Source organism: Nonomuraea sp. LPB2021202275-12-8 (assembly GCF_037044575.1).
GTDB lineage: Bacteria > Actinomycetota > Actinomycetes > Streptosporangiales > Streptosporangiaceae > Nonomuraea.
On the sequence record NZ_JBAHWD010000004.1, the window covers coordinates 282525 to 335763 of the forward strand.

The following is a 53239-nucleotide window of genomic DNA, read 5'->3' on the forward strand; positions in this document are numbered from 1 at the left end:
GAAGTCCTGACACCCAATTAGCCGGGATTCTGCCCCCGGAATGGGCCTAAAGGATGATTCGAGTGCATTGCTTCCCCTCTAAGCTGGAGTAATGCTCTTGGAAGGACCTCTGCCCCTGCGTGGGCGCCCATGACCTGGGTCGGCGTGCTCATCGCCCTCGCCGGCGCGCTGGGCTACGCGCTCGGCGCGGCGCTGCAACAGTACGAGGCGGTGGCGGAGGGCGCCTCGTTCAGGCTGGTCAGGCGCCCCCGCTGGTGGATCGGCGGCATCATCGGCTTCACCGGCGCCAGCCTGCACGCCGTGGCGCTGAGCTTCGCGCCGCTGGTCGCGGTGCAGCCCATCAGCGTGGCCACGCTGGTCTTCGCGGTGCCGCTGGCCGCGCTCATGTACGGCCGCAAGCCGTACAAGGCGGAGATCCTGGGCTCCATCGCGGTCGCCGTCGGCCTGCTCTGGCTCATGATGCTGGTGCCGCAGCACCACGTCACCCCGAGGCTCGGCAGCGGCGCCGCCCTGGTCTTCATCGCGGTGATCGGGGTGATCGTGCTGGTCAGCCAGCTCGCCGCCGCCAGGACCCGCGGCCCCGGCAGAGCGCTGCTGCTGTCGATCGGAGCGGGCGCCGTCACGGCGAGCGTGTCCACCTTCGTCCGGGTGGTCGGCGGCGGCATGGAGGGCGACTGGGGCCGGCTGCTGCACTGGTTCACCCTGGCGGTGCCCGTCCTGCTGATCTGCGCGGTGATCTTACTGCAGCGCTCCTACGCGGTCGGCTACTTCGGCATCGCCTACGCCGGCGTGCAGGTCATCGACCCGATCACCTCGGTGCTGGCCGGTGCGATCCTGCTCGGCGAGCCGCTGCCGACCGGCTCGGCCACGGCCGTGCCCGCGCTGCTCGCGGCGGCGCTGACCATCGGCGGCACGATCACGCTGGGCCGGCTGGCTCCCGACCACTCCAAGTCCGCGCCGGTGGCCGCCAATCCAGAAGCTCGTTCATTGACCGCAGCATCAGATCGGGCGTGAGCCGCGCGGCCAGCGACATCCCTCTGTCGCGCAGGGCCACGGCGACCGGGTTGCGCAGCTTGGTGATCTTGCAGATCGACATGGACCTGCGCACCACCTCCGCGGTCCGCCGCAGACGGGCCTCGGTGTAGGCGGCCAGATCGCCGCCCGCCAGGCCGGCGAGCACCACCGCGTCCTCGATCGCCTGGCAGGCCCCCTGGCCGAGGTTGGGCGTCATCGGGTGGGCCGCGTCGCCCACTAGCGCCACCCGGCCGGAGTGCATGGCGGGCAGAGGGTCGCGCAGATAGTAGAGGTCGTTGCGGAGGATCCGCGCGGGGTCCGCGCCGCGCAGCAGGGCCGGGATCGGCTCGTGCCAGTCCCCGAACCTGCGCAGCAGCTCCTCGCGCTCGTCGGCGTGGACGGCGCCGGCGGGTGACAGGTCCGTGGCGTAGAAGTAGACCAGGTCGTCGTTGATGGCGTGGATGCCGAACACGGTGCCCCTGCCCCAGCTCTCCGAGCTCTGGATCGGCAGGCCGCGCCTGGGCACGAGCCCGCGCCAGGCCGTCACCCCCGCGTAGACCGGCGCCGGATGCCCGGGGAAGAGCGCGGCGCGCACCGGCGAATGGATGCCGTCGGCGGCCACGACCAGATCGGCCCGCAGCTCGCCCGTGCCGGTGCGGACGGTGCCCGTGGCGGCGTCCACACCGGTGACGGCGGTGTCCAGCCGCAGGCGCTCCCGGCCGAGCGTGTCCGCGAGCAGGTCCACCAGCGTCGCGCGCAGCAGCATGACGACCGAGTCCCCGTAGAGCTCGCGCACCTTGACTTCGGTGGTGTGCGTGAGCCAGCGACCGCCGGAGGCCCGGATGCCCGCCTGCCCCTCCAGCGCGGACAGCTCGCGCACCGCGTCGCCGAGCCCCAGCGTGTCGAGGGCGCGCAGCCCGTTGACCGCGATCGCCAATCCGGATCCGACCGCCTCCAGCTCGGAGGCGCGCTCCAGCACGCTCACCTCCCAGCCCTCGCGGTGCAGGGCGATGCCGGCGGCCAGCCCGCCGATGCCCCCTCCGATCACTACGGCCTTCGCCATGTCCAGCTCCTTAACTACGCCTGTAGTGCGACCGTACTACAGCCGTAGTGTGGACTACAAATGTAGTATCGGTGCCCGTGAAGCGTTCCGAGGCCGTCGCCGAGGCGGCGATCACCTTGCTGGCCGAGCGGGGCATGCGCGGCCTCACCCACCGCGCCGTCGACGAGGCAGCCGGCCTGCCACCGGGTTCGACGTCCAACCTCGCCCGCACCCGCGCCGCACTGCTGGAGCTCACCCTGTCGCGGCTGACGGAGCTGGAGGAGCGCGTGTTCGCCGAGATGATGACCGGCGGCCGCCCCGCCCTCGGCGACCTGCCCGGCCAGATGGCGAAGGTGCTCCAGATCCAGCTGCGCGACCACCGGCGCACCCTGGCCCGCTACGAGCTGGCCCTGGAGGCGACCAGGCGGCCGGAGCTGCGCAGGATCTACGACCAGGCCGGCCGCCGCTTCCGCGACCCGGCCGTCGCCCTGCTCACCGCCGCCGGCTCCCGGGATCCGGTACGGCACGCGCGCCAGCTCGTGGCGTTCGGCGAAGGCATCATGTTCGACGCGATAGCCGGAGCGGGGTCCGAGCCATCGCTCGACGAGCTCCGCGTGGCCATGCGCGAGCTGCTGGCGGGCATGCTCGACGGTCAGCCGCAGAGCTCCCGGTAAGGCAGCTCGGGCAGGTGCCGCTGCCACTCGGCGGGTGACAGCGCGCCGTACCTCTCGCAGACCGCCGCCGCCGACAGCTCCGGATCCTGGCGACCGGCGGGATGCGCCAGGTCGACGGTGAGAACCGTGCCGCGCCCGGCCAGCACGCGCAGCCAGCGGCCGTCCGCGCCGATCGCCGCCTGCGCGGGCCGGTCGGTGCCGGTCGCGGACACCTGCCGCTCGGCCAGCAGCGTGCCGTCCGCGACCCGCCAGGCCCGGACGCGGTCGCTCCCGGTGCCGGCCAGGATCCGCCCGTCGGCGCTGAAGCTCAGGTAACCGGGTGACGGCTGGAGGCGGAAGGGCAGCGTCGGCACCCCGTCGAGCCGGTAGATCTGGATGCCGGTCTCCTCGGCGATCGCCACCCGCTCGCCGTCAGGTGCGAACGCCGCGTACTCCCACGGCATCCTGTCCAGCCACGGCCGCTCGGTGGTCGCACCCGTGTCGAGGTAGCGGACGTGCGAGGCCCGGCCGGAGAAGACCAGCGCCACCCGGTCGCGCGGCCCGGCGACGGCGTACTCGCCGACGAGCGTCGCCCGCCCGGCACGCAGATCCCACGCCCAGCGTTCGCCGGACTGGCGGGCCGCCGCGAACAGCAGCCCGCCGCCCGGGCTGAACCACGCCGCCTGCTCTCCCGGCGCGCCGAGTCCCCGGCCGAACGGCGGCCCCACGCCCGCGGTCGAGGTCGTGTCCCACAGGTAGGACCGGTCGACGCCCACCATCGCCAGCGTCCGCCCGTCCGGCGACCAGGCCATCGCCCGCACGTTCTGGGCCGGTCCGCCGGCCTCGGCCACCTGCTCGCGGCGGGCGAGGTCGAAAACCCGCAACGTCCCGTCGGCCAGCGACGCGAGGCGGCCGCCGTCGGCGCTGAGGGCGTGCAGGGACCGGTCGGTGGCGTGCGGGTCGGCGAACACGTCCACCGCGGGATCGGCCGCCGAACCCTCCAGAGCCCTGCGCGCCTGCTCCACGGGCGCCAGGCTCCAGGCGGCCAGGCCCAGCTTGCGGGCCGTCACCGGATCGGCCATCCGCGCCGCCTCCGCCCTGGACGCCGCCACCTTGGCCATCGCCTGCTCCAGCCGCCCGTCGGCCGCGCCGCCCTGCCACACGAGCACGACGGCGATCGCCGCCGCCACCAGGGCCGCCGTGACGGCCCTGCGCCTGCGCGCCCGCCTGCGCGCCAGCGCCCGCCCCGCGTCCAGGAACGCCTGCTCGGTGGCGCTCAGCGTGAGGTGCCGTCGTCCGCCCGCGGCCCACGCCAGCGACCGGTCCAGCGCGCCGTCGAGGAACAGGTCCGCGTCCCGCCGCCCGTCCTCCTCCCACCTCCGCGCCGCCCCGGCCAGCTCCCGGTGTACGCCCAGCCCGCCGCGCTCGGCGTCCAGCCATTCGCGCAGGCGTGGCCAGGCTCGCAGGAGCGCCGCGTGCGCGATCGTCGTCGAGCCGTTCCCGGCGGTGTCCAGCACTCCCGCCTCGCCGTACGTCTTGAGCACCCGGTCGATGGCGGCGGCCTGCTCCGGGGCCCGGCCCGAGAGCAGCCCCTCGCGGGTGGCGGGCCGCCGGGTGTCCGCGCCGTCGGCGGCGACGCCGATCAGGCGCAGGAACACCTCCGGCACCAGGGCCTGGTCGGGCAGGGGGAGCTTGAGGTAGAGGTCGTCGGCCCGCGCGCCGAGCGGCGGGTCGTCGACCGGGTCAGGGGGCAGCAGCCGGCCCTGCTGGGACTGGGGGGCGTCGAGCAGGGATAACAGGAGCTGGCGGGCGCCCGGCCGATGGGGCGGGTCCTCGTGCAGCGCGGAGGTGATCAGCTCGCGCAGCCTGCGGTCGAGTGGCGGGTCCGCGCGGACGCGACGGGAGTCGCGCTCCCCGGTCGCGGGGTCCCGGCGGGAGCCGTAGGCGGCGTAGTGCAGCAGCCTGCCCCAGGCCAGCACATCGCCGGGCGGGCCGCCGCCGTCCGCGCACGGACGCGGGCCGATCACCCGGGGCCCGTCCGCGCCGATGAGGACCCTGCCGGGGGTGAGCCCGCCGTGCGTCGCTCCCGCCTCGTGGATGGCGGCCAGCGCGGTGGCCGTGGTGGCGGCCAGGCGGTAGAGGTCGTCGCCGTGGTAGGGGCCGTGCCGCTCCACGATCGAGCGCACGCTCACGCCCTCCACGTACTCGCTGACCAGGTAGGGGACGTCTCCGTCCAGGTCGCAGGCCACCAGTCTGGCCACGCGCAGGGAGCTGATCCGCCGGGCCGTGGCGGCCCAGCTCGCCAGCCCCTCGTAGTCATCGGGCGGGTCGAGCAGGGTGAGCGCATAGCGGCCTCCCGACTCGTCGTACGCCTCGCGCACGCTCCCGCCGAGCCGGGCGCCGAGCCAGTAGCCTCCCAGCCGTTCGATGACCATGCGCGCCTTTCGGCTAACGGATCAGGCGGGCCCTGTGATCCGGCCACTCCTCTACGAGGATGCCGAAATAGACCGTGTCGCGCCAGGTGCCGTCGGGCCTCCTGCGCTGGCGCCGCAGCGTGCCCTCGTGCACGCCGCCGATCCGCTTGATCGCGTTCTGGGAGCGTACGTTGAGGACGTCGGTCTTGAGGGCGACCCGGTTGTAGCCGAGCTTGTCGAAGGCGTGGTCGATCAGGAGCAGCTTGCAGCTCGTGTTGACGGCCGAGCGCCAGCAGGCCCTGCCGTACCAGGTCCAGCCGATCTCGACGCTCTCGTCGAAGCCGGGCACGTCGATGTAGGTCGTCCAGCCGACGGCCCTGCCGCTCTCCTTGAGGATCACGGCCAGCGGGATGTGCTTGTCGTCCTCCATCAGGTAGCGGACGGTCCGCGCCAGGTCCTCCTCCGTGCGGGGCGTCTCGGCGGGCAGCCAGCGCCAGACCTCGTCGTCGCCGCCCGACGCGGCGAACAGGTCGGACAGGTGGTCCATGGTGAGCGGTTCCAGGCGGACGACATCGTTCTCGAGCACGACGGGCGCGGGCAGGTTGGCGGTCATGACGTGACCTTATGAGGCGGTGTGGGGTCACGATGATGTCCACATGGGCGGTTTTGTTGGGAACCACCTGTCGACACTCATACCGGCCGGTCGGTAGGCTCACGGCATGGACTTCGCCTTCGACGCTGTCACCGAGGACCTGCGGCAGCGCCTGCTGCTGTTCATGGACGAATGCGTCTATCCGGCCGAGCACGCCTTCGAGGAGCAGGCCGCGAGCAGCGGCTGGAGCGCTCCGCCGCTGATCAACGACCTGAAGGACGAGGCCAGGCAGCGCGGCCTGTGGAACCTGTTCCTGCCCGGTGACCACGGCGCCGGGCTGACCAACCTGCAGTACGCGCCGCTGGCCGAGATCATGGGCCGCAGCCCGCACCTGGCTCCGGTGGCCACCAACTGCGCCGCGCCCGACACGGGCAACATGGAAGTGCTGTCCATGTTCGGCAGCGAGTGGCAGCGCAAGGAGTGGCTCGAGCCGCTCCTCGACGGCGAGATCCGCTCGGCGTTCGCGATGACCGAGCCCGACGTGGCCTCCTCGGACGCCACCAACATCGCCACCTCGATCGTCCGCGACGGTGGCGAGTTCGTCGTCAACGGCCGCAAGTGGTTCATCTCCGGCGCGATGAGCCCCGACTGCAAGATCTTCATCGTCATGGGCAAGACGGACCCGGAGGCGCCCAAGCACCGCCAGCAGAGCATGATCCTGGTGCCCCGCGACACCCCCGGCATGCGGATCGAGCGCGGCATGCACGTCTTCGGCTACAGCGACGCCGACCACGGGGGGCACGCCGAAATCGTCTTCGAGGACGTCCGGGTGCCGGTGGACAACCTGATCGGCGAGCAGGGCGGCGGCTTCGCCATCGCCCAGGCCAGGCTCGGGCCGGGCCGCATCCACCACTGCATGCGGCTGATCGGCATGGCCGAGCGCGCGGTCGAGCTCATGTGCCGCCGCGCCCTGAGCCGGACCGCGTTCGGCAAGCCCGTCGCCCAGCAGGGCGTGATCCAGGACTGGATCGCCGAGTCCCGCATCCGCATCGAGCAGCTCCGCCTGCTCGTGCTGAAGACCGCCTGGCTGATGGACACCGTCGGCAACCAGGGCGCCCACACCGAGATCCAGGCCATCAAGATCTCCACCCCGATCACCGTCGAGTGGATCCTCGACAAGGCCATCCAGGTGCACGGCGCGGGCGGCGTCTCCCAGGACTTCCCGCTGGCCGGCCTCTGGGCGGGAGCCCGCTCGCTGCGCCTGGCCGACGGTCCCGACGAGGTGCACAAGCGGTCGCTGGCCTACCGCGAGCTGAAGAAGTACATGTGACGACAGGAGCTGGAGTGGATGAGACACAGCTCAAGGAACGCATCGCCGCGTTCCTGAGCCAGAACGACCCGGCCGGCGACCGGCTGGAGTTCCTGCGGGCCAGGTTCGACGCCGGGCTGGCATGGGTGTGGTTCCCCGAAGGGCTCGGCGGGCTGGGGATCTCACGCGACATGCAGCAGATCGTCGAGCGCGAGCTCGCCCACACCCCGCAGCTCGACGGCGGCGTGCAGGGCATCGGGCTGGGCATGGCCGCGCCCACGATCCTCGCCTTCGGCACGCAGGAGCAGAAGCGCCGCTTCCTCAGGCCGCTGTGGACCGGCGAGGAGATCTGGTGCCAGCTCTTCAGCGAGCCCGGCGCCGGATCCGACCTCGCCACCCTCGGCACCAGGGCGGTCAGGGACGGCGGCGAGTGGATCGTCGACGGCCAGAAGGTGTGGACCTCGGGCGCCCACCACGCCAGCTGGGGCATCCTGGTCACCCGCACCGACCCCGAGGTGCCCAAGCACCGCGGCATGACCTACTTCGTCTGCGACATGCGGGCGCCGGGGGTCGACGTGCGCCCGCTGCGGCAGATCACCGGTGAGGCCGAGTTCAACGAGGTCTTCCTGACCGGGGTGCGGCTCTCCGACGGCCTGCGGCTGGGCGAGGTGGGCGACGGCTGGCGCGTCGCCCAGACCACTCTGATGAACGAGCGCGTCGCGATCGGCGGCGCCCCGGTGCGGCGCGGCGGCGGCATGGTCGGCACCGTGCTCTCCACCTGGCGCGAGCATCCCGAGCTGCGCACGCACGACCTGCACCAGAGGCTGCTGTCACTCTGGCTGGAGGCGGAGGTGACCCGCCTTTCCGGGGCGCGGCTGCGCGAGCAGCTGGCAGCCGGGCAGCCCGGGCCCGAGGGCTCCGGCATGAAGCTGTCGTTCGCCAAGCTCAACCAGGCGCTGTCCGGCCTGGACGTCGAGCTCAGGCGCGACCTCGGCTACGACGACTGGGCCTTCCGCCGCTCGGAGACGGTCGACTTCTACGGCCGCGGTCCCGGCTACCGCTATCTGCGCGCCAAGGGCAACTCGATCGAGGGCGGCACGTCGGAGATCCTGCGCAACATCATCTCCGAGCGGGTGCTGGGCCTGCCCTCCGAACCCCGCATCGACAAGGACGTGCCCTGGAAGGACTTGCCGCGATGACCCTTCTGTACTCGGAGGTCGAGGAGGAGCTGCGCGCCGCCGTGCGCGACCTGCTCGCCGACCGCTGCCCGCCGTCCGCCGTGCTCAAGCGCGCCGAGTCGCAGGCCTACGATCTGGACCTGTGGAAGACGCTGGCCGGAGAGATCGGCGTGGCGGGTCTGCTCATCCCCGAGGAGCACGGCGGGGCCGGCGCGTCGGCCAGCGAGGTGGCGGTGGTGCTGGAGGAGCTGGGCCGGGGCGTCGCGCCGGTGCCGTTCTTCACCAGCTCGGTGCTCGCCACCCACGCGCTGGTCCGGGCGGGTGCGGGCGAGCTGCTCGGACGGCTCGCCGACGGCAGCGCGACGGCCGCGCTCGTGGTGTCGTTCGCCGCTTCCCCGTACCAGCCCTTCAGGGGTGCGTCGGTGCGGGTGGAGGACGGCGGGGCGCGGCTGTCGGGCACGGTCACCGGCGTGGCCGGGGCCGAGGTCGCGGACCTGCTGCTCGTGCCGGTGGACGGCGGCCTCTACCTGGTCGAGGGGGCGGAGGTGCGGGTCGTGCCGTCGTTCGACCTGACCCGCCCGGTCGCGACCGTCACGCTCGACGGCGCGGCCGCGACCCGGGTCGGCGACGTGGACCTGAGGGAGGTGCTGCTGTTCGGCGCCGGGCTGCTGGCCTCCGAGCAGTACGGCGTGGCCCAGTGGTGCCTGGACACCACGCTGGCCTATGTCAAGGAGCGCCACCAGTTCGCCCGGCCGATCGGCTCCTTCCAGGCGATCAAACACCGGCTGGCCGATCTCTGGCTCGACGTGGTCAGGGCCAGGGCGGCGGCGCGCAACGCCGCGGCCGAGGGCTCGGAGGTGTCGGCGGCCGTGGCCCAGGCCTGGAACTCGGGTGTGGCCGTGCGGATGGCCGAGGAGGCGCTGCAGCTCCACGGCGGGATCGGGATGACCTGGGAGCACCCCATCCATCTCTATCTCAAGCGCGCCAAGGCCGGCGAGATCGCGCTGGGGACGCCGGGCGACCACCGGGAGGCGCTGGCCTCACTGGTCGACGTGCCCGGACCCGAGGGAGGTCAGCAGTAGGTCGGCGAAGTGCTTGCCCACCTGGGCGCCGGTGAGCGGCCCGTCCGCGTGATACCAGGTGCCCAGGTGGTGCACGGACCCGAAGAAGTAGTCGACGACGATCTCCGCCGGGACCCGCTCGCTGAAGACGCCGTCGCGCTGGCCTTCCAGCACCAGGTCGCGGAAGCGCTCGTGATAGCGGCGGCGCTCGGCTCGCACGCTCTTGCGGGTCTCGGGCGCGAGCAGGTGCATGGACCGAAAGAAGATCTTGGAGTCGTCGAGGTTGGCCGTGGTGGTCTCCACGACGTCGGCCGCCGCCCGGTGCAGCCGCTCGACGACCGTGCCGCCGCCGTCGGCGATCTGCGTCAGCCGGTCCATCTGCATCCGCAGCACGCGGCCGTAGATCTCGTGCAGCAGATCATCCTTGGAGTCGAAATAGTGGTACATGGCGCCCTTGGTGACGCCGGCGGCCACGACGATCTCCTGGACCGAGGTGCCTTCGAAGCCCTGCTCGGCGAACAGCCGGGTGGCCTCGCCCAGTAGCCTCTGGCGTACCGGTTCTTCCTTCACTGATTCCCCCTTGGTCACGTACAACAGCATACCGACTGGTCGGTCGAGCGTCTCGATGCTTCTCCTGGGGGTACCAATTCCGTCACCTTAGGCTCGCCTTGGTTCCAGATGGGGTATCTCTTGACCGGCGAGGGATCTTCGGCGTGGCAGATCCTGGTTGACGACGACTCATTCGGGGAGTTTGCCGTGCCCGGTGGCTCTATCTACGTGCAGCAGGACGAGAAGTTCACAGGATCGTCCCCGCAGTGGTGGTACGAGAAGTTCTGGCGCGAGGACGCCCAGAACCGCAGGAGGTCCAGGGCGGTCAAGGCGGCGGCGGGGTTCGTCGCCGGATTCGCGCTGGGCCTCCGCTTCGACCTCCCCTACTCCGCCCTCTACGGGCTGCTGCTGGCGGGCCTCGTGGCCGCCGGCGACTGGTGGCTCGACTGGCGTTCCTTCCGTGCCACGGCCGTGTGGCGGGGCCGCCGGCGCGGCGAGGCGATCACCGGCAGGCTGCTGCGCCGATCGCTCGGCAGGCGCGGCTACCGCGTGCTCGACGGCCGCGCCATCAGGGACCAGGCCTCCATCGACCACCTCGTGATCGGCCCCGGCGGGGTGTGGATCGTCGACAACGAGTCCTGGAGCCCCGACACCGAGATCGCCACCTACGGCGGCCGGCTGTTCTTCGGCGAGAAGTACGGCACCAAGGTGGCCAAGCCGCTGGTCGAGACCGCCGCGGCGTTCGCCGAGCTGCTGACCCGCGAGACCGGCGTCAAGGTCACCATCACCCCGCTGCTGGCCGTGCACTGCGGCATGATGCCGCGCGGCGGCTCGCTCACCGTGGAGGGCGTCACCCTGCTCAAGCCGCGGCTGGTGGCCAGGAGCATCAGGCAGACGGCGACCGCGCGGCTCGACGAGACCCAGATCGAGCTGCTCGCCCGCACCGCGGCCCGGGAGCTGCAGCGCGTCTAGACGATGCTCTCGATGAACGCGGTGAGCTGGGTGACGTTGCGGCACTCGTGCATGGGTATGACCGTGCCGTAGTCCGTGGCGATCGAGTCGCCGGTGTCCCACTGCTGCCTGGGCTCGGGGTTGAGCCAGTACGCGTGGCGGGCCCGGCCCACCAGTGACTTCAGCACGTCCAGGGCGGGCGGCTGGTAGTTGGAGCGGGCGTCACCGAGGATCAGCAACGAGGTCTTCGGGCCTATCGCGTCACCGTAGCGCTCGGCGAAGCCCTCCAGCGAGTGGCCGTAGTTGGTGCGGCCGAAGCGGACCATGTCGGCCTCGTTCGCCAGCCGCGTCATGGCCTCCACCACGTCGGCGCCGGGCACGAAGAAGCGGGTGATCTCGTCCACCGTGTCCACGAAGCCGAACGCGCGCACCTTGGTGAACTGCTCCCTGAGCGCGTAGGTGAGCAGGAGCGTGAAATGGGCGAACGACGAGACCGAGTCGCTGGTGTCGCAGAGGATCACCAGCTCCGGTTTGTGCGGCCGCGGCGGCTTGAAGTGCGTGGTCAGCGGGACGCCCCCGCTCTGCAACGAGGCCCGCATGGTCCTGCGGAAGTCCAGCCGCCCTCGCCGGCCGCGCCTGTGCTTGATCGTCAGCCGCGCGGCCAGCCGCCTGGCCAGCGGGTACACCTCCCGGCGCAGCCTGGCCAGGTCCGCCTTGGTGATGCGCAGGAAGTCGAGCTGCTCCAGCGGGGGACGCACGGCCGAGCGGGCGATCCGCTCGATGCCGGAGTCCTCGGCGATGCGCCGGCGCACGTCCGTGGCCACGGCCTCCTCCAGCCGCCTGGTGTTGGCGGTGACCCGCTGGCGGGCCGTCTTCTCCGCCAGCCCGCCGCGCTCCTGGCCGGCCAGGACCTCCCGCAGGATCCTGGCCATGAGCGTCTCTGGGGACAGGGCGCGCAGCACGCTGTAGGAGAACCAGTTCTGCCTGCCCGGTCCCGCCTCCTGCCTGCCGAAGCGCTCCACCATGGCACGGGCGAACTCCCGCAGCTCGGCGTCGGTGCTCCCGGTCAGCAGCCGGGCCAGGTAGTCGCGCAGCTCCTCCAGGGGCGCGCTGTCCAGCTCGGGCCTGCCCTCGGTCTCGGCGCCGGGGCGGACCCCGTACAGGCCGGTCGTCGAGGCCGGGAACCACAGATCGAACAGCACGTCGAACCCGGGCCGGTAGGACGGCTTCTTGACCAGCGTCGCCGCGTAGGCGGCGCGCAGCGACTCCCGCTCGGCCAGGTCGATCACCCGCAGCGCCCGCGCGGCGTCGAGCCCCTCGGCCAGCGACACGGGCAGCCCCGCCTCGCGCAGTGCGTGCACGAAGCCGACATGTCTATCGACGAGTGACATCTACCCCTCCTTGAGGCTTCAGGCGCTGGGGAGCCCGAGCTCCTTGACCGCCCGTACCTGGTCGGAGGCGTGCTTGAGCACCACGCCGAGCGTCCCCGCCACCGTCGCCTCGTCCAGTTCGTCGCGGCCCAGAGCCAGCAGCGTGTTGGCCCAGTCGACGGTCTCGGCCACCGACGGCGCCTTCTTCAGCTCCAGCGCCCGCAGCGTCGCCACGGTCCTGGCCAGCTGCTCGGCGAGGTCGGCGCGGATCGTCGGCACCTGGCTGAGCACGATGTCGCGCTCGCGCTCCGGCGTCGGATACTGGATGTGCAGGTAGAGGCAGCGCCGCTTGAGCGCCTCGGACAGCTCGCGGGTGGCGTTGGAGGTCAGCACCACGAACGGCTTGCGGACCGCCACGATGGTGCCCAGCTCCGGGATCGTCACCTGAAAGTCCGACAGCAGCTCCAGCAGGAGGCCCTCGACCTCGACGTCGGCCTTGTCCGTCTCGTCGATGAGCAGCACGGACGGCTCGCCGGACCTGATGGCCTTGAGCAGCGGCCGCTCCAGCAGGAACTCCTCGCTGAAGATGTCGTCGTCGGCGCTGGTGGCCTGGATCCGCAGCAGCTGCTTCTTGTAGTTCCACTCATACAGCGCGCGGGCCTCGTCGAGCCCCTCGTAACACTGCAGTCTGATCAGCTCGGAGCCGGTGGCCTGCGCGACGGCCTTGGCGAGCTGCGTCTTGCCCACTCCCGCCGGCCCTTCGACCAGCAGTGGCTTGCCGAGGGCGGCGGCCAGGAACACCGAGGTGGAGATGGCGTCATCGGAGAGGTAGTCCACGGCGGTGAGCCGCTCGGTCACGTCGGCGGGCGAGTCGAACATCTATGCTCCTGTCTGCGGGCCGAACTTTATTCTAGCGGTTGACGTGCGACTCATGCTGATTCGACCAGGATGCTCAGTGCCGGTATATTCCTTGCTGCACGGCGCGCCGCTAGCTCAGTTGGTTAGAGCAGCTGACTCTTAATCAGCGGGTCCGGGGTTCGAGTCCCTGGCGGCGCACCATCGTAGAAACCCCAGTTCAGTGCGCTGAGCTGGGGTTTCTTGGTTCTCGGAGGGTGTAGCGCTTCAAATCTCGTGTACGTCCTCTGAGCTGGACCTCCTCTGGGGCCGCTACGCTGCTCCGGTGGTACTCGTTGATCGCTCCTCCGAGTAACTTGCGGCGTTCGATCCGACCTTCCAGCGGCACCGCGACATGCTCATCGTGATCAGGTGGCAGCTGCCCACGCGCCTGATGCGGCCGATGACTGTTGTAGTGAGCGAGATATTCGTTCAGGTCCTTGCTTGCCTTGGGGCGACCAGATCGGTTCGGGAACGTCCATGCGCCTTTGATCAGACGACGATGCCAGGCCAGGAGGGTGCCCGGAGTGACAAGCCGATGAGCTCGCAGCATCGTCGGCAGGAATGGGACCAACGCCGCCAGCATCGCTCGATCAACCCAGTCCAGCTTCGGCCGGGACCTGACGCTTCAGCACGGCCACCTCATGCCGGAGCACCATGATCTCGACCTCCTTGGGATTTGAAGCAGTACGAGCCGGTGCGGGGATCACTGCCTCATCTGGTCTGCCAGCGGCGGTTCGCGCGGGAAAGTGAGCGTGCGTCCGAGTAGCCGAGACGCCGCGCGAGGCTGTTGAGGTTGGCGGGCCGCATGCGGTGGAACTCCGATCGCCGTACGCGATCGAGTTCTTCCCGCCAGGTGGTGCCGTGGGCGGCGAGCCGCCGTTGCAGGGTGCGAGGGCTTGTCGCGAGACGCGCGGCAACGGCGTCGATGGTGGGGCCTGTCATCAGCGAGTCCCGTAGTAGCTGGCGGAACTGGTCCAGCCATGTGGTCCTCACCGGCAAGGGCGGAAGGTTCTCGGCCTGGTAGCGCAGGATCGTCGCCAGCAGCGAATCGGCCCCGAGGAGGGGCAGATCCAGGTCGGACTTGCGCATGGTGACGGCGTCGGCAGGAGCGCCGAAGTCCACCTGGTCGGTCTGGAAGAACGCGTGGAACGCGGCGTGATGTCGAGGTGCGGGCTGCCGGAGGGCGACCCGCACCGGGTTGACGGGACGACCGGTGGCCGTGCGCGCGCGGCTGAAGGCGCCGGCGATCCCGAACTGCATGGCCAGGTCGGCGCCGCGCCCTTCGCCGGTGTTGAGATGGACGGTGAAGGAGATCTCTCGATCGGTCTCTTCGGCGGGCTCGAATCGCCAGTTCGTGCTGATGGTGTTCATGTACGTGCCGGTGGCCGCCATGCCGTCCCAGAGTGTGGGAGCGGTGATGAACAGGTAGTCGTAGAGGCCGAGCGCGCCGACCACGTAGCGTTCGGCGATCATCAGGGCGATATCGCGATGTCCCACACCGTGCTCGACGAGTTCCCACGCTCGCAGATAGCGGTCGCCGCTGATCCTTGCGTGATCGGTACCGAGCGCCCACACGGGAATGCCGGCCTGCCGTGCTATCGGCTCGGGGTCAAGATCTGAACCGCTGATGATGAGCCTGGGAAGCAGTGCGAGATCGAACCCATCCACAGGCTAAGCCTGGCAGCACCGTGGCGCGGTTTACCACCAGGTTGGCGTGATTTGTCCTATCCAGCTCCGGGCGCCGTCCTTGATCCTCTTCTTAATCGCGACACGGGGGAGTGAAAGGAGCCTGATGTCCACCGCCAACGCCGCCCCAGCCGCTACCGTCACTTCGCGAACTGCCCTCTGGGGCCGGCTCGCGCTGGGAACGGTCGCCAGCGCCGTTCTGTTCACCGTTGCCTGGATCGTGCTCAGCTTCATCAGCGATGGCTACACCATCGACGGCGACCACATCTCGCCGTATTCCAACCTCACCCAGCCCATCAGCGGACTGGGCATGGGCGACACCGCCCCATACATGAACACCGTGTTCGTCCTCAGCGGACTGCTGCTAGGGGTCGGCTTCCTCGGCTTCTTCCGGGCCATCGAGGGAGGACGCACGATCAGGCGCGTGTTGGCCTCGATCGGCCTCGGCCTCGCACCGATCGGCCTGGCGCTCATCGGGCTGTTCGATCTCGAAGCGTCCACCCTGCACTTCGCCGGCGTGACGCTGGCCTTCCAGCTGCCGATTCTGACCTTCGTGGCCGTCGGCCTGTTCATGCGAGATGTCTCCGACCGGCGCCTGGCGAATCTGCTGCTCTACGTGGCCGCGCCGATCACGCTGATCCTCATGGCGGTCTTCTTCAGCACCTTCGACCAGGCGACCACGGCCGACGGCGAAGGCATCGCCGGCCTGACCCAGCGTCTGTGGCTCACCTGGGTCCTGGCCTGGTACGCCGTCCTCGGATGGACCGCCCACCGCACAACCAATAGGTGACACCCCGTGCATGGCCCCGCGGCGGGCTTGCCAGGACCTCCACTCGGGTCGGCCCGACAAAGTGAATGGTAGCTCTCGGTAATCAACGGCATCGCACACAGCACGGACCGAAGCAGGCAATGAGGGGGCAGATGGCCCTTCGCGTGCAGCCGCTGGGTGCGGCATGGGTGCGTGCCTTGGAGCTTGGGGGCGATCAGGCCGGAATGGACCGACCCGCAGCCACCGGCTGGACAACAGACCGGGTGGCTGCGGGTACCTCCATTGACAGATGGCCGGGCCGGCTATGGGGCAGGAAGGCGAATGATCGGGTCCTGGCCCGGTGTCGCGCGGGAGCGGTCCGCACGCCAGATACCGGCACCGGCGCAGCGCTCTCAGTCCACGCTGATAGTCACCTGCTTCGCGTCTTGGAACCGGATGGGCAGAACTCGGCCTGCATCACAGTCTTAGCCATGTCGAGGGAGTTGTGCTGGCCATACTGGTCGATGTTCATGTTGGTGGCGATCATGCGCTTGGCGTCCCGGGTGCCCATCGCGAAGGAGAACCCGCCCGTGATGGCGCCGCCGATGCCCCAGACCTTCACACCGCACGACAGCTCCCACGAAAAGACGCCGGTACCGTACGTGGTGCCGCTAATCCACGTGTCCTTCCAGGTGCCGTCCGGCATCTTGATCCCGGTCTTGACCATGGTGAACATCTCCCGCTGCTGGGCCGGCGGGAGGAGGTTGCCGCGCAGCAGCGCGGTGGTGAATCGGTTGAGATCGCCGACCGTGGAGATTATGCCGCCGGCCGCCCAGCCGGTGGTGGCACTCTGGTCGGTCACGTCGTAGATCTTGGCGTCGTCTTCGGACGCGAACAACGTCGAGTAGTGCCGGGGGTGCGGGCCGCGTATCTTCGTTTCCTTGCCCGGCAGGTACGTCCCGGTCAGGCCCAGCGGGCGGACGATCCGCCGGGAGATCTCGCCGGCGAGCGTCTTGCCGGTCACCTTCTCGACGATCATCCCGGCAAGGAAATAGCCGGTGTTGGAGTACATGAAGCCGTCACCCGGCGCCTCGAAGGAGCGCGCATTGCGCAGGCCGATCTTCACGAGTTGCTCGGGCGTGTAGGTGTCGTAGCGGTGCTCGAGCCACGCGGGGCCGGAGAACTTGGCGAACTCCTCCTTGTCGTTGCCGTAGTTGAAGATCCCGCTGGTGTGGTTGAGCAGGTGCCTGATGGTGATCGTGCCGCCGTCGTTGCCGTTGCCCTTGACCAGACCGGGCAGCCACTTGTCCACGGTGTCGTCGAGGCTCAGCTTCCCTTCGGCCGCCAGTTGCAGGACCACGGTGGCCGTGAACGGCTTGGCGGCGCTGCCGATACGGAACCGCTCGTGCGGCTGACGCTTGCGGCCGGTTCGGGTGTCGGCCACCCCTGCCGAGCCGAACCACCGCCCACGACGGTCGCGAACCTCGGCGACCATGCCGGGCACACCGCCGTCGGCCACTGCCTGGTCGAGCGCTTTCTGGACCTGGGCGTGGTCGGGGGCGTCCGCCGCGGAGGCAGATGTCGCGGGTGCCGCCGTTGCGGCCGCCGCCAACGCCACGGTGGTGATGAGCAGCCCTGCCGTTGAGGGGAGGGATTTGGTCATGTCGATTCCTTCCAGGCGAGGGACATCAGCGCGACACTGATCGCCTTGCTCGCGATAGTACTCATTCAGTGCTGGCAAAAAGCTAGCTTGCATTCATCAAATGCGCAACATAAATGCTCAGCATTTCCCTGTCTTTGCAGGTGGACGGCTATGAAGCTTGCAATGAGTCTGAGAATGAATGCAAGACGAGTGCGCGTACTTGCAATGAGTGCCGATGAACGCAATACTGTCCATCCGCCCGCGGACACATCAAGCGGGCTGGGCATGGCACAGCGACAGGAGGCACGCCCAATGCCGGGAGGCAGGCTGACTTACCAGGACCGCCGGCACATTGCCGCAGGGCTGGCCGAAGGACTCACCTACACCGAGATCGCCAAGAGCCTGCAACGGCCGATCTCCACCATCAGCCGGGAGGTGACCCGCAACGGTGGAGCCGACAGCTACCAGGCCGGCCGGGCACATCAGGCGACCGAAGGCCGGGCTCGCCGGCGCAAGCAGGCCCCCGCCCCGGCCCCACCGCCTGCCACCGGCGCGCCCGGGCGAGACCCCCAAGCGGTTCACGCCCTGAAGGAACGATTCACCGCAGCGATGATCACAACAGGGTTGCCGCGAATGACCGCCCGGGTGCTCACCTGCCTGTACACCACCGACAGCGGCAGTCTCACCGCCGCCGAACTCGTCCAGCGTCTCCAGGTCAGCCCGGCGTCCATCTCCAAGGCCATCGGCGAACTCGAACAGCACGAACTGATCCGGCGTGAGCGCGACCCCCGCCGGCGGCGCGACCGGTACGTCATCGACCCCGACGTCTGGTACCGAGCCTGGCTGGTCAGCGCACGGCAGAACGCCACCATGGCCGACCTCGCCCGTGACGGAGCCGAAATCCTCGACTCCACCACTCCTGCCGGCGCCCGGCTGCAGGACATGAGCCAGTTCTTCGAGCACGTCAGCCAAAACCTGGTCCAGGCCGCCGAGCAGTGGCGGCAGGATTTCATGTCGAGGCGAACGACAGATCGTTAGAGCGGAGTACGACCCCAGGCATATGTCACTGGTAGGTGCAGGCAACCTCGGCGGCCAGCGCGACGCGGCGTACGACCTTCGACCAAGTCCACAAACTCAACGGCTGGGCGTGATCGCGCCGCGATTCCGACAGGAACAACGGCCCGCGCACCCTGCTGCACGGGGCCGAGTGGATGACCCTCCTGGGGTCAGCCGCGTGCAACCACCCGTGCGGTTGCTCGCTGGTTGCTCTCCGGCACGTGGCACGCGTCAGCACGTGGCGGCATTCTGGAACATTCAGCATCCGGTAGCAGCCGCCAGAGTGTCACAATGAGGTGCATTCAAGAGTGACCTAACACCAAGACTAGCGACTCCTGCTCAGCGGGTCCGGGGTTCGAGTCCCTGGCGGCGCACCGCACGAAAGCCCAGGTCGGATGTCGCGACCTGGGCTTTCTTTTCTTTACGACACCCTTCCGCCACTTCTGAAATGATCTCTGTCGACAAGACTGGAGGCATGAGGTGGCAATGACGAACGCCGGCTTACGGCGACTGGTGGCGGACTCCGGGGAGCAACGCTCCTGGGTGTCCCTCCGCACTGATCTGGTCACGGCGCTGCTCGGGGTCTGGTTCGGCATCGGGCTGATGATCGACGCGTGGGCGCACACCAACCTGACCGAACTGGAGACCTTCTTCACCCCCTGGCACGCGGCGTTCTACTCGGGCTTCGCCGCCGTCTCCGGATGGATCATCTGGCAGGTGTGGCGCAACGTCAGGACCGGCCGGCAGGGGCTGGCCGCGGTGCCCATGGGCTATCTGGCCGGTCTCGTCGCGATCCCCGCGTTCGCGGCCTTCGGCCTCGTCGACATGATCTGGCACACCGTCCTCGGCATCGAGACGTCCATCGACATCCTGTTCAGCCCCTCGCATCTCGGGCTGATCGTGACGATGATGCTCATCATCACCACGCCGCTCCGCTCCGCCTGGACCGCCCCCGACGTGGGCGAGCGGCCGACGCTCGGGCGACTGCTCCCCGCGCTGGTCGGGCTCGCGTTCGCGACCACGCTGGTGTCGCTGTTCCTGTCGTACGGCGACGCCCTGCAGTACGGGCCGATGGGCATCGTCCAGGCGTTCTCCGACGTGGAACAGGGCCCGAGCGCCGACCGGCTCGCCGCCGCGATGGTCATCTCCAACGTGGTCACGCTCGCTCCGGTGCTGCTGCTGGTCCGTCGGTGGCGGCTGCCGTTCGGCAGCGTGACACTCATGTACGCGGTGGGCGTGCTGATGCCGGGTGCGCAGACGGCGTTCGAGAACCTGCCGATCCTGCTGACGTTCGTGGTCGCGGGCCTGGTGAGCGACCTGCTGATCCGCTGGCTGCGCCCGTCGGGCGCGCGGCGGGGCGCGTACTGGGCGTTCGCCGGGCTGTCGGCCTTCGCCACGTGGTCGCTGTACCTCGCGGTGGCGTCGGTGACGGCAGGGAGGCTGCCCGACGTGCCCGAACTGTGGACCGGCGCGCCGATCGTGGCCGGGCTGCTCGGCCTGGCGCTCGGGGCGCTGTTCCTGCCCAACGCGCTCGTGACGGCTGAGGCCGGCGCCGAGCGCGCATGATCCGCGCTCTCGGCGCTCTCTGCCTCGCCGTCGCGCTGGTGGTGGCGTTCGCCGCGCCGGCCGCCGCGCACAACGTCACGGCCGGAGCCGACCTGCGGATCGCCCAGACGATCGCGGGCACGGAGCTCACCGTGGTGATCAAGGGGACGGCCCGGGTGCCGGGGCCGTTGCGCATCGGCGTCGTCGCCTTCGATCCGGTCGCCGGCCTGCCGGTGAATCTGGAGGTCCGCTCGCTCACGGACGGCCGCAGGGTGACGGCTCTGGCGCGGGCCGCGGCACAGCCGCAGTACGCGCAGCTCAGGGTGGAGGAGACCGGCCCGCACGAGCTCAGGCTGCGCGCCGGGAACGAGGTCGCCGTGGTGCCGTTCCGCGTCCTGGTGGAGCGTGGTTCGGCGGGAGATTTCCTGATTTATGGCGGCTTGTTGGTGGCAGCGCTGCTCCTGGTGGGGGGCCTGCTCACCGGCGTGCTCACCGGGGCGTCGGCCCGGCGCGGCCCGGCGATGCTGCTGGCCGGCGGGGCCGCGGTCGGGGTGACGGTCGCGGCCATGGTCATCGTGTTCGAGCCGCTGCTGCCGCCCGGGGAGCCCGACGGCGCGGCGCCCACGGCCGGCCTGGAAGGTGGACGGCCGTTCGTTCAGAGCCGGGTGGACACGGTGCCGGCCCGCCCGGCGGCGGGGGAGGAGTTCACCCTGCGCCTCGATCTCGTCGACGGGTCCACCGGCCGGCCCGTGGACGACCTCGTCGCCCACCACGAGGCGCTCGCCCATCTGGTGGTCACCAGCGAGGACGGGCGGTACTTCCGCCACCTGCACCCGCTGCGCACGGCACCCGGGCGGCTGGAGGTCAGGCTCCGCGCCGACCGGCCCGGCCGGTATCTGGCGCACGCCGAACTCGAACGGCAGGACTCCGGCGGGCAGCTCCTCGCCGGCGAGTTCGGGGTCGAGGGTGACGCCGCCGGCCCCGGAACCGTCGACCGGCCCGCTTCGCCGCGGCTGCGACCCGCGGTCCCCGTCGCGGGCCGCCCGACGACGATCGAAGTCGCCACCCAGGGGGCCACGCGACCCTGGCTCGGCATGTCCGGTCATCTGATCATCCGCAGCCAGGACGGATCATTCCTCGGCCATGTGCACGAGATGGGCTCCTCCGGCCCCGGCCTGCGCTTCACCTTCAGCTTCCCCAGGGCGGGACGGTATCTCGCCTGGGCCCAGCACGCCACGGACAGCCGCATCGTGACCACGCCACTCACCATCGACGTCACGGACCCACCCCGATGAGGCGGATGATCGTCCTCGCCGCTCTCGTGGTGGCCGCGGTGGCGCTGTTCGTCGTGGGTCGGGGTTCGGGGCCGGAGCCGCTCCGGCTGACCACCGCCGGAGCCCACTACACTGCCACCGTCCTGATCGGCAGACCGACGACAGGGCGCATCTCGGTGGAGGTGCGGGTGACGTCCGGCGACGCGGACGGTGCGGCGCTTTCGGCGGTGATGCCCGACATGGGACACGCCATGCCCGAGCTCGTCGCCGGCGAGCCGGAACCGGGCCGGTTCGTGGCCGAGGGGGAGCTGTTCGCCATGACCGGAGTGTGGGACCTGTCGATCCGGCTGACTGGGCCCGCCGGTGAAGAGACCCTCACCGGCAAGGCGCTGATCACCGGCGGGTGAGGACCCTCTCGCAGGCGGAGGCCGTGGGGCCGGTCACGCGGGCACGTATCTGCAGTCGTCCCCCCGGCCTTCCAGATAGCCGCCGGCCGCGAGGTTGAAGTGGGCCGGGACCACGCGCACCCCGGAATCGGCGTAGGTGTCGAGGAAGGCCCTTCGGGTGGCCATGGCCTGCTTCACGTCGTGCTCGACGACGATGTGCCAGTCGGGACGCGCGAACTGGTGGGCCACGTGGAACAGGTCGCCGGTGAAGACCGCCTCCTCGCCGCGTGAGGTGACGTGCAGGCCGCTGTGGCCGGGCGTGTGGCCGATCAGGGGCTCTACGCGGACCGTGTCGTCGATGGCGTGGCCGGGGTCCACCAGGCGGTGGCGGCCGGCCTCGACCACGGGCAGGACGCTGTCGGTGAAGGAGTCGTGGCCGTAGGAGCCGGGGCTGACCGTGGTCCAGTGCTCGTACTCCGACCGGACGAACAGATAGGTGGCGTTGGGGAAGGTGGGCACCCAGGCGCCGTCCACCAGGCGGGTGTTCCAGCCGACGTGGTCCTGGTGCAGATGGGTGCAGAAGACGTAGTCCACGTCCGCGGCGTCGACGCCGGCGGCGGCCATGGCGGTCAGGTAGCCGGTGTCCAGCAGGTGCGCGTACGGGTCGAGGCGGCGCTCCTTGTGGTTGCCCCAGCAGGTGTCGAGCACGATCAGGCTCTGCGGGGTGCGCAGCACATAGCTGCGGAAGATCAGCAGGGGATCTCCCGAAGGGGCGAACAGCTCCGCCGGGAACCGGGAGCGGAGCCGCGCGGGATCCTCGTCGTCCAGGCCGCGGAAGGCCAGCGTCACCGGCACGGGCATGTCCATCTCGACGATCTCCGTCACGGTGACCGCGCCTACCTGGAACATGCGTTTCCTCCTCGTCGCCCTGGCGATCACGTTGCGCAGATCTCCGAGGAGCCGGCGCCGCATGCCGGTGCGGCCCGCGCAGCGGTCCCATCACCGTAGATACGGAACCGCAATTAAACAAGCTCTTGCTTGGTATGGCGCGTCAGGGCACGCGGGCCACTCCGGCCAGCACGCCGCCCTTGGCCAGTCCCGGCCACGCGTACGGGTCGTCGTTGCGCCACTGCTGGGCCGGGACCACGCCCGGGTCCAGCAGTTCGAGCCCCTCGAAGTAGCCGTGCAGGGCCTCGCGGCCGCGCCAGGCGAACGCGCCGGACGTGCTGCGCCCGTAGACGCCGCGTACCTCGTCCACCGTCGCCTCCTCGCCCACGCCGGGCTCGATGTAGGCGTGCGAGATCATCAGGTAGCCGCCCGGGACCAGCGGCCGGCGCAGGGTCTCGACGATCCGCGCCACCTCCGCGTCGTCGTGGAGGAAGTGCAGGACGGCCGCGATGACGATCGCGGTCGGCTGGGTGAAGTCGAGATGGCCGGCGGCGGCCTCCAGGACGGACTCGGGCCGGCGCAGGTCGGCGTCCACGATGATCGTGCTCGGGTTGTCGGCGAGCAGCGCCCGCGCGTGAGCCAGCACGATGGGGTCGTTGTCGGTGTAGACCACCCTGGCGTCGGGCGTGACCCGCTGGACGACCTGGTGCACGTTGTCCTGGGTGGGCAGGCCGGTGCCGATGTCCAGAAACTGCCGGATCCCGGCCTGCGCGAGCTCCCGCACGCCGCGGATCAGGAACCCGCGGTTGGCCAGGGCGACCTCCCTGATGTCCGTGCCCGTCTGGCGGCCCAGCTCGATGACCTGCTCGGCGGCCTCGCGGTCGGCCGGGAAGTTGTCCTTGCCGCCGAGGTAGTAGTCGTACATCCTGGCCACGCTGGGCACGGTCGGATCGATCTGCGCCGGAACCCGCTCGTCCCCTGCCATGGCCGCGCCTCCAAGGTCACCTTGCCGGAATGGTACGAGTTTCCTGGGATTTATAGACCTTTATCGTACGAAAAGATGATCTGTACTTTATCGGGTGGGTAAAGAGGAGCAGATGGTGCTGCGCCGAGGGCGTGCTCCGGTGCGATGAATGGCCCGCTAGCGGGGCAGCGAATGGCTCATGAGGGCCTGCAGTGTGACGCCGCCGAGGAGCCCGCCTTCGTCCACGACGGCGACCAGGGGGCTGCGGGTGCGGGCCATCAGCGCGGCCAGCTCCAGCAGGGTGGCGTCGCCGTCGGTGATGGGCAGCTCGCGTGGCTGCTCCGGCAGGCTCTCGCGCACGGTCCTCGCGCCGAGCTCCCGCATGAACACGTCGGCATGCCGCTCGTCGACCACCCTGGCCAGTGCGGGGTCGTCCTGGCAGTAGCCGGGGACGGCCAGCCGCAGCACCTGGGTGCCGGGCAGGATCGCGCGCGGCCGGCCCTCGCCGTCCACGATGATCAGGCCGGGCAGGCCCTGCTCGGCGAGCAGCCGGGCGGCCTCGATCGCCGGAGTGTCGAGCGTGACGGTGGGGAAGTCGCTGGCGAGATCGCGTGCGCGCACGGGCCCACCCTAACCGCCGGTCGATCCGGACTCGCCCGGCCGTGATCCCCGGTTTCGCGCTGTAAGGAGCGTCATGCGAAGCTGTGTATGTCCCCAACACCAGGAGGTCCTCATGGCGGAATCACAGGAGCCGGAAGTCAGCGAAACTCCCGAGGACGAGATGAAGCGCAAGTTCCGCGAGGCGCTGGAGCGCAAGCGTAACCAGGCCGCGGACTCGGGCGCGGGTGGCAGGGGCGCCGACGCTTCGAAGATCCATGGAGCACACGGGCCGGCTGCCAGCAAACGATCGTTCAGGCGCAAGAGCGGCGGCTGAATCGGGGGGTTTCGTGGGGGTACGGCATGCCGTACCCCCCTTTTTTCTTGACCTCCTAGGTAGATCTTCGCCCGATTTATGGGATTAGCTTTGCGTTTGTCCGGTTTGGTGTATAGATTGGTTTGCGTTACCAGGCAGTGACCTGGCCCTTCATCAGGAAGGGGCCGCTGCCCGGCGCCGAATCCCGCTTCACGCGGGAACCGGGGACCCAACTTCTGGGGTGAATCCGGCCGTCACGGCCGGTAGGGCATCTCCACGCCCGAACCCGTCAGCTAACCCGGTAGGCGAGATGGAGAGGACAAGCCCGCCCGTGATGTATCACCGCCACGACGTACCCCCGCCCCGCGTCACCTCGTCAGCCGCCAACTGAGCGGCGACTCCCCCTAAGACTTCTTCGCGCTCCGCGTAGCGTCCGTTCGGCCTTTGCCCGGCTACGCCCTTCAAGCGAGCGCGCTTTCCCCGTTACCTAACGAAGGATTCAGTTTTTCATGTCTGCTCGCTTCGGCATGCGTTCCATCACCATGCTCGCCGCCACCGCCGCTGCCGGCGTCCTGACCTTCGGCGCCGGCGCCGCCGCCCACGCCGACGTGGACCAGAACCAGAAGGCCCTGCTCAAGGGCTCGACCACCGCCTCCTACTTCTGGGACGACAGCTCCGGCCGCGCCGGCGACACCGGCCTGCCCGCCAGCGGCAAGCCCATGCAGAAGGGCATGGCCGCCAGCCCGAGCTGGCCGCTGCTGACCGAGGGCTACGTGGTCTACAACGGCAAGAAGATGCCGTTCTTCGTCGGTGACCGCGGCCCCGGCGTCCCCTCCAACAACGGCGTCATGCTGGACCTGGACTCCAAGACCTTCGCCGAGCTGACTGGAGGCAAGTTCAACTCCAGCACGCTGATGGTCGACAACAACGGTGGCAAGGGCCACATCAAGGTCGACTACGTCATCACCAAGTGGGGCAACGGCGTGGGCAAGAAGAACCACCCGGTGGCCTTCTCGACCGGTGCCTGGTCGCGCGTGGACCGCGACCCGGCCAAGCCGCCGCAGATCCTGGCCGAGAAGAAGGCCGGCGCCGACGACGCCAAGGTCGTCGCCGAGGCTCCCTCCGGTTCCGGCGCCTCCGTCAAGACGAGGCCGGCGGCCTTCGGCTCGGCGAACTCCGGTCCGTCGAACACCGCCGCCGCCGCGACCGAGGAGTCCAACGGTGTCTCGGGTGCGGTGCTCGCCGGTGGCCTGATCCTCGCCGGTGGCGGGGCGGTCCTGGGCCGCGAGCGCATCCGCGGGTTCCTGAAGCGCTGACGTGCTTTACGCCACAGGGACCAGAATGTAATTCTGGTCCCTGTGACCACGCGCGCATCTGCCAACGGCATCGACATCGCCTACGAGAGCTTCGGCTCGCCTGACGGGCGCCCGCTCCTGCTGATCATGGGGCTGGGCGCCCAGCTCATCCACTGGGACGACGACTTCTGCACGCTGCTGGCGGAGCAGGGCCACCACGTCGTCCGGTACGACAACCGCGACGCGGGCCTGTCCACGCACTTCCACGCCGAGGGCGTCCCCCGGCTGGGGACGTCCTCGGCGTATGTGCTGGACGACATGGCCCGCGACGCCGCCGGGCTCATGGACGTCCTCGGCTGGCCCGCCGCGCACGTGGTGGGCGCGTCGATGGGTGGCATGATCGCCCAGGCCCTCGCCATCAGGCATCCCGAGCGGGTCCTCACCCTCACCTCGATCATGTCCACCCCGGGCCCCTCGGTTGCCCGGCCCACCGAGGCCGCCGGCGCGGTGCTGTTCGGCCCACCCGCCGCCGACCGGGACGCGGTGCTGGCCCAGGCGCTGGAGACCTGGACCGTGATCGGCTCGCCCGGCTACGAGCTGGACCGCGAGCGCGTCGTGCGGCTCGCCGGGCTGGCCTACGACCGCTGCTACGACCCGGCGGGCACGACCAGGCAGCTCGCCGCCGTCCTCGTCTCGCCCGACCGGACCGATCTGCTCGCCGGCCTGGACGTGCCCACGCTGGTCATCCACGGCGAGGGCGACCAGCTCGTCCCCCTCGTCGGCGGCCAGGCCACCGCGGCGGCCATCCCCGGGGCCGAGCTCCTGGTCTTCCCCGGCATGGGCCACGACCTGCCGCGCCCCCTCTGGCCGGAGATCACCGGCGCCATCACCAAGCTGACCGGGAGCGCGTAGGCCGACGACGGCTCGCGCCCGCCGCGCCCGGACGCGAGCCGCCGCGCCTCTCAGACCTCGAGCTTCTCCTCGATGGCCTTGAGCTGGTGCCGGGCCATGGCCAGATTGGCCCGGTTACGGTCCAGGGCCAGGTAGAGGAACAGCCCCTTGCCGCCTCGGCCGGAGATCGGCCGGATGATGTGGTACTGGCCGCTGAGGGTGATGAGGATGTCCTCGATGGCGTCCTTGAGCCCGAGCGAGTCCATCGTGCGCAGCTTCGCCTTGACGACCTCGGTGTTGCCCGCCGCGGCGACCTGGAGATCCAGATCCTTCGAGCTGCCGAGCGAGCCGAGCGCCATGCCGCTGCCGTGGTCGACGATCGCGGCGCCGATCGAGCCGTCGATCGCCATCATCTCCTTGAGTGAGATGTCCATGCTGGCCATGCTTCCTCCGATCAGAAACGATCACTGTTTGCCCAGTGCCACCGCGGCCACCGCGGACGCGGTCTTGCGGCCCTCCAGCCGGAGCAGCCCGAGATTCGCGCCGGGCTCGGCCAAGACTGTGAGGACGATGGTGGGGCCCGCGGCGTAGAACGCGGCGTAGCCCGCGGAACCGGAGATGAGCGTCTCCTCCAGATCGCCTCTCCCCGCCAAGATCATCATGCGCCTGCTCATGCCCAGCAGCGCCGCGGCCAGCGCGGACACGTGCTCGCCGCTGTCGCCCGTCAGGTCACAGGCGACAGCCAGCCCGTCGACGGTGGAGGCGACGCTGCCCTTAACGTCGGGCGCGCGCTCGCGCAGCAGGACCATCTCCTTGAGCACCTCTTGTCGCAGTTCCATCGATGGCCTCCTCCTGCGTGAGGGGAACCTCACGACAGCTCCTCCAGCGCTTTCCTGAGCCGCAGCAGCAGCTCGACGTCCGTGGGGTCGGCGTTCACCGTGGGACCGAGCGGCCCGCCGGACGCTCGCGCACCGGCGGCGCCATCCTGCTGGGGTTCGGCACGCCTGGTCCGCTTGGGCAGCGGTGCGGTCTGCTCGCCGGTGACCAGCAGGCCGGCCGCCGCCAGCCTGCGCACCGCGAGCAGGACCGAGTAGCCGGATCTGCCGAGCTGCTTGGCCAGCTCCAGCGGGGTGGCCTCGCGGTCGGCGCGGACCACGATCTCCCACTGCACGTCGCTGAGTGCCACCCCGCGGCCGGACAGGCGGGGAGCGGGCCGTACCGGCTCGGTGTCCACGTCGGCGACCGGCCAGACCTGGGCGAGCTGCGCGCGGCGGCGCGCGCACTCGCGCACCAGGCCAGGCACGTCGAAGTACCACCGCCCGCCCAGCCAGTGCCGCTCGCCGGGGCGGAACTTCGGCCTGGTCCCGGTGGTGGGCAGCAGGAAGAAGGCGGCGTCCAGGACGGCACCCAGCACGCAGTACTGCAGCTCGCCGAGCGTGACGGGCCCCTGGTCGAGCAGCCGCTCGCAGCCCCCGTCCGCCTGGAGCCTGCGCAGCGCGGCCTCCGACATGCGCCCTCTGGCGGCCAGCAGCCGCTCTGCGCCCGGTGTCTGCGCGCAGTCCATGTACGTGACGCGGCCCTCGTCGAGGAAGACGGTGCCTGCCCTGCCCACGCGCAGGGCGCCGGTGGACCTTTCCCGGGCCAGGCCTGCCAGGAGTGTGTCGAGCGGCGGCATGGCTTCACGCCAGCAACTGGGCGGAGATGGCGCGCAGGCGGTACCGCGCGAGGGCGAGGTTCGACCGTTCCAGGTCCAGGCGCACGTAGATGACCAGCGGGCCCTCGAACAGCGTGTCCAGCAGCCTGAGCAGGTGATGGCCCTGGTCGGTGGTGATGAGCATGTCGTCGACGCGGACCGTGTTCCCCGGGCAGGAGCGTGCCAGCCCGTCCACGGTCGCGCGCAGGGTCTCCGTCAGCGCCGCGGCCGAATTTCCGGCGTCCACGCCCTGGGGTGGCCCGCTCACGGCCACGGCCATGCCGCTCGTGTGGTCCACGAGCATCGCGTCGAGCGCTCCCGGTATGGCCATGACCTCGGTCAGGCAGCCATCGAGTCCGAGCACGTGACCTCCCTCGCCGTCCTTGGACTGGCACAGCTTAGGAGTGACGCATGAGGGCCGAATGAGCCGACAAGACGGGAGTCGCACCGGGATAAAGATGTATATGGCCGAGGCGAAGAAAAACCCTACCGCGACGGAGATTTCCGTGATTTATGCGAACTGTTCGCGATGTCGCAGAATTTGATTCACGTTCTGCTCGGCCCATTCGGCCACCACGGAGATGGGCCCGTGCAGGGAGCGGCCGAGATCCGTCAGCGTGTACTCCACCCGCGGGGGCACCTCGGCGAAGACCTCGCGGGTGAGATAGCCGTCGTGCTCCATGGCACGCAGGGTCTGCGTCAGCACCTTGGGCGTGACCCCGCCGATCCGGGCGCGGAGCTCGGTGAAGCGCATCGGGCCCTTGATCAGACTCAGCACCACCAGCACCGACCACTTGTCGCCGATGCGGTCCAGGACCAGCCGGGTGGGGCAGTTCATGTCGAACACGTCACCGGTATCCATAAGGTACTTATAGCACGGTGAAGTAACCAGTATCCAACGGATAGCATCGAGGTCATGAAGATCCTTCTCTTTGGCGCGACCGGTATGGTCGGTCAGCGCATCGCCGCCGAGCTGCAGAGCCGCGGCCACGAAGTCACCGGCGTAAGCCGCACCAAGGGCCCGGTCAAGGGCCATGTGGCCGACGCCGCCACGCTCGCCAGGGGCTACGACGTGGTGATCTCCGCGATCGCGCCGCCGCGCGACGGCTCCGAGCCCGAGGCGCCGTTCCTCGCCTCCACCCGCGCGCTCATCGACGGCGTGCGCGACGCCGGCGCGCGCCGGCTGATCACCGTCGGGGGCGCGGGCAGTCTCCAGGTGGCGCCCGGCGTGGACCTCGTCGACACCCCCGACTTCCCGCGCGCCTACCATCCGGAGTCATCCGCCCAGCGGGCCGCGCTCCGCCTCTACCGCCAGGTCGAGGACCTCGACTGGACCTACTTCTCCCCGGCCGTCGTGATCGAGCCGGGCGAGCGCACGGGCCGTTACCGGCTCGGCGGCGACGAGGTCTTCACCGACGACGAGGGCCGCAGCCGCATCTCGGCCGAGGACTTCGCGGTGGCGGTCGCCGACGAGGTGGAGAAGGCCGAGCACCCGCGCCGGCGCGTATCCGTCGCCTACTGAGGCTCGTCCGGCTGAAAGTCGAGCCCGCCCGGCTCGTCCGGCAGCAGCGCCTTCTCGTCGGGCTTGTGCACCAGCACGTTGCCCACGTACGACTTGACCGCGGCGTCCAGGCCCACGTCGGCCCCGGCCGCCTCCGACAGATACCACCTGTGGTCCAGGATCTCGTGAAAGAGCTGCGCGGTCTCCAGCTTGCCGCGCAGCTCAGCGGGGATGGCCGCGAGCGTGGGCTGGAAGACCTCGGCCAGCCACCTGTGGGCCACGATCGCCTCGTCCTCGTGCCGCAGCCCCTTGGCGACCCTGAACCCGTCGAGGTCGTTCAGCAGCCGCCGTGCCTGGTTCTCCTCGGCATCCAGGCCGGTCAGCCGGAGCAGCCGCCGCTGGTGGTGCCCGGAGTCGACGACCTTGGGCCGGACGATCAGCCGCCCGGTGCCGACCTTGCGCCGCACCATCATCTCCGCCACGTCGAACCCGAGCAGGTTGAGCCGCCGGATCCGCTGCTCCACCCGGTGCCAGTCGACCTCCTCGATGATCTCGTCCTGGGTGATCTCGCTCCACAGCCGGTGATAGCGGTTGACCACGTCCTCGGCGGTGTCCATCGGGTCGATCGACGGGTGCAGCAGGCCGCCCGCCTCCAGGTCGAGCATCTCGCCGAAGATGTTGGTGTGCGCGGCGTCGATGTCGCCCAGCCGCTGGCCCTCGCTGATCATCGGGTGCATCTCGCCGGTCTCGGCGTCGACCAGATAGGCGGCGAACGCCCCGGCGTCCCTGCGGAACAGCGTGTTGGACAGGGAGCAGTCGCCCCAGTAGAAGCCGTTCAGATGCAGCCGCACGAGCAGCACGGCCAGCGCGTCCAGCAGGCGGGTGAGCGTGTCGGGCCGCAGCGTGCCGGACATGACGGCCCGGTAGGGGAGCGAGAACTGCAGGTGGCGGGTGATCAGCGCCGCGTCGAGGCCCTCGTCCCTGCCGGTGACGTAGGCGACCGGCTCCACGGCGGGGGCGTCCAGCCTGGCGAGGTCCCACAGGAGCTGATACTCCCGCTTGGCGTAGCGCTCGCTGATCTCCTTGATCGCGTAGACCTTGCCGGAGAGCCTGGCGAAGCGCACCACGTGCCGCGAGATGCCGCGGGGAAGATCGACCAGGTGGCGCTGCGGCCACTGTTCCAGGGGGAGCTCCCAGGGGAGCCGGATCAGTTCGGAATCGCCTAGTGCGCCGGTGATCTGAAGGGGCATTTGACCAGGATATTGTGCACCGATGGACGAGTTTCTCAAGTGGTACTTTTCTGGACACCCTGTCACGGCCGCGAACCTGGGTGCCGAAGGCTACGACCACACGCTCGGCGACTTCTCCGCCACCGCCTTCGCCGCCCGCGAACGGGACCAGATCAGCTGGCTGGAGCGGCTGTCCGCGGCCGACACCCCGACGCCTGACGACGTGATCGACCGGGACCTCGTCCTGTCCCAGCTCAGAGGCTCCATCGCGGCCGCCGCCTGGCCCGCCTGGCGGCGCGATCCGGCCGTCTACCTCTCGACCCTCTTCACCGGCCTCTACACGCCGTTCCAGCAGCGGCTCAAGCCCGAGCCCGAGCTGGTGGCCGCCGCTCTCTCCCGGCTGGCCGAGGTGCCCGGCGTGCTCGCCGCCTGCCGCGCCAACCTCGACCCCGGCCTCGCCGCGCCGCTGCTGGTCCAGCGCGGGCTCGGGCAGGCGCGCACCGGCCGCCGCTTCCTCACCGAGACCATCCCGTCCATGGTCGAGGACCCCGTCCTGCGCGCTCGGCTCGCCGACGCCGCCGAACCGGCCGCCGCCGCGTTCGACGAGCTCGTCTCCTTCCTCGACGGCTTCCGGTGCGGCGGCACCTGGCGGATGGGGGAGCGGCTCTACTCCACGCTGCTGCGCGAGCGCGAGCTTCTCGGGTACGGCGCGGCGGAGCTGCACGCCAAGGGCCAGGCCGCCTGGGACGCCGTCGACGAGCGGATGCGCGAGGTCGCGCGCAGCCTGAACGGCTCCCACGACTGGCGCGCCGCGATGGAGTCCCTGATGGACGACCACCCCGCCACGCTCGCGGACATGCGCGCCGAGTACGAGGCCGAGACCCGGCGGGCCCGCGACTTCGTCCGCTTCCGCGACCTGGTCACCTTCCCGGAGGGGGAGGAGTGCCTGGTGCTCCCGTCGGCCGTCTACACCCGGCCGATCCTGTCCGTCGCCCACTACCTCGCGCCGCCGCCGCTCAGCAGTTCGCGCACCGGCGTCTTCTTCGTCCCCTACACGCCCGACGACTTCACCGACGAGCAGGTACGGCAGCGCCTGCGGACGAACTCCCGCGCCGCGATGCCCTCGATCGCCGTCCACGAGGCCTACCCGGGACACCATTGGCACCTGTCGTACATGGCGGGCAATCCCCGCCAGGTGCGCAAGGTGTTCCGCACGCCGTACTTCACCGAGGGCTGGGCGCTCTACGTCGAGAAGCTCCTGCACGAGCACGGCTACTTCGACACGCCCGCGACCGAGCTGGCGCACCTCGACTGCCGCATCTTCCGCGCAGCCCGCATCGTCGTCGACACGGCGCTGCACTGCGACGACATGACGATCGAGGAGGCCGAGACGTTCATGGCCACCAAGGCGTCCCTGTCGCCGGGCACCGCCCAGGGCGAGGTGAACCGCTACTGCGCCTGGCCCACGCAGGCGCCGTCGTACCTCACGGGCGCCATCGAGATCGACCGCATCCGGGAGTCGTACCAGGGGTCGTTGAAGTCGTTCCACGACAAGATCGCGGGCTCGGGTGGGCTGCCTCTCGGCCTAGCGGAGGCCGCCGTCAACCTCTGAGCTCAGGACGGACGGCGAGGGAACCGCGGGGGATTGAGCGCGCGCTCCAGCACGGCCCCGAGCTGCTCATCGGTGAGGATCGTCGGCCTGCCCACGCCGAGGCCGCGCACGTAGACCTCGCAGAGCCACTCCAGCAGGCGGGTGGCTTCGAAGGCCTGCTCCAGCGTCTCGCCGATGGTCACCCCGCCGTGGTTGGCCATCAGCGCCGCCTGCTTGCCCTCGAGCGCCGCCCGGACGTTGGCCGCCAGCTCGGGAGTCCCGTACGTCGCGTAGGTGGCGACCTTGATCACCCCGCCGAGCAGCAGCGCGTTGTAGTGGACGGGCGGCAGCTCGGTCATCGTGGTCGCCACCACCGTGCCGAACACCGAGTGCGTGTGGACCACGGCCTGCGTGCCGGTCGCCTGGTAGACCGCAAGGTGCATCGGGGTCTCGGACGAGGGCTGGAGGTCGCCCTCCAGCAGATGGCCGTCAAGGTCGACGACGGGACACATCTCCGGGGACAGCCGGTCGAGCGCCACTCCGGAGGGGGTCACCGCGATCCGGTCTCCGTCACGCGCGCTCAGGTTTCCGGACGTGCCGATGACCAGGCCGAGCTCGGCGGCACGCCGGCCGTACTCGCACAGCTGCTCGCGGAGGCTCATGCGCGGCAATGTAGTCGGTCGTCCGAAATACAGCAATCAGCTGACCAGCACCCAGTTCTGGTTCGTGCCGGAGGGCTCGCATGTCACGCCGAAGACCTCGTTGCGGTAGCCGGCGAGCAGGCAGGTGTCCTTCAGCCGGCCCTTCCACTTGATCTGGAGCCAGTCGCCGCCGAGCCGCCGCCTGACGGTCGGGAAGGTGAAGCGCTGGCGCTCCAGGTCGGAGCCGCACCGCCGGACCAGCACGACCGAGCGCTCGGGCGTGCGCCTGGGCGCGCTGACGCACTGCTTTCCCCCGGAGCCGACGCTGGCGAGCTGCGAACGCGCGGTGCGCGTCCAGCGGAACGCCTTGGAGAAGGGGTCGCAGTTGTAGGCGTGCAGGAAGTAGCCCATCTTGCGTGGTGAGATGTCCTTGGTGACACCCAGGCAGGCGCCGGTGGAGACGTTTTTGATCATGTAACCCCGGGCCGCGTGCGCGGGCGCGGGCGGCACGAGGACGGCCACCACGGTCACCGCGAGCGCGATGTCGACGATCTTCGCCCGTCTCTTCATGGTGGGGCATGCTATCCGGCTCTGACCGGAAATGCCGTAGGTGAAGCCGATCGAGGTCAGAGCCGGTCGACGAACTGCAGGAGCAGCCGCTCCAGATCCACCCGGCGCAGGCGGTCGGGGTAGAGGAGCAGGTGCAGGCTGAGGCCGTCGACCAGGGCGAGGAGCTGCTCGGCCAGGTCGTCGAGGCTCTGGTCCGTCGACAGCTCGCCCCCCGCCCTGGCCTGGGCGAGCAGGTCGCGCACGGCGGCCCGCAGCTCTGCCGCCTCGGCGCGCTGCACCTCGGCGAGGCGCTCGGCGGCCAGGCTGCGGCTCCAGAAGCTCACCTCCAGGCGCGTCTCCTGGGTGCGCTCGGCGTCGAGGGGGAGGTTGTCGAGCAGCAGCTCGCGCAGGGCGGCCAGCCCGGACACGCCGTCGACCTTGCGGGCCAGGCGCTCGCGGATGCGCTGGTGCGACTGGCGCAGCGCCGACAGCAGGATCTCGTCCTTGTCGGCGAAGTAGTGCGCCAGGACGCCGTTGGAGTAGCCCGCCTCCTTGGCGATGGCGCGCGTGGTGGCGGCGTCGATGCCGTCCCTGACGATGACCCGGCGGGCGGCTGACAGCACCTCGCGCCTGCGCTCGTCATGGTCGACGATCTTCGGCATCGGTTGCCCCCTCTCGTACGTGCTCCAGCATATTGACTTTTTATTCGGACGTCTGTCTATTTAGAGCCATGACCGTCGCCACCGTCGGCGTGCACATCGTCGACATTCTCGCCAGGCCCGTCGAGCGCATCCCCGAAGGGCAGGACACCGTTCTGGTCGACCAGATCAGGCTCACCGCCGCCGGAGCCGCGGCCGGGACCGCCGTGGACCTGGTCAAGCTGGGCAACCAGGTCGTCACGATGGGAGCCGTCGGCGACGACGAGCTCGGCGACTTCCTGGTGGCGGTGATGACCAAGCGGGGCGTGGACACCTCCCGGCTGGTCCGGCGCGCCGGGGAGCAGACGGCCGCCTCGATCCTGCCCATCCGGCCCGACGGCGGGCGCCCCAGCTTCCACGTGCCCGGCGCGAACCTCGGCGTCACCCTCGCCGACCTCGACGCCGACACGCTGCGCGGCGTCCGCGCCATCCACTTAGGCGGCATGGACGTCACCTTCGGCCTCGGGGACCCGGCCTTCTTCGAGCTGCTCGACACCGTCCGGGCCCAGGGCGTCATCGTCACGATGGACCTGCTCTCCGAGCTGCCCGATCTGCTCGGCATGGCCCGGGCGTTCCTGCCGCACGTGGACTACGTGCTGCCCAACGAGAGCCAGGCCCTGCTCATGACCGGCGCGGCCGACGTTCCCGCGGCGGCGGAGGCTCTGCTGGCGGACGGCCCGCGCGGCGTCATCGTCACCCTGGGCGAGGCGGGCAGTCTGGTGGTGACCAGCGCGGGAGCCGAGCTGGTGCCGGCGCTCAAGACGGACGTGGCCGACACCACAGGCTGCGGCGACGCGTACTGCGCCGGGTTCATCACCGGCCTGCTGCACGGCGAGGACGTTGTGACCGCCGCCCGCTGGGGCACGGCCGCCGCCGCCCAGGTCGCCACGGGCCTCGGCTCGGACGCCGGCCTGACGGACCTCCCGGCCGCCCTGGCCCTCCTCACCTGAGCGCTCCACGCCTCCAGCCACCCGCCCTCGACCGATCAATCCGATCCTGAACCCACCCCGGCCTAGACGCCGGCTGAGGAAAGAGAACTTTCAGATGACAGACGCCGAGCTTCGTCAGCGGGCGCTGAAAGTGGTGCCCGGCGGCATGTACGGACACCTCAACGCGGCCATCTTCGCCCCCGGCTACCCGCAGTTCTTCGAACGTGGCGAGGGCTGCCGGCAGTGGGACGTGGACGGGCGCGAGTACATCGACTTCATGTGCAGCTGGGGACCGGTCGTGCTCGGGCACCGGCACCCGCGTGTGGAGGAGGCCGCCGCCCGCCAGCTCGCCCGGGGCGACTGCCTGAACGGCCCCGGCCCCGTGATGGTCGAGCTGGCCGAACTGCTGGTGGACACCGTGCCCAGCGCGGACTGGGCGATGTTCTCCAAGAACGGCACGGACGCCACCACCCAGGCGCTGATGGTCGCCAGAGCGGCCACCGGACGGACGAAGGTGCTCATGGCCCACGGCGCCTACCACGGCGCCGATCCCTGGTGCACCCCCTCCACCGCGGGCACCACCCCCAACGAGCGGGCGGACCTGGTCGAGTTCGGCTACAACTCGCTGGAGTCGCTGGAGGCCGCCGCCGCCACCGTCGAGGGGGACGTGGCGGCGATCATCGTCACGCCGTTCAAGCACGACTCGTTCGAGGACCAGGAGCTCGTGGAGCCCGCCTTCGCCCGGGGCGCGCGGGCGCTGGCCGACCGGCTCGGGGCCGCGCTGGTGATCGACGACGTGCGGGCGGGGTTCCGGATCGACCTGCGCGGCTCATGGGAGCCGTACGGGGTGCGCCCGGACCTGACGGCGTGGTCCAAGGCCATGGCCAACGGCTACCCGATCGCCGCCGTCACCGGCACGGACGCGCTGCGCGGCGCCGCGCAGTCGCTGTACTCGACGGGGTCGTTCTGGTTCTCGGCGGTCGCCATGGCCGCGGCCAAGGCCACCATCGAGACGCTGCGCGACACGGGCGGGATCGCCACGATGGAGCGAGCCGGCACCCAGCTGCGCGAGGGCCTCTACGCCCAGGCGAAGGCGCACGGCTTCGTGGTGAACCAGACGGGGCCGGTGACGATCCCCTGGCTCAGCTTCGACGGGGACGCCGACCTGTCGACCGCGCTGCACTGGAGCGACGCCTGCCTGCGGCACGGCGTCTACATCCACCCCTGGCACAACTGGTTCATGTCGGCCGCCCACACCGAGGAGGACGTGGCCCGCGCCCTGGAAGGCACCGACCAGGCCTTCGCGGAGACCCGCGCCCACTTCGGCTGAGTCGCGAGCCGGAGTTTCGGCCGGGCGCGGCCACTCGGTCCGGTTTCTGGCTGTGAGGTCCGCCTGCGGCTCGGCTGTCCGAACTCTCGGCGACCTCCCGATGGCCATGCGGCAAACCCTCTCCCGCCCCGGGAAACAGGGCTGTTAGCGTCCGGCCATGTCCGCAGCAGATAGGGGAGCCGCGCTGGAGCGCATTCCCGGCTGGTTCTGGCCGGCCGACCAGCGCCTGTTCGAGTGGTTCCTGTCCGGTGGCGCCGCCGGCGACGTCCTCGAACTCGGGACGTACCTCGGCAGGAGCGCCGTCTTGATCGGCGCTCATGTGCGGGAGAAGGAGACCTTCACGGTCTGCGACCTGTTCGAGTCGGACGCGCCGGACGCGGACAACGATGCCGAGACCACCAGGTCGTACTCCACGCTCACCCGCCGCCAGTTCGAGCGGAACTACCTGAGCGTCCACGACACCCTGCCCGAGATCGTGCATGGACCGACGTCGATCATTCTCGACCACGTGAAGGCGGACACCTGCAGGTTCGTCCATGTCGATGCGTCCCACCTCTACACGCATGTCAAGGGTGACATCCTGGCGGCGCGGACCGTGCTCAAGGACGACGGGATCGTCGCCCTGGACGACTACCGCAGCGAGCACACGCCGGGCGTCGCGCTCGCCGCCTGGGAGGCGGTCGCCAGCCTCGGACTGGCGCCGATCTGTATCAGCACGCAGAAGCTGTATGCCACGTGGGGCGATCCGGTGCCCGTCCAGCGGCGCCTGCTCGAATGGCTCGGGTCCCGTACCGATCTGTGGCACACGACGGACGTGCTCGGGGATCGAAATCTCGTACGCGTCAACCAGAGCGGGAAGCCGAAGCCCGCATCGCCGGGGAACGACCTGGACCGGCTCACCGCCGAGTTGCGGCGCACGTCGGCGGAGCTGAAGAAGGTGACGGCGGAGTCGCGGAACGCCGTCCAGGCGCTGAAGAAGGCGACCAGAGAGGTCAGCCTGCTCGGCCCCGTCGCTCACCGCGCGGCCGGCTGGATCCGCCGGCGCTCCGCTACTCGAAAGTGATGTCCTCCCGGGAGCGCCGCCTGCGTCTCCCGTACGTCGAGACCTCCGTCGAAGATCCGCCGGTCATGGCGCCGGGGAGGGGGCGTCGTGGCGTTCGGTGCAGGTCCGAGGTGCGCCGAGCAGAGTGGTGAAGGCCAGATCGAAGAAGGAGTCGAAGGCGTCCGCCGAGCGGTCGGCGCGGGCTCTGATGAGACTGCCTTCCCAGGCGTCGAGCAGGAAGCGGGCGGTGCTGCCGGGGTCGAGGTCCGCGCGGAGGTCTCCGGCGCGCTGCGCCTCGGAGAGGGCGCCGGCGATCGCGTCGGCCCATTGCCGGAAGCCGTGCCGGACGGTGTCGCGGATCACGTCGCTGTGGTCGGCGATCTCGGCGCCGAAGTTGCCGATGAGGCAGCCGCGGGTGAAGTCGAGTCGCACGACCTCATCGCGCAGGCGCTCGAAGTGCGCGCGTAGCCGGGCCAGGGGGGCGACGCCGGGATCGGCGAGGCTGTCCAGGCGTCCCTCGCCGTAGTGCCGCAGGACCTCGACGGCCAGGGCTTCCTTGCTGTCGAAGTGGTTGTAGAACGATCCTTTCGGTACGCCCGCCGCGTCGGTGATGACCTTGACGCCGGCTGCGTTGTAGCCGTGCGCGTGAAACTGCTCCAGCGCCGCCTCGACGATCTCGTTGCGCATGCTCCGCCTGGCCATGACCCACCTCCGGTGTCAATATGGCCGGTCGTCTCACCGGCTGTCAAACGCTCCGTCGTCCGCTCGTACGAGCGCTTGACGATTCTAAGACGACCGGTCATATTGAAGCCAGACAGGGACGAGCTTGCCCGATAAACGGGTACGAATCGGGACAAAAAGGGGGATGACATGAACATCAACGGTTCTGTGGCAGTGGTGACCGGGGGCAATCGCGGGTTCGGCAGGCACCTGGTCACGCAGCTCCTCGATCGCGGCGCCAAGGTGTACGCCACCGCGCGCAGGCCCGAGTCGGTCGACGTGCCCGGCGCGGTGCCGCTGCGGCTGGACGTCACCGACCAGGAGTCGGTGGAGCAGGCGGCCCGCCTCGCCTCCGACGCCACCCTGCTGATCAACAACGCGGGGATCTCCACCCATGCGGCTCTCGTCGGCGGCGATCTCGACCAGGTGCGCCTGGAGATGGAGACCCACTACTTCGGCGCGCTCCGCGTGATCCGCGCGTTCGCGCCGGTCATCGAGGCGAACGGCGGTGGCGGGATCCTGAACGTGCTGTCCGTGCTGTCCTGGCTGCACGCGGCCCACCTGGGCGCCTACAGCGCGGCCAAAGCGGCGGCCTGGGCGATGACCGACGCGGTGCGGCAGGAGCTGTCCCCGAAGGGCATCAACGTCACCGCCCTGCACGTCGGCTACATGGACACCGACATGGCCGCCCACATCGCCCCCGAGGACAAGACGGACCCGTTCCTGGTCGCCGCGGCCGCTCTGGACGGGATCGCCTCCGGCGCGGCGGAGGTCATCGCCGACGAGTTCAGCCGCAACGTCAAGCGAGGCCTGGCCGCCTCGGTGGGCTGACCCGCGTCCAGGCCCCAGGCCCGCGTGCCCGGCTCCTAGGGCGTGGCTCGGTCGCCGGACTCCGCCGCCGCCCAGGTGAAGACGCCCTTGGCCATGAGGGACGCCTCGTTCGCCGCGCGGGCTGAGAAGACCTCGGCCCGCACCCGGTGCACGCCCGGGTCGTCCGGGGCCGCCAGGGCGGCCATCTCGGCCAGGTGCCCGGCGAGGCGCTCGTCGCCTTCGGACAGGGCCTTGAGGGCGGCGTCCGCCAGCGCCTGGGGGCCTCCGGCGAGCTCGGCCACCGACCGGGCCAGCACGGCCTCGGGCGCGGGCTTGAGGTTGGCGGGGTTGCCGTCGTACCAGCCGCCGTAGAGCCGCCACAGATTGCGGACCACGAACTCGGGCTCGTCGTAGCGGGCACGCAGGTACGGGCGGTCCGCCAGGTGCTGGGCCGGCCGTACGGCGTGCACGATCTCGTCCAGCCTGGCGCCCGCGTTGAGGAGGTCGAGCGTCTGGGTGACGAGGGACTCCAGCCACTCGGCCGTCTCCAGGAGGGCCTGCCGGATGCGGTCGCGGCCGAAGATCGGGGCGCCGTGGCTGGGCAGCATGATCTCGGCGTCCAGAGCGGCCATGCGGCGCAGGGCGTGCACCCATTCGCGCGGGTAGCGCTGCACCTTCTGCGGGTTGCCGCAGTTGGGCGTCACCCAGATGAACAGGTCGCCGGGAAGCAGCAGCCTGTGCTCGGGGACGTAGGCGACGGTGGCGTCGTCGGTCTCGCCCTTGGCGTGGAAGAGCTCGAACGTCAGGCCGCCCAGCCGGACGGTGAGCGCGTCGCGGTAGGTGGCGTCGGGATTGCGGTAGTCGGTGGGCCAGCGCAGCTTGCTGCTCTGGAACTGGCGCTGGTTGATGACCGCGTTATAGCCGTTTGTCAGCAAATACCGCTCAAAGCGGGCCACTACCGCCTCATGGGCGTAGACAGTGGGCCTGGGCCCCGACTCCTCGAACGGCGCGATGCCGAAGACGTGGTCGATGTGCCCATGGGAGTAGAACGCGGTCGTCAGCGGGGCCCGACTCCAGCCGCGCACGTCCTGGTGCAGCTGGGCCGCCGAGAACGGGCTGCTGGTGTCGAACAGCGCAAGCTCGCCCGCCGTCTCGAAGGTGATCACGTTCCCGAACCCGGACCACCAGCCCAGACCCTCGCTTATAGTGACGACGCCCCCTCCCGCCATCCCCATGTCCACGATGCTGTCATCGGTCTCACCACGCCAGACGCGGTCCGCGTACTCCTCAATCATGGATCCCACTGTGCTTCTAGAATGCGGTTCTAGGCAAGGGATCACGGCAAGGTCACGTCTCCATTGCGACCTCTTGACGGGTGTCACCGGCCGTTCGTACGTTCGGGCGCACAATTAGGAAACTTTCCTAATTCGTCCCTCTCCTTAGGAGCCCCCCATGACCCACCCGGGAGAGATCACACGGCGCCAGTTGCTGCGCCGGCTCGGTTTCGCCGCGCTCGCCGCAGGTCCCGGCGCGGGCCTGCTGAGCGCCTGCGCCACGGCGGGCGGCGGTGACCGGCAGGCCGCCGCGCCCGCCACGTCGATCGCCGCCTCCGCCGACCCGAGGAACCCGTTCGGCGTCGATGCCAAGAAGCCGCTCGAGGTAACGATTTTCAGCGGCGGGTACAGCGACGCGTACGCCAGGGAGCTGCACCAGGAGGCGTACAAGAAGGCCTTCCCGGGCGCGACCGTCAAGCACAACGCGACCCAGCAGATCAGCACCCAGCTCCGGCCGCGCTTCGTCAGCGGCGACGTGCCCGACGTGGTCAACAACTCCGGGCCCGAGTCCATGGACCTGGTGGCCCTGGCCGAGCAGGGGCACCTGGCCGACCTGTCGGTGCTGTTCGACGCGCCGTCGGTCGACGACCCGGGCAAGAAGGTGCGCGACATGGTGACGCCCGCGGTGCTGGCCAACGCCAAGATCGACGGCAAGGACCTGGTGCTCAACTACACGGTGTCGCACCGGGCGCTGTGGTACAACGCCAAGCTCTTCGCGGACAAGGGGTGGACGCTGCCGAAGACCTGGGCCGAGTTCACGGCGCTGGGGGAGAAGGCGAAGGCGGAGGGCATCCTCCTGTTCGCCTATCCGGGGCAGAAGGGGCCGTACTACCAGCTCTGGAACGTCCTCTACACCGCGGCGAAGATCGGCGGCAACCAGGTCATCCTCGACATCGACAACCTGGTCGAGGCGGCCTGGACCGCCGAGCCGATGAAGCAGGCGGTCACCGCCTGGGTGGACATCCAGACGAAATATGGCGATAAATCGTACTTCGGGCTTGATCACACCCAGACCCAGGTCAAGCACCTGCAGAACCGGCTGCTCTTCTACCCGGTCGGCTCCTGGATCGAGAACGAGATGGCCAAGGACAAGCCGCGCGACTTCGAGTACGCCATCGCCCCGATCCCCGACGTGACCGCCACCGACGTGATGCCGTACGGCGCCATCCAGGTCGGCGTCGGCGAGAACTTCGTCGTGGCGGCCAAGGGCAAGAACCCGCAGGGCGGCCTCGAATACCTGCGGATCATGCTGTCGCGGGACGGCGCGCGGGGTTTCACCGAGAAGACCCAGAACCTCACCGTGGTCAACGGCGCGGCCGAGGGCGTCGAGCTGCCCGCCGCGCTCAAGAGCGCCGCCAAGGCCCAGGACGCCGCCGGACAGAACATCATCGCCGACGCCCGCTTCGAAGGCTGGTACAAGGAGCTGTTCGACCACGGCACCGAGCAGATCAACCGGGTCATGGCCGGGCGGATCACCCCGGACGAGTTCTGCGCGAACATGCAGAAGAAGGCCGACGAGATCAAGAACGACTCGTCGGTGTCCAAGCAGACCCGGAGCGAATAGCCGATGGAGCGGCTGCGCAGGGGCGGCTTCATCGCCGGGTTCCTCCTCGTCCCCATCGTCCTCTACTCCGTCTTCGTGATCAGCCCCTACATCCAGGCGTTCCAGATCTCGCTGACGGACTGGGACGGTTACGCCAGCGACCTGCGGTACGTGGGGCTGGAGAACTTCGGCAAGCTGCTGGCGGACGAGGACTTCTGGCAGGCCCTGCGCAACCACGGGCTCATCCTGCTCGTGCTGCCGATCGTGACCATCGTCATCGCCCTGTTCTTCTCCTACCTGCTCAACCTGGGCGGCGGCTCCAGCGGCGCGGGCATGAAGGGCGTCTGGGGGTCGAAGTTCTACCGGGTGGTGTTCTTCTTCCCCCAGGTGCTGGCCGTGGCCGTGGTCGGGGTGCTGTTCCGGGCCATCTACCGGCCCGACGAGTACGGCGTGATCAACGGGGCGCTGATCAAGCTCGGGATCGACCCCGTCGGCTGGCTCATCGAGCCGGACCTGGCCCTCTGGTCGATCATCGCGGTGATGGTCTGGCAGGCGGTCGGGTTCTACGTGGTGCTGTTCTCCGCGGGCATGGCGGCCATCCCCAAGGACTACTTCGAGGCGGCCGCGCTGGACGGCGCCGGGCGGTTCAGGCTGTTCTTCTCCATCACGCTGCCCCTGCTGCGCGACACCGTCCAGGTGGGCTGGGTCTATCTGGGGATCGCCGCGTTCGACGGGTTCGCCCTGATCCAGGTGCTCGCCGGCGACAAGGGGGAGCCCGACGGGACCACCAGCGTGCTGCCCGTGCAGATCTGGAAGACCGCCTTCAGCTACACCGACTACGGCTACGCGTCGGCGATGGGAGTGGCGCTGTTCTTCCTCACCGTGACGTTCGCGGTGCTGACGCTGCGCACCACCCGGCGTGAAAGGATCGAATTCTGACATGGCCACGCCTCGCCCGGGCAAGCCCCGGCCCAGCGTGCTCGGCGGGCTCTCGCACGTGGCGCTGCTCATCTGGGCGCTGCTGATCATCCTGCCCCTGCTGTGGACGTTCCTGGCGTCCTTCAAGAACAACTCCGAGATCTTCGGAGACGCGCTGCAACTGCCCGGAGCGCTGCGCTTCGACTCGTGGGGAAGGGCCTGGGACAAAGCCCATATCGGTCAGTATCTGCTCAACACGGTCGTCGTCGTCTTCTTCGGCACGCTGGGCACGATGCTGTTCGGCTCGATGGCGGCCTACGTGCTGGCGCGTTACCGCTTCCCCGGCAACCGGCTGATCTACTACTTTTTCGTGGCGGGCATGGCCTTTCCCGTCTTCCTGGCGCTGGGGCCGCTGTTCCTGGTGGTCGACCAGGTGGGCCTGCTGTATACGCACACGGGGCTGATCCTGGTCTACATCGCCTACTCGATGCCGTTCACGATCTTCTTCCTGGCCGCGTTCTTCAGGACGCTGCCGGAGACGGTGGCCGAGGCCGCCAGGATCGACGGCGCCTCGCACACCCGCACGTTCTTCCAGATCATGGTGCCGATGGCCAAACCCGGCCTGGTCAGCATCACCATCTTCAACGTGCTCGGCCAGTGGAACCAGTATCTGCTGCCGCTGGTGCTGCTCGCCCGCGACCAGGAGGACTGGGTCATCACCCAGGGCATCGCCAACATCTCCACCCTGGCCGGCTACGAGGCCGACTGGCCGGGCCTGTTCGCGGCGCTCAGCATGGCGATCCTGCCCGTCCTGGTCGTCTACATCATCTTCCAGCGCCAGATCCAGTCCGGGCTCGGCGCCGGGACGCTGAAGTAACGTTGCCCCATGGACGTCGAGCAGAAGCTGCGTGAGCTGCCCCGGTGGCGGCGCGAAGGCGACGAGATCCGCCGCACGATCACCGCCCCCGACTTCCCCTCGGCCATCCGGATCGTCGACGAGATCGCCGTCCGGGCCGAGGAGCTCAACCACCATCCCGACATCGACATCAGATGGCGCGAGCTGCACCTGGCGCTCACCACGCACGACAAGGGCGGACTCACCGAGCTCGACTTCACCCTCGCCGCGCGGATCGACGACATCGCCGCGAAACACGGTGCGTAGCCGAGCGGCTACTCGCTAGAGTGGGTGCCTTGAGAGCCCGCGCCCGCACGGGCTCGTGCTCTGGGGGTCCTCATGCGCCTGCCCGCACTCCTGCTCGCCCTGCTCGCCGTGGGCTGCTCCGGCGCTCCGGTGCAGCTCGCGCACCCGGCCGCCCAGAAGGCCACGATGCTCAAGGGCGGTGGCGAGTTCACCGCCTTCGGTCCCGACGCCGTCACCTACGACCGCCGCCTGGTGCCCGCCGGAGCCCAGGCCAGCCTCACCACCGAGTCCACCCCGGGCCAGACGATCACGTCCCTGGTGGTCGAGGGCTTCCTGCCCCGCCGCGCCTACGGCGCCCACCTGCACACCAAGCCCTGCGGCCGCAAGGGTGACGACGCGGGCCCGCACTACCAGCACATGACCGGTCAGGTGAATCCCGCCAGCGAGGTCTGGCTGGACCTCACCACCGACGACTCCGGCGCCGGCCACGCCACGGCGCGTCACGCCTGGCACCTCGACGCGGCCGGGGCACCCAGGTCGCTCGTCGTGCACGCCCGTCACACCACGACCACCGGCCCCGACGCCGGCACCGCCGGAGACCGGATCGCCTGCCTGACGCTGAGCTGATCTCTGTACGGGCCGGAGCGGGCGTTCTACTATGTGCGGCGTCTCCTCCGGAAGGGCGCGCATGAGCATCGAGATCTTCGAACGCCAGCTTGCCGCGATCAAGGGCAACGACCTGGAAGCCCTGCTGGCCCAATATCACGACGACGCCATGGTGGTCCGCTTCGATCGCGTGGCCAGAGGCGCCGAGGAAATCAGGGAGGTGTTCACCGCCTACCTGTCGGCCGGGCCGGAGGTGGACGAGATCAAGTCGGTGCAGGTCGTGGCCGACGTCATCTTCTACAACGCGCACATGACCATCGCCGGAAACCGCCTCAACACCTTCGGCACCCTGGTCGTCAAGGACGGCAAGATCTGGCGGCAGACGGCCGCCGCGCAGCCGCTCGGCGTCTGACGACAGGAAGGGGCCCGCCCCCGCGGGCCCTTTCGCCGGTTACGCGTGCCCGGCCGGGATGGTGCCGAGCTTGCCCGCCTGAAAGTCCTCGAAGGCCTGTACGAGCTCCGCGCGGGTGTTCATGACGAACGGGCCGTGGTGGGCCACGGGCTCGCCGATCGGCTCGCCGCCCAGCACGATGACCTCCATGGTCTCCTTGGCCGACAGTGTGATGGACTCGCCGTCGGTGGTGAGCCCCGGACGGTTGCCGAAGCCGTTGAAGACCGCGAGCTGACCGCTCTGGAGAGGGCGCTTGTCGGCTCCAACCGTGCCGCGCCCCGACAGCACATAGGCCAGGGCGTTGAAGTCCTTGCGCCACGGCAGGGTGAGGCGGGCACCGGGGCTGATGGTGGCGTGCAGCAGGGTGATCGGCGTCTGCGTGCTGCCGGGGCCGGTGTTGCCGGCCAGGTCGCCCGCGATGAGCCGCACCAGCGCGCCGCCGTCGTGGCTGCTGAGCAGCACGACGCTGGAGCTGCCGATGTCCTGGTATTTCGGCGCGGTCATCTTCTTGGCGCCGGGCAGGTTGACCCAGAGCTGGATGCCGTGGAACAGCCCGCCCTGCTGGACGAGCCACTCCGGCGGGGCCTCCTTGTGCAGGATCCCGGCCCCGGCCGTCATCCACTGCGTGTCGCCGTTGGTGATCGTGCCGCCGCCGCCGTTGGAGTCGAGGTGGTCCATCACGCCGTCGATCATGTACGTGACGGTCTCGAATCCGCGGTGCGGGTGCCAGGGGGTGCCCTTGGGCTCGCCGGCGGCGTAGTCGACCTCGCCCATCTGGTCCATCATCACGAAGGGGTCCAGATAGGCGGGCTTGATCGCGGCCAGTGCGCGCCGCACGGGGAAGCCCTCGCCCTCGAACCCGCTCGGCGCGGTCTCCACGGCGAGCACCTTGCGCTGGGGCCTGCCTGGCACCGGTTCGGGCAGGCGGGGGAGGCTGAGCAGGTTCTCAACGGTTACGGCGGGCATGTCGGGCTCCTTCCGGCGTCATGTATCCGGGTCAACCCAGTTTAGTTTTCAACTATTCCTGGCGAGTGCGAACGCCCCTCTCACCAGCGCGAGGAACTCCTGGCCCAGCGAGCCTTCGTCGAGCGGCTTGGCGGGGTCGGCGCTCATCACGGTGACGACGAAGGTCCGGTCGTCCGCCGAGCGGGCGAGGAAGCTCATGTCGAGCACGCCGGCCTCGGATCCGCCCTTGAACCACACGGACGGCCACTGGCCCTTGTCCAGCCCCAGCCCGGCGTCCGTGATGGACATCACCTCAGCGATCCGCTCGTCACCCAGCTTCGCCAGCTCAGCGTAGGCCCGGCAGATGCCGTCGGGGGAGGCGTACCACTCGATCGTGTCGAGCTCGCGCGGCGCGGGCCAGGGCTTGATGTCCGAGAGCGGCACCTTGGCGACGACCTTCGCCAGATAGGCGCGCTGCTTGGCGTCGTCCATGGACAGGTAGCGCCGGGCCAGGCGCGGGTGGTCGGCGCCCTTGAGCGCGAACAGCTCCCGGGTGGTCAGCAGCGGCACGTTGCGCCGGTCGTTCTCGCCGGTCCAGGCACGCATCGTGCGCTCCACCGCCTTCTTGCCCACCTTGTGGATCAGCAGGTCGGTGGCGGTGTTGTCGCTGATGGAGATCATCAGCTTGGCGGCCTCCAGGACGGTCACCTTGCTGCCGTCCGGCCGGTCCTGGAGCTGCCCGGTCGGCAGGCTCTTTAGCTCGGGCGTGATCGTGAGCGCGGTGTCCCAGCCGAACGCGCCGCTCCTGATGCGCTCGGCGACCGTGCCGAGGACGTACAGCTTGAACATCGAGCCGAGCGGGCGCCTGTCGCCCGCGGCGACGCCGTGCGCCGGACGGCAGGTGCGGCCGGTCACCTCGGCAGCGACGAAGGCCACTTCCGGCGCCGCCTTGCGCAGCCGCTGATCCAGCTCCCGCCAGCTCGCCGGGGTGGGCTGGGGGGCGGGAGGCTCGGACAGCCGGGCGCCGCTGATCCTGCCCGCGCCGTCCACGGACAGTTCGAGGTTGTACGGCTTGCCGCCCGCCTCGACGCGGGCGAACAGCGCGGTGGCGTGCGCGACGCTCAGCCGCTGCAGCCGCATGTCCTTGAAGGCCGCCAGCGTCTGGTTGAACGCCTCGGCCGGGACCTGCGCGAGGAACTCGGGCGCCAGCCGCTCGGCCAGCTCGCTCTCCGCGACCGGGGGCCTGGTCGAGGCGTCGAGCAGCCAGCGCAGCGCGTCGCCCAGAGGCGTGTCCGGGATCTCGACCACGGGGGTGGCGCTGGGCGCCGCCGTGACCGTCGTGGCCGGCCCGGACCGGGCGGTGGCGCTCTGCCCCGAGCACGCGGTCATAGTGGTGAACGTCAGGGCCACCGCCGTGGCGGCCACGACTCGTTTCGGCCTGTTCATGGGGATTCCTTCCGCTTGGAGGACGTGGCTCCAGCCAAGCCGGACCGGGGCTGCCCCGCCCACCGTGCGAGCCACCGTTCTGGCGGGTGGGGGTGGCCGCATCGACTGTGCGGTCAACCTCATGGACACTGCTCGGTCCGCTTTGTGACGATGTCTACTTATGCGTACGAACCTGGGGGCCGCTCTGCTGGCGCTGCTCGCGGCCGCGGGGCTGACGACCGGAGCGCTGCTGGAGAGCACCGGGCCGTGGCAGTGGACCTTCATCGCGGTCGGCCTGATCCTGCCCGCGCTCGGCTGGCTGCTGGCCGCCCGGCGTCCGGAGGTCCGCTACGGCTGGCTGCTGCTCGCCACCGCGGTCTGCTTCGGGCTCGGCATCCTCGGCGTCGGCCTGGCGGTGCGCGGTGTGGGGTTCGGCGCTCCGCTGGCCGCGGTGATCGCCGTGTTCTACGGCCTGTCCTGGGTCTTCGTCCCGCTGCTGTTCCCCGAGGGGAGGCTGCCCTCGCGCCGGTGGCGGCCGGTCGCGTGGCTCGCGGGCGTCGCCATCGCGGTGCACTTCGCGGGGACCGCGCTGGCGCCGGTCGTACCGGGCGGCTCCGTCGAGGCCTCGGCGCCCGCCGCGCCGGCCGGCGCGTGGGCGTCCGGGATCGGCCAGGTCGTCACCTGGATCATGGCCATGGTCGTGCTCGGCGGGCTGGTCGTGCGCTGGCGGCGCAGCGAGCGCCCCGAACGCGGGCAGTACGCCTGGATCCTGGCGGGCGCCGTGGCCAACCAGGTCGGGTTCGTGCTGCTCGCGTTCTTCAACGTGGGGCTCGGCCTGCCGGTGTTCGGCGCGATCGGGCTGGTCGCCGTGCTCACCGCGCTGCCCGGCGCCATGGTGGTGGCGATCGTACGGCACCGCCTGCTGGACGTCCGGGTGGGCATCCGCGGCTCACGGGTGCTGCTGGTGTTCGATGTCCGCCCCACCGTGGGGGAGGTGCTGTCCAGTCTCGGCCCGGCGCTGGAGGGCGACCCCGAACCGGTGGCGCAGCTCGGCAGGCTGGCCTCGGCCGTGCGGACCGGTCTGGACACCCGGTGGGCGGCCGTCACGCTCGCCGACGGCAGGCGGGTGGTCTCCGGCCGGGAGGAGGGCCCGGCCGCGCTGACCCAGCCCGTGCGCGGCGGGCTGGGTCGGATCGAGTGCGGCCCCCGCGACCGCGGCCGCCTCTACGACGAGGACCGGCGCTTTCTGGAGGCGCTGGCCGTGCCCGCGGGGCTGGCCATCCAGGGTGCCGGGCTGGCCACGCGCCTGGTCAACGCGCAGGAGGCCGAGCGGCGGCGGATCGAGCGCAACATCCACGACGGCGTCCAGCAGCAGCTCGTCGCCCTGATCGCCGGGATCGAGCTGGCCCGCGCCACCGGCGGCGACGCCGAGACGCTCGGCCTGCTGCGCGAGCAGGCCCGCCAGACCCTCGACGACCTGCGGGAGCTGGCGGCCGGCATCCACCCGTCGGCGCTCAGCCAGGGCGGTCTCGTGGAGGCCGTCGAGGAGCGCTGCTCCCGCCTGCCCGTGCCCACCCGGGTCTTCGCGGGCCGGGAACTGCGGGCCGAGCGCTTCCCCGACGAGATCGAGGGCGCGATGTACTTCACGGTGAGCGAGGCGGTGGCCAACGCGCTCAAGCACGCGCGGGCCGCAACGATAGAGGTGCGGCTGGCCAAGGCGGGAGGCCGCCTGAGCGTGACGGTCCGCGACGACGGGCAGGGGTTCGACGCCGGCGCGCGCGGCGGCCTGGCCACGCTGGCCGACCGGCTCGACGCGCTGGGCGGCGGGCTGGAGCTCGACAGCGAGCAGGGGAAGGGAACACGGGTGAACGCCTGGGTGCCGGTCGATGGGTGAGACGATCAGGACCGTCGTGGCCGACGACCACTACCTGGTGCGCGAGGGCACCAGGCGGCTGCTGGAGATGTCCGGCGAGGTCGACGTGGTGGGCGCCGTCGGCGATGCCGACGAGCTGCTCGACGCGGTGCGCAGGCTGCGCCCGGACGTCGTGGTCACCGACATCCGGATGCCCGGCGGGCAGTGGCGGCAGGGGTTCGAGGGCATCGACGCCGCGCACCGCCTGCACGAGGAGCATCCCGGCCTGGGCATCGTCGTGCTGTCGCAGTATTCCGACGCGCTGTTCGCCCTGGAGCTGTTCAAGCACGGCACCGAAGGGTTCGCCTACCTGCTTAAGGACCGGGTGGGCGACCTGGACGAGCTGCTCGGCGCGATCCGGGCCGTCGCCTCGGGCGGCTCGGTCATCGACCCCAAGGTCGTGGAGGGGCTGCTCGACCGGCACGACGTGCGCGGCGAGCACGAGGCGCTCACCCCGCGCGAGCGGGACGTGCTGCGCGAGATGGCGCACGGCAGGTCCAACGGCGCCATCGCCAGGGCGTTGCACCTGTCGGTGTCGTCGGTGGAGAAGAACGTCAACTCCATCTTCACCAAGCTCGGCCTGGAGAACAGCGCCGACGTGCACCGCAGGGTGGCCGCGGTGCTGGCCTACCTGCGGCCCTGACCGAAGACGGCGGGCGGCGGGACCGGCGCGAGGACCGCGTCCCCGTTTCTGATCGGGGCGGCCCCGGCGACGAAGTTCGTCAGCGCCTCGCCGTACACGCACCTGGCCTGGGTGAGGCCGCCGGCGGCGCGGCGGGTGAGCAGGTCCACGGGGAGCTCGGAGCGCGAGGCCGCGACGATGAGGTTGCCGAAGCGGCGGCCGCGCATGATGCCCGGCTCGGCCAGCAGCGCCACGTGCCGGAAGGTGCTGGTGACCGTGGCCAGCAGGCGCCTGGCGAAGGCCAGGCCCTTGCCGTCGGCCAGGTTGACCAGCAGGGTGCCCGAGGGGCGCAGCACTCTGGCGATGTCGCCCAGGTATTCGGTCGTGGCCAGCTCCACCGGCATCGTGGCGCCCGTGAACGCGTCCAGCACCAGCAGGTCGGCCGAGGCGTCCCAGACCTTCGCGGTGCCCTCGCGGCCTCCGGCCACGATGACCTTCAGACGCGGCACCGAGCGCAGGTCGAGCTGCTCTCGCACGAGGTTGACCAGCAGCCCGTCGGGCTCGATGACGATGTGCCTGGACCCGGGGCGGGTGGCCGCGACGTAGCGGGGGATCGTGCAGGCGCCGCCGCCCACGTGCACGCAGCTCAGCTCGCCCTCGGGCAGCAGGTCGATGACATCGGCCATGAGGCGTACGTACTCAAATTCCAGAAATGTCGGGTCTTGTAGGTCAACATAAGACTGAGGTACGCCATCCTTGGACAACATCCAGCCGTCATGCCTGTCAAAATCTCGGAGAAGCTCGACCTCGCCGAACGTCACCGAATACTGACCGGGCATGGGGTCCCGCTGTCCACGTGCCACGTTGATCCCTCCTGGGAGAACCGTATGCGACGCCGAAGGTTGATTGTGCTCGTTAGCGCGGTTCTTGCGGTATTCGGAGCGGTCACCTTCGCGGTGGCGGCCTCCAGCGGGGTCAAGGGCAGCGCCGCCGCGACCTCGGCCGACTACTTCGAGGCCTGGAGCATCGGGGACGTCGAGGGCATGGCCCGCCTGGTCTACCAGCCGCCCGGTGACTTCCGCGCCCGGCACCTGGCGATGAGCGGGGAACTGGCCGTCGAGTCCATCGAGCTGCGGCCGGGTGCGGTCAAGAGCACCGGCGCGGAGACGGCCGAGGTGCCCTTCAGCGGGAGCAGGACCCTGGAGACCTTCGGCGCGTGGCCGTTCGACGGGACGCTGCGGCTGGCCGTACGGGATCGGCAGTGGAAGGTGCTGTGGGCGCCGGAGACGCTGCACCCGCTGCTGAAGGACGGCGGGACGGTGGAGGTCGTCGATTTCGACGGCCCCTCGATCGAGCTGGTCACCAGGGAGGGCGACAAGATCCCCCACAACAGTTACGCCGACTCCACGCTGGCGCGGCTGCGGCCGGAGTTCGAGGACTCCAACGTGGGATGGGCCCTGGTGGCCAGGGCGCCGGGCAGGCCGGAGCAGCGGATCATGACCGTGGAGCCGAAGGCCGACGTCGAGCGCACCACGCTGTCGAGCTCCGTCCAGGCGGCGGCCGCACGGGCCCTGGACGGGGTGGCGAACTCCGCGATCATCGTGCTGAAGCCCGGCACCGGTGAGGTGCTCGCGGTGGCGGACAGGCTCGAAGGCGGATACAGCGCCTTCCACGACTTCTTCCCGCCGGGCTCCACGTTCAAGATCATCACCGCCGCCGCGCTGATGAAGGCCGGGCTGGAGCCGGACGCCCAGGTGGCCTGCCCGGGGTCGTACAGCTTTCCGCAACGGCGGGCCTTCACCAACGACGGCGGCGTGGATCGCGGCCTGATCTCCTTCACCGACGCCTTCGCCCACTCCTGCAACACCACCTTCGTCGAGCAGTCCCTCACCCGGCTCGGACAGCAGGACCTGCGCGAGACCGCGCACGAGTGGGGATTCGGGCGGCCCATGCCGACCGGCGCGCAGGGCGCGTGCGGCTCGATCGAGGACCCCGCGGACCCCGACTTCGCCGCCTCCAACGCCATCGGCCAGGGCACCGCCATCGCCACCCCGCTCTGCATGGCCACGATCGCCGCGGCCGTGCAGGACGGCACCTGGCGCACCCCCCGGCTGCTGACGAAGAAGCAGGTCACCCGCATCGACGGCGAGCCGCCCGCGCCGGTCGAGCTGGATTCGCGGATCGTGGCGAACCTGCGCGACATGATGCGCGCCGCCGTGGACCACGGCACGGCCAGCGGCGCCGGGCTGCCCGACGACGTGTCCGGCAAGACCGGGACGGCCGAGGTGGACGGCCAGCGCTCGCACGGCTGGTTCGTCGGGTTCCGCGAGGACCTGGCCTTCTGCGTCTTCGTGCGCCACGGAGGGTCCGGCAGTGCGGCGGCGGTGCCCGTCGCCACCCGCTTCCTCAACGGGCTATAACTTACGGTACCGTAGGTTATATGACGACGATCACCGTTAAGCCCAGGCTGCGGGGGTGGTTGCACGCGGGCGCACTGCCCGTGACGCTGATCGCCGGGTTCACGCTGGTGGCCCTGGGGCCGACCCTGCAGGCCCGGCTCGCCTCCGCCATCTACGCGATCACCTCGGCACTGCTCTTCGGCATCTCGGCCACCTACCACCGCAGCACGCTCGGCCCCCGGCTGGCGGAGGTGCTGCGCCGCGTCGACCACGCCAACATCTATCTGATCATCGCGGGCACCTACACGCCGTTCGCCCTGCTCGCGCTCGACGGGGCCGCTCGGGTGGCCGTGCTCGGCGTGACCTGGGGCGGGGCGCTGGCCGGGGTGCTCTTCAGGGTGCTCTGGATGGGTGCGCCGCGCTGGCTCTACACCGTCCTCTACCTGGCGCTCGGCTGGACCGCGATCTTCGTGATGCCGCAGCTCCTGCAGGGCGCGGGGGTGGCCGCCGTGGTGCTGGTCGCCGTCGGCGGCGTCTTCTACAGTGCGGGCGCGATCGTGTACGGGCTGCGCCGCCCGGACCCGTCGCCGAGCTGGTTCGGATACCACGAGGTGTTCCACGCCTGCACGATCGCCGCCTACCTGGTCCAGTACATCGCGGTGTCGATCGTGGTCTACTCCGCGGCGGGATTCTGACCCGGAATTGACCGTGGCGGGAGGTGCCTGGGTGACGGTCGCGGAGAACAGACCGGAATGGAGCTACTCGCGCGCACCTGGTGGCTGGTGCTCATCCGCGGCATCGCGGCGATCATCTTCGGAATCCTGGCGCTGATCTGGCCCGGCATCACGCTGCTGGTGCTCGTCGTCTTCTTCGGTGCGTACGCGATCGTCGA

At 70.2% G+C, this 53239-nt stretch carries 57 protein-coding genes, 1 tRNA gene and 1 riboswitch (2 of these 59 only partly in view); of the genes, 33 read left to right on the forward strand and 25 right to left on the reverse strand.

Annotated features, from left to right (window positions below; translation table 11 throughout):
- Positions 1-10 carry the 3' end of a VOC family protein gene (locus tag V5E28_RS09890; protein WP_336206130.1) on the forward strand. Its footprint begins 365 nt before the window's first position, so only the last 10 of its 375 coding nucleotides appear in the window; the start codon falls outside the window, past its left edge; it ends in the stop codon at positions 8-10.
- Between the two features lie 119 nt (positions 11-129).
- Complete coding sequence (locus V5E28_RS09895; RefSeq protein ID WP_336206131.1) at positions 130-1014, forward strand: DMT family transporter; 885 nt, start codon at positions 130-132, stop codon at positions 1012-1014.
- On the opposite strand, the gene V5E28_RS09900 is transcribed toward V5E28_RS09895, so the two are convergent.
- Positions 917-2077: an FAD-dependent monooxygenase gene (locus V5E28_RS09900; protein WP_336206132.1), complete on the reverse strand. Its 1161-nt coding sequence runs from the start codon at positions 2075-2077 to the stop codon at positions 917-919. The two genes, V5E28_RS09895 and V5E28_RS09900, sit on opposite strands and share 98 nt — an antisense overlap.
- Positions 2078-2154: 77 nt before the next feature.
- On the opposite strand from V5E28_RS09900, the gene V5E28_RS09905 reads away from it, so the two are divergent.
- Complete coding sequence (locus tag V5E28_RS09905) at positions 2155-2730, forward strand: TetR/AcrR family transcriptional regulator (RefSeq protein WP_336206133.1); 576 nt, start codon at positions 2155-2157, stop codon at positions 2728-2730.
- Here the strand turns inward: V5E28_RS09905 and V5E28_RS09910 are convergent.
- Both V5E28_RS09910 and V5E28_RS09915 read right to left on the reverse strand, forming a co-directional pair.
- A complete protein-coding gene (locus tag V5E28_RS09910) occupies positions 2709-5144 on the reverse strand; it encodes an nSTAND1 domain-containing NTPase (protein WP_336206134.1) in 2436 nt (811 codons plus the stop codon). The two genes, V5E28_RS09905 and V5E28_RS09910, sit on opposite strands and share 22 nt — an antisense overlap.
- 13 nt (positions 5145-5157) lie before the next feature.
- Complete coding sequence (locus V5E28_RS09915) at positions 5158-5736, reverse strand: GNAT family N-acetyltransferase (protein WP_336206135.1); 579 nt, start codon at positions 5734-5736, stop codon at positions 5158-5160.
- Between the two features lie 106 nt (positions 5737-5842).
- Between V5E28_RS09915 and V5E28_RS09920 the strand changes: the two genes are divergently transcribed.
- From V5E28_RS09920 to V5E28_RS09930, 3 genes are read left to right on the forward strand one after another with little or no spacing between them, the layout of a single operon-like run.
- Positions 5843-7045 (forward strand): acyl-CoA dehydrogenase family protein, encoded by a 1203-nt coding sequence (locus V5E28_RS09920; protein ID WP_336206136.1) that lies wholly within the window; start codon positions 5843-5845, stop codon positions 7043-7045.
- Positions 7046-7059: 14 nt separating this feature from the next.
- On the forward strand, positions 7060-8223 hold the full coding sequence (locus tag V5E28_RS09925; protein WP_336206137.1) for an acyl-CoA dehydrogenase family protein: 1164 nt from the start codon (positions 7060-7062) through the stop codon (positions 8221-8223).
- Complete coding sequence (locus tag V5E28_RS09930; RefSeq protein WP_336206138.1) at positions 8220-9284, forward strand: acyl-CoA dehydrogenase family protein; 1065 nt, start codon at positions 8220-8222, stop codon at positions 9282-9284. Before V5E28_RS09925 ends, V5E28_RS09930 begins: the two co-directional genes overlap by 4 nt.
- Here V5E28_RS09930 and V5E28_RS09935 read toward each other — a convergent pair.
- A complete protein-coding gene (locus tag V5E28_RS09935) occupies positions 9243-9863 on the reverse strand; it encodes a TetR/AcrR family transcriptional regulator (protein ID WP_336206139.1) in 621 nt (206 codons plus the stop codon). The two genes, V5E28_RS09930 and V5E28_RS09935, sit on opposite strands and share 42 nt — an antisense overlap.
- A 156-nt stretch (positions 9864-10019) precedes the next feature.
- Here V5E28_RS09935 and V5E28_RS09940 point away from each other — a divergent pair, with 156 nt between their 5' ends.
- Positions 10020-10784, forward strand: a complete 765-nt coding sequence (locus V5E28_RS09940; protein WP_336206140.1) for a nuclease-related domain-containing protein — start codon at positions 10020-10022, stop codon at positions 10782-10784.
- On the opposite strand, the gene V5E28_RS09945 is transcribed toward V5E28_RS09940, so the two are convergent.
- On the reverse strand, positions 10781-12154 hold the full coding sequence (locus V5E28_RS09945) for a vWA domain-containing protein (protein WP_336206141.1): 1374 nt from the start codon (positions 12152-12154) through the stop codon (positions 10781-10783). The two genes, V5E28_RS09940 and V5E28_RS09945, sit on opposite strands and share 4 nt — an antisense overlap.
- 18 nt (positions 12155-12172) lie before the next feature.
- Positions 12173-13012, reverse strand: coding sequence for an AAA family ATPase (locus tag V5E28_RS09950; RefSeq protein WP_336206142.1), 840 nt, complete (start codon positions 13010-13012; stop codon positions 12173-12175).
- Between the two features lie 103 nt (positions 13013-13115).
- Here V5E28_RS09950 and V5E28_RS09955 point away from each other — a divergent pair.
- Positions 13116-13192: transfer RNA gene (locus V5E28_RS09955), tRNA-Lys, on the forward strand.
- A gap of 549 nt (positions 13193-13741) precedes the next feature.
- On the opposite strand, the gene V5E28_RS09960 is transcribed toward V5E28_RS09955, so the two are convergent.
- The gene (locus tag V5E28_RS09960) at positions 13742-14698 is read right to left on the reverse strand and encodes an AraC family transcriptional regulator (protein WP_336206143.1); all 957 of its coding nucleotides are present in this window, start codon (positions 14696-14698) and stop codon (positions 13742-13744) included.
- A gap of 124 nt (positions 14699-14822) precedes the next feature.
- Between V5E28_RS09960 and V5E28_RS09965 the strand changes: the two genes are divergently transcribed.
- Positions 14823-15506, forward strand: a complete 684-nt coding sequence (locus V5E28_RS09965; RefSeq protein ID WP_336206144.1) for a hypothetical protein — start codon at positions 14823-14825, stop codon at positions 15504-15506.
- 388 nt (positions 15507-15894) lie between these two features.
- Here the strand turns inward: V5E28_RS09965 and V5E28_RS09970 are convergent, their stop codons facing one another.
- Entirely contained in the window at positions 15895-17127 is a 1233-nt protein-coding gene (locus V5E28_RS09970) for a serine hydrolase domain-containing protein (RefSeq protein WP_336206145.1), read from the reverse strand.
- A 291-nt stretch (positions 17128-17418) separates the two neighbouring features.
- Here V5E28_RS09970 and V5E28_RS09975 point away from each other — a divergent pair, with 291 nt between their 5' ends.
- The 4 genes from V5E28_RS09975 (at position 17419) to V5E28_RS09990 (ending at position 21388) form a co-directional block, all read left to right on the forward strand.
- Positions 17419-18144 (forward strand): helix-turn-helix domain-containing protein, encoded by a 726-nt coding sequence (locus V5E28_RS09975; protein ID WP_442945795.1) that lies wholly within the window; start codon positions 17419-17421, stop codon positions 18142-18144.
- A 504-nt stretch (positions 18145-18648) separates the two neighbouring features.
- Complete coding sequence (locus V5E28_RS09980) at positions 18649-19728, forward strand: hypothetical protein (protein WP_336206147.1); 1080 nt, start codon at positions 18649-18651, stop codon at positions 19726-19728.
- Entirely contained in the window at positions 19725-21002 is a 1278-nt protein-coding gene (locus V5E28_RS09985) for a hypothetical protein (protein WP_336206148.1), read from the forward strand. The genes V5E28_RS09980 and V5E28_RS09985 overlap by 4 nt, the downstream gene beginning before the upstream one ends.
- Positions 20999-21388, forward strand: coding sequence for a hypothetical protein (locus V5E28_RS09990; protein WP_336206149.1), 390 nt, complete (start codon positions 20999-21001; stop codon positions 21386-21388). Before V5E28_RS09985 ends, V5E28_RS09990 begins: the two co-directional genes overlap by 4 nt.
- 33 nt (positions 21389-21421) lie before the next feature.
- Here V5E28_RS09990 and V5E28_RS09995 read toward each other — a convergent pair whose 3' ends face one another.
- The 3 genes from V5E28_RS09995 to V5E28_RS10005 form a co-directional block, all read right to left on the reverse strand.
- A complete protein-coding gene (locus tag V5E28_RS09995) occupies positions 21422-22276 on the reverse strand; it encodes an MBL fold metallo-hydrolase (protein ID WP_336206150.1) in 855 nt (284 codons plus the stop codon).
- A gap of 142 nt (positions 22277-22418) precedes the next feature.
- Positions 22419-23240 (reverse strand): SAM-dependent methyltransferase, encoded by an 822-nt coding sequence (locus V5E28_RS10000; RefSeq protein ID WP_336206151.1) that lies wholly within the window; start codon positions 23238-23240, stop codon positions 22419-22421.
- A 156-nt stretch (positions 23241-23396) separates the two neighbouring features.
- A complete protein-coding gene (locus V5E28_RS10005) occupies positions 23397-23840 on the reverse strand; it encodes a CBS domain-containing protein (RefSeq protein ID WP_336206152.1) in 444 nt (147 codons plus the stop codon).
- A 112-nt stretch (positions 23841-23952) separates the two neighbouring features.
- Between V5E28_RS10005 and V5E28_RS10010 the strand changes: the two genes are divergently transcribed.
- From V5E28_RS10010 to V5E28_RS10020, 3 genes are all read left to right on the forward strand, one after another.
- Positions 23953-24153: a DUF5302 domain-containing protein gene (locus V5E28_RS10010; protein ID WP_336206153.1), complete on the forward strand. Its 201-nt coding sequence runs from the start codon at positions 23953-23955 to the stop codon at positions 24151-24153.
- A gap of 165 nt (positions 24154-24318) precedes the next feature.
- Positions 24319-24455: riboswitch (cyclic di-AMP (ydaO/yuaA leader) on the forward strand.
- Between the two features lie 186 nt (positions 24456-24641).
- A complete protein-coding gene (locus V5E28_RS10015; RefSeq protein ID WP_336206154.1) occupies positions 24642-25448 on the forward strand; it encodes a hypothetical protein in 807 nt (268 codons plus the stop codon).
- A gap of 42 nt (positions 25449-25490) precedes the next feature.
- A complete protein-coding gene (locus V5E28_RS10020; protein WP_336206155.1) occupies positions 25491-26339 on the forward strand; it encodes an alpha/beta fold hydrolase in 849 nt (282 codons plus the stop codon).
- Between the two features lie 50 nt (positions 26340-26389).
- Here V5E28_RS10020 and V5E28_RS10025 read toward each other — a convergent pair whose 3' ends face one another.
- From V5E28_RS10025 to V5E28_RS10045, 5 genes are all read right to left on the reverse strand, one after another.
- Complete coding sequence (locus tag V5E28_RS10025) at positions 26390-26761, reverse strand: hypothetical protein (RefSeq protein WP_336206156.1); 372 nt, start codon at positions 26759-26761, stop codon at positions 26390-26392.
- Positions 26762-26782: 21 nt separating this feature from the next.
- Positions 26783-27157: a roadblock/LC7 domain-containing protein gene (locus V5E28_RS10030; RefSeq protein WP_336206157.1), complete on the reverse strand. Its 375-nt coding sequence runs from the start codon at positions 27155-27157 to the stop codon at positions 26783-26785.
- Between the two features lie 29 nt (positions 27158-27186).
- Positions 27187-27993: a hypothetical protein gene (locus V5E28_RS10035; protein WP_336206158.1), complete on the reverse strand. Its 807-nt coding sequence runs from the start codon at positions 27991-27993 to the stop codon at positions 27187-27189.
- Between the two features lie 4 nt (positions 27994-27997).
- The gene (locus V5E28_RS10040; RefSeq protein WP_336206159.1) at positions 27998-28375 is read right to left on the reverse strand and encodes a roadblock/LC7 domain-containing protein; all 378 of its coding nucleotides are present in this window, start codon (positions 28373-28375) and stop codon (positions 27998-28000) included.
- 147 nt (positions 28376-28522) lie between these two features.
- Positions 28523-28873 carry a winged helix-turn-helix transcriptional regulator gene (locus tag V5E28_RS10045; RefSeq protein WP_336206160.1) on the reverse strand — a complete coding sequence of 117 codons (351 nt, stop codon included), beginning with the start codon at positions 28871-28873 and terminating at the stop codon, positions 28523-28525.
- 54 nt (positions 28874-28927) lie between these two features.
- On the opposite strand from V5E28_RS10045, the gene V5E28_RS10050 reads away from it, so the two are divergent.
- Positions 28928-29533: an NAD(P)-dependent oxidoreductase gene (locus tag V5E28_RS10050; RefSeq protein WP_336206161.1), complete on the forward strand. Its 606-nt coding sequence runs from the start codon at positions 28928-28930 to the stop codon at positions 29531-29533.
- Here V5E28_RS10050 and V5E28_RS10055 read toward each other — a convergent pair.
- Positions 29527-30762, reverse strand: coding sequence for a DUF4032 domain-containing protein (locus V5E28_RS10055; RefSeq protein ID WP_336206162.1), 1236 nt, complete (start codon positions 30760-30762; stop codon positions 29527-29529). The genes V5E28_RS10050 and V5E28_RS10055 overlap by 7 nt on opposite strands.
- Positions 30763-30784: 22 nt before the next feature.
- Between V5E28_RS10055 and V5E28_RS10060 the strand changes: the two genes are divergently transcribed.
- Positions 30785-32353: a DUF885 domain-containing protein gene (locus V5E28_RS10060; protein ID WP_336206163.1), complete on the forward strand. Its 1569-nt coding sequence runs from the start codon at positions 30785-30787 to the stop codon at positions 32351-32353.
- 2 nt (positions 32354-32355) lie between these two features.
- On the opposite strand, the gene V5E28_RS10065 is transcribed toward V5E28_RS10060, so the two are convergent.
- From V5E28_RS10065 to V5E28_RS10075, 3 genes are read right to left on the reverse strand one after another with little or no spacing between them, the layout of a single operon-like run.
- The gene (locus V5E28_RS10065; RefSeq protein WP_336206164.1) at positions 32356-32994 is read right to left on the reverse strand and encodes a class II aldolase/adducin family protein; all 639 of its coding nucleotides are present in this window, start codon (positions 32992-32994) and stop codon (positions 32356-32358) included.
- Positions 32995-33030: 36 nt separating this feature from the next.
- Positions 33031-33543, reverse strand: a complete 513-nt coding sequence (locus V5E28_RS10070; RefSeq protein ID WP_336206165.1) for a hypothetical protein — start codon at positions 33541-33543, stop codon at positions 33031-33033.
- 56 nt (positions 33544-33599) lie between these two features.
- Entirely contained in the window at positions 33600-34184 is a 585-nt protein-coding gene (locus V5E28_RS10075) for a TetR/AcrR family transcriptional regulator (RefSeq protein ID WP_336206166.1), read from the reverse strand.
- Between the two features lie 68 nt (positions 34185-34252).
- Here V5E28_RS10075 and V5E28_RS10080 point away from each other — a divergent pair, with 68 nt between their 5' ends.
- The 3 genes from V5E28_RS10080 (at position 34253) to V5E28_RS10090 (ending at position 37542) form a co-directional block, all read left to right on the forward strand.
- Positions 34253-35170 (forward strand): carbohydrate kinase family protein, encoded by a 918-nt coding sequence (locus tag V5E28_RS10080; protein ID WP_336206167.1) that lies wholly within the window; start codon positions 34253-34255, stop codon positions 35168-35170.
- A gap of 94 nt (positions 35171-35264) precedes the next feature.
- Entirely contained in the window at positions 35265-36479 is a 1215-nt protein-coding gene (locus V5E28_RS10085) for an aminotransferase class III-fold pyridoxal phosphate-dependent enzyme (RefSeq protein ID WP_336206168.1), read from the forward strand.
- A 157-nt stretch (positions 36480-36636) separates the two neighbouring features.
- Positions 36637-37542 carry a class I SAM-dependent methyltransferase gene (locus tag V5E28_RS10090; protein WP_336206169.1) on the forward strand — a complete coding sequence of 302 codons (906 nt, stop codon included), beginning with the start codon at positions 36637-36639 and terminating at the stop codon, positions 37540-37542.
- A 63-nt stretch (positions 37543-37605) separates the two neighbouring features.
- On the opposite strand, the gene V5E28_RS10095 is transcribed toward V5E28_RS10090, so the two are convergent.
- Positions 37606-38223, reverse strand: a complete 618-nt coding sequence (locus tag V5E28_RS10095; RefSeq protein WP_336206170.1) for a TetR/AcrR family transcriptional regulator — start codon at positions 38221-38223, stop codon at positions 37606-37608.
- Positions 38224-38391: 168 nt separating this feature from the next.
- Here V5E28_RS10095 and V5E28_RS10100 point away from each other — a divergent pair, with 168 nt between their 5' ends.
- Positions 38392-39072 carry an SDR family oxidoreductase gene (locus V5E28_RS10100; RefSeq protein ID WP_336206171.1) on the forward strand — a complete coding sequence of 227 codons (681 nt, stop codon included), beginning with the start codon at positions 38392-38394 and terminating at the stop codon, positions 39070-39072.
- A gap of 35 nt (positions 39073-39107) precedes the next feature.
- Here the strand turns inward: V5E28_RS10100 and V5E28_RS10105 are convergent, their stop codons facing one another.
- On the reverse strand, positions 39108-40346 hold the full coding sequence (locus V5E28_RS10105) for an alkyl sulfatase dimerization domain-containing protein (protein ID WP_336206172.1): 1239 nt from the start codon (positions 40344-40346) through the stop codon (positions 39108-39110).
- Between the two features lie 157 nt (positions 40347-40503).
- Between V5E28_RS10105 and ngcE the strand changes: the two genes are divergently transcribed.
- The 6 genes from ngcE to V5E28_RS10135 all read left to right on the forward strand — a co-directional run bounded on the left by ngcE (position 40504) and on the right by V5E28_RS10135 (position 45005).
- On the forward strand, positions 40504-41949 hold the full coding sequence (ngcE, locus tag V5E28_RS10110; protein ID WP_336206173.1) for an N-acetylglucosamine/diacetylchitobiose ABC transporter substrate-binding protein: 1446 nt from the start codon (positions 40504-40506) through the stop codon (positions 41947-41949).
- Between the two features lie 3 nt (positions 41950-41952).
- On the forward strand, positions 41953-42867 hold the full coding sequence (locus tag V5E28_RS10115; RefSeq protein ID WP_336206174.1) for a carbohydrate ABC transporter permease: 915 nt from the start codon (positions 41953-41955) through the stop codon (positions 42865-42867).
- A gap of 1 nt (position 42868) precedes the next feature.
- A complete protein-coding gene (locus V5E28_RS10120) occupies positions 42869-43723 on the forward strand; it encodes a carbohydrate ABC transporter permease (RefSeq protein WP_336206175.1) in 855 nt (284 codons plus the stop codon).
- Between the two features lie 9 nt (positions 43724-43732).
- Entirely contained in the window at positions 43733-44008 is a 276-nt protein-coding gene (locus tag V5E28_RS10125; protein WP_336206176.1) for a 4a-hydroxytetrahydrobiopterin dehydratase, read from the forward strand.
- Positions 44009-44080: 72 nt separating this feature from the next.
- On the forward strand, positions 44081-44614 hold the full coding sequence (locus V5E28_RS10130) for a superoxide dismutase family protein (RefSeq protein ID WP_336206177.1): 534 nt from the start codon (positions 44081-44083) through the stop codon (positions 44612-44614).
- A 61-nt stretch (positions 44615-44675) separates the two neighbouring features.
- Positions 44676-45005, forward strand: a complete 330-nt coding sequence (locus V5E28_RS10135) for a nuclear transport factor 2 family protein (RefSeq protein WP_336206178.1) — start codon at positions 44676-44678, stop codon at positions 45003-45005.
- A 39-nt stretch (positions 45006-45044) separates the two neighbouring features.
- On the opposite strand, the gene V5E28_RS10140 is transcribed toward V5E28_RS10135, so the two are convergent.
- A complete protein-coding gene (locus V5E28_RS10140; RefSeq protein WP_336206179.1) occupies positions 45045-46010 on the reverse strand; it encodes a pirin family protein in 966 nt (321 codons plus the stop codon).
- Between the two features lie 48 nt (positions 46011-46058).
- On the reverse strand, positions 46059-47435 hold the full coding sequence (locus tag V5E28_RS10145; RefSeq protein ID WP_336206180.1) for a serine hydrolase: 1377 nt from the start codon (positions 47433-47435) through the stop codon (positions 46059-46061).
- A 160-nt stretch (positions 47436-47595) separates the two neighbouring features.
- Between V5E28_RS10145 and V5E28_RS10150 the strand changes: the two genes are divergently transcribed.
- Both V5E28_RS10150 and V5E28_RS10155 read left to right on the forward strand, forming a co-directional pair.
- The gene (locus V5E28_RS10150; RefSeq protein ID WP_336206181.1) at positions 47596-49308 is read left to right on the forward strand and encodes a sensor histidine kinase; all 1713 of its coding nucleotides are present in this window, start codon (positions 47596-47598) and stop codon (positions 49306-49308) included.
- The gene (locus V5E28_RS10155) at positions 49301-49969 is read left to right on the forward strand and encodes a response regulator transcription factor (RefSeq protein WP_336206182.1); all 669 of its coding nucleotides are present in this window, start codon (positions 49301-49303) and stop codon (positions 49967-49969) included. Before V5E28_RS10150 ends, V5E28_RS10155 begins: the two co-directional genes overlap by 8 nt.
- Here the strand turns inward: V5E28_RS10155 and V5E28_RS10160 are convergent.
- The gene (locus V5E28_RS10160; protein ID WP_336206413.1) at positions 49954-50787 is read right to left on the reverse strand and encodes a spermidine synthase; all 834 of its coding nucleotides are present in this window, start codon (positions 50785-50787) and stop codon (positions 49954-49956) included. The genes V5E28_RS10155 and V5E28_RS10160 overlap by 16 nt on opposite strands.
- A gap of 69 nt (positions 50788-50856) precedes the next feature.
- Between V5E28_RS10160 and V5E28_RS10165 the strand changes: the two genes are divergently transcribed.
- The 3 genes in view from V5E28_RS10165 to V5E28_RS10175 are tightly spaced (at most 57 nt apart) and all read left to right on the forward strand, a layout consistent with a single transcriptional unit that may run on beyond the window.
- Positions 50857-52368, forward strand: a complete 1512-nt coding sequence (locus V5E28_RS10165) for a penicillin-binding transpeptidase domain-containing protein (RefSeq protein WP_336206183.1) — start codon at positions 50857-50859, stop codon at positions 52366-52368.
- A 20-nt stretch (positions 52369-52388) separates the two neighbouring features.
- Positions 52389-53042, forward strand: coding sequence for a PAQR family membrane homeostasis protein TrhA (trhA, locus tag V5E28_RS10170; protein ID WP_336206184.1), 654 nt, complete (start codon positions 52389-52391; stop codon positions 53040-53042).
- Between the two features lie 57 nt (positions 53043-53099).
- Positions 53100-53239, forward strand: partial view of an HdeD family acid-resistance protein gene (locus V5E28_RS10175; RefSeq protein WP_336206185.1) — the 5' end (the start) only. It continues 397 nt past the right edge of the window; only the first 140 of its 537 coding nucleotides appear in the window; its start codon is at positions 53100-53102; its stop codon lies beyond the right edge, outside the window.

Excerpts from the sequence above, each read along its gene's own strand:
- V5E28_RS09895 (WP_336206131.1), top strand. The coding sequence starts at position 130 with ATGACCTGGGTCGGCGTGCTCATCGCCCTCGCCGGCGCGCTGGGCTAC.
- V5E28_RS09900 (WP_336206132.1), bottom strand. The coding sequence starts at position 2,077 with ATGGCGAAGGCCGTAGTGATCGGAGGGGGCATCGGCGGGCTGGCCGCC.
- V5E28_RS09910 (WP_336206134.1), bottom strand. The coding sequence starts at position 5,144 with ATGGTCATCGAACGGCTGGGAGGCTACTGGCTCGGCGCCCGGCTCGGC.
- V5E28_RS09915 (WP_336206135.1), bottom strand. The coding sequence starts at position 5,736 with ATGACCGCCAACCTGCCCGCGCCCGTCGTGCTCGAGAACGATGTCGTC.
- V5E28_RS09920 (WP_336206136.1), top strand. The coding sequence starts at position 5,843 with ATGGACTTCGCCTTCGACGCTGTCACCGAGGACCTGCGGCAGCGCCTG.
- V5E28_RS09930 (WP_336206138.1), top strand. The coding sequence starts at position 8,220 with ATGACCCTTCTGTACTCGGAGGTCGAGGAGGAGCTGCGCGCCGCCGTG.
- V5E28_RS09935 (WP_336206139.1), bottom strand. The coding sequence starts at position 9,863 with ATGCTGTTGTACGTGACCAAGGGGGAATCAGTGAAGGAAGAACCGGTA.
- V5E28_RS09945 (WP_336206141.1), bottom strand. The coding sequence starts at position 12,154 with ATGTCACTCGTCGATAGACATGTCGGCTTCGTGCACGCACTGCGCGAG.
- V5E28_RS09950 (WP_336206142.1), bottom strand. The coding sequence starts at position 13,012 with ATGTTCGACTCGCCCGCCGACGTGACCGAGCGGCTCACCGCCGTGGAC.
- V5E28_RS09965 (WP_336206144.1), top strand. The coding sequence starts at position 14,823 with ATGTCCACCGCCAACGCCGCCCCAGCCGCTACCGTCACTTCGCGAACT.
- V5E28_RS09970 (WP_336206145.1), bottom strand. The coding sequence starts at position 17,127 with ATGACCAAATCCCTCCCCTCAACGGCAGGGCTGCTCATCACCACCGTG.
- V5E28_RS09975 (WP_442945795.1), top strand. The coding sequence starts at position 17,419 with ATGCCGGGAGGCAGGCTGACTTACCAGGACCGCCGGCACATTGCCGCA.
- V5E28_RS09980 (WP_336206147.1), top strand. The coding sequence starts at position 18,649 with ATGACGAACGCCGGCTTACGGCGACTGGTGGCGGACTCCGGGGAGCAA.
- V5E28_RS09985 (WP_336206148.1), top strand. The coding sequence starts at position 19,725 with ATGATCCGCGCTCTCGGCGCTCTCTGCCTCGCCGTCGCGCTGGTGGTG.
- V5E28_RS09990 (WP_336206149.1), top strand. The coding sequence starts at position 20,999 with ATGAGGCGGATGATCGTCCTCGCCGCTCTCGTGGTGGCCGCGGTGGCG.
- V5E28_RS09995 (WP_336206150.1), bottom strand. The coding sequence starts at position 22,276 with ATGTTCCAGGTAGGCGCGGTCACCGTGACGGAGATCGTCGAGATGGAC.
- V5E28_RS10000 (WP_336206151.1), bottom strand. The coding sequence starts at position 23,240 with ATGGCAGGGGACGAGCGGGTTCCGGCGCAGATCGATCCGACCGTGCCC.
- V5E28_RS10010 (WP_336206153.1), top strand. The coding sequence starts at position 23,953 with ATGGCGGAATCACAGGAGCCGGAAGTCAGCGAAACTCCCGAGGACGAG.
- V5E28_RS10015 (WP_336206154.1), top strand. The coding sequence starts at position 24,642 with ATGTCTGCTCGCTTCGGCATGCGTTCCATCACCATGCTCGCCGCCACC.
- V5E28_RS10025 (WP_336206156.1), bottom strand. The coding sequence starts at position 26,761 with ATGGCCAGCATGGACATCTCACTCAAGGAGATGATGGCGATCGACGGC.
- V5E28_RS10030 (WP_336206157.1), bottom strand. The coding sequence starts at position 27,157 with ATGGAACTGCGACAAGAGGTGCTCAAGGAGATGGTCCTGCTGCGCGAG.
- V5E28_RS10035 (WP_336206158.1), bottom strand. The coding sequence starts at position 27,993 with ATGCCGCCGCTCGACACACTCCTGGCAGGCCTGGCCCGGGAAAGGTCC.
- V5E28_RS10045 (WP_336206160.1), bottom strand. The coding sequence starts at position 28,873 with ATGGATACCGGTGACGTGTTCGACATGAACTGCCCCACCCGGCTGGTC.
- V5E28_RS10050 (WP_336206161.1), top strand. The coding sequence starts at position 28,928 with ATGAAGATCCTTCTCTTTGGCGCGACCGGTATGGTCGGTCAGCGCATC.
- V5E28_RS10055 (WP_336206162.1), bottom strand. The coding sequence starts at position 30,762 with ATGCCCCTTCAGATCACCGGCGCACTAGGCGATTCCGAACTGATCCGG.
- V5E28_RS10060 (WP_336206163.1), top strand. The coding sequence starts at position 30,785 with ATGGACGAGTTTCTCAAGTGGTACTTTTCTGGACACCCTGTCACGGCC.
- V5E28_RS10065 (WP_336206164.1), bottom strand. The coding sequence starts at position 32,994 with ATGAGCCTCCGCGAGCAGCTGTGCGAGTACGGCCGGCGTGCCGCCGAG.
- V5E28_RS10070 (WP_336206165.1), bottom strand. The coding sequence starts at position 33,543 with ATGAAGAGACGGGCGAAGATCGTCGACATCGCGCTCGCGGTGACCGTG.
- V5E28_RS10075 (WP_336206166.1), bottom strand. The coding sequence starts at position 34,184 with ATGCCGAAGATCGTCGACCATGACGAGCGCAGGCGCGAGGTGCTGTCA.
- V5E28_RS10080 (WP_336206167.1), top strand. The coding sequence starts at position 34,253 with ATGACCGTCGCCACCGTCGGCGTGCACATCGTCGACATTCTCGCCAGG.
- V5E28_RS10085 (WP_336206168.1), top strand. The coding sequence starts at position 35,265 with ATGACAGACGCCGAGCTTCGTCAGCGGGCGCTGAAAGTGGTGCCCGGC.
- V5E28_RS10090 (WP_336206169.1), top strand. The coding sequence starts at position 36,637 with ATGTCCGCAGCAGATAGGGGAGCCGCGCTGGAGCGCATTCCCGGCTGG.
- V5E28_RS10095 (WP_336206170.1), bottom strand. The coding sequence starts at position 38,223 with ATGGCCAGGCGGAGCATGCGCAACGAGATCGTCGAGGCGGCGCTGGAG.
- V5E28_RS10100 (WP_336206171.1), top strand. The coding sequence starts at position 38,392 with ATGAACATCAACGGTTCTGTGGCAGTGGTGACCGGGGGCAATCGCGGG.
- V5E28_RS10105 (WP_336206172.1), bottom strand. The coding sequence starts at position 40,346 with ATGATTGAGGAGTACGCGGACCGCGTCTGGCGTGGTGAGACCGATGAC.
- ngcE (WP_336206173.1), top strand. The coding sequence starts at position 40,504 with ATGACCCACCCGGGAGAGATCACACGGCGCCAGTTGCTGCGCCGGCTC.
- V5E28_RS10115 (WP_336206174.1), top strand. The coding sequence starts at position 41,953 with ATGGAGCGGCTGCGCAGGGGCGGCTTCATCGCCGGGTTCCTCCTCGTC.
- V5E28_RS10120 (WP_336206175.1), top strand. The coding sequence starts at position 42,869 with ATGGCCACGCCTCGCCCGGGCAAGCCCCGGCCCAGCGTGCTCGGCGGG.
- V5E28_RS10125 (WP_336206176.1), top strand. The coding sequence starts at position 43,733 with ATGGACGTCGAGCAGAAGCTGCGTGAGCTGCCCCGGTGGCGGCGCGAA.
- V5E28_RS10130 (WP_336206177.1), top strand. The coding sequence starts at position 44,081 with ATGCGCCTGCCCGCACTCCTGCTCGCCCTGCTCGCCGTGGGCTGCTCC.
- V5E28_RS10135 (WP_336206178.1), top strand. The coding sequence starts at position 44,676 with ATGAGCATCGAGATCTTCGAACGCCAGCTTGCCGCGATCAAGGGCAAC.
- V5E28_RS10140 (WP_336206179.1), bottom strand. The coding sequence starts at position 46,010 with ATGCCCGCCGTAACCGTTGAGAACCTGCTCAGCCTCCCCCGCCTGCCC.
- V5E28_RS10145 (WP_336206180.1), bottom strand. The coding sequence starts at position 47,435 with ATGAACAGGCCGAAACGAGTCGTGGCCGCCACGGCGGTGGCCCTGACG.
- V5E28_RS10150 (WP_336206181.1), top strand. The coding sequence starts at position 47,596 with ATGCGTACGAACCTGGGGGCCGCTCTGCTGGCGCTGCTCGCGGCCGCG.
- V5E28_RS10155 (WP_336206182.1), top strand. The coding sequence starts at position 49,301 with ATGGGTGAGACGATCAGGACCGTCGTGGCCGACGACCACTACCTGGTG.
- V5E28_RS10160 (WP_336206413.1), bottom strand. The coding sequence starts at position 50,787 with ATGCCCGGTCAGTATTCGGTGACGTTCGGCGAGGTCGAGCTTCTCCGA.
- trhA (WP_336206184.1), top strand. The coding sequence starts at position 52,389 with ATGACGACGATCACCGTTAAGCCCAGGCTGCGGGGGTGGTTGCACGCG.